Origin of the sequence: Dyadobacter sp. NIV53 (assembly GCF_019711195.1) — a bacterium.
Taxonomy (GTDB): Bacteria; Bacteroidota; Bacteroidia; order Cytophagales; family Spirosomataceae; genus Dyadobacter.
Map to the genome: position 1 here is coordinate 5,660,588 of NZ_CP081299.1, position 57,066 is coordinate 5,717,653.

General features: G+C 40.2%; 57 protein-coding genes and 2 pseudogenes (1 of these 59 running past the window's edge). 23 read left to right on the forward strand and 36 right to left on the reverse strand.

Annotation, left to right across the window (positions count from 1 at the left end):
- From KZC02_RS23420 to KZC02_RS23470, 12 genes are all read right to left on the reverse strand, one after another.
- Positions 1-270, reverse strand: partial view of a SusD/RagB family nutrient-binding outer membrane lipoprotein gene (locus tag KZC02_RS23420; protein WP_221390896.1) — the 5' end (the start) only. 1,293 nt of this gene lie to the left of the window's left edge; only the first 270 of its 1,563 coding nucleotides appear in the window; it begins with the start codon at positions 268-270; its stop codon lies off the left edge, out of view.
- 22 nt (positions 271-292) lie between these two features.
- Positions 293-3,733 (reverse strand): SusC/RagA family TonB-linked outer membrane protein, encoded by a 3,441-nt coding sequence (locus KZC02_RS23425; RefSeq protein ID WP_221390897.1) that lies wholly within the window; start codon positions 3,731-3,733, stop codon positions 293-295.
- A gap of 190 nt (positions 3,734-3,923) precedes the next feature.
- Entirely contained in the window at positions 3,924-4,154 is a 231-nt protein-coding gene (locus KZC02_RS23430; RefSeq protein ID WP_221390898.1) for a hypothetical protein, read from the reverse strand.
- A complete protein-coding gene (locus KZC02_RS23435) occupies positions 4,120-5,220 on the reverse strand; it encodes a FecR family protein (RefSeq protein ID WP_221390899.1) in 1,101 nt (366 codons plus the stop codon). The genes KZC02_RS23430 and KZC02_RS23435 overlap by 35 nt, the downstream gene beginning before the upstream one ends.
- Positions 5,221-5,359: 139 nt before the next feature.
- Positions 5,360-5,971, reverse strand: coding sequence for an RNA polymerase sigma factor (locus tag KZC02_RS23440; protein ID WP_221390900.1), 612 nt, complete (start codon positions 5,969-5,971; stop codon positions 5,360-5,362).
- 237 nt (positions 5,972-6,208) lie between these two features.
- Positions 6,209-6,658 (reverse strand): RidA family protein, encoded by a 450-nt coding sequence (locus KZC02_RS23445; protein ID WP_221390901.1) that lies wholly within the window; start codon positions 6,656-6,658, stop codon positions 6,209-6,211.
- Positions 6,659-6,691: 33 nt separating this feature from the next.
- Positions 6,692-8,167 carry a sorbosone dehydrogenase family protein gene (locus tag KZC02_RS23450; protein WP_221390902.1) on the reverse strand — a complete coding sequence of 492 codons (1,476 nt, stop codon included), beginning with the start codon at positions 8,165-8,167 and terminating at the stop codon, positions 6,692-6,694.
- Between the two features lie 42 nt (positions 8,168-8,209).
- Positions 8,210-8,506: a cytochrome c gene (locus tag KZC02_RS23455; RefSeq protein WP_229253747.1), complete on the reverse strand. Its 297-nt coding sequence runs from the start codon at positions 8,504-8,506 to the stop codon at positions 8,210-8,212.
- Between the two features lie 201 nt (positions 8,507-8,707).
- Positions 8,708-9,343 carry a c-type cytochrome gene (locus tag KZC02_RS33130; protein WP_310590364.1) on the reverse strand — a complete coding sequence of 212 codons (636 nt, stop codon included), beginning with the start codon at positions 9,341-9,343 and terminating at the stop codon, positions 8,708-8,710.
- Positions 9,309-10,442: a PQQ-dependent sugar dehydrogenase gene (locus KZC02_RS23460; RefSeq protein ID WP_310590365.1), complete on the reverse strand. Its 1,134-nt coding sequence runs from the start codon at positions 10,440-10,442 to the stop codon at positions 9,309-9,311. Before KZC02_RS23460 ends, KZC02_RS33130 begins: the two co-directional genes overlap by 35 nt.
- A gap of 148 nt (positions 10,443-10,590) precedes the next feature.
- Positions 10,591-11,838, reverse strand: a complete 1,248-nt coding sequence (locus tag KZC02_RS23465; RefSeq protein WP_221390903.1) for an amidohydrolase/deacetylase family metallohydrolase — start codon at positions 11,836-11,838, stop codon at positions 10,591-10,593.
- Between the two features lie 44 nt (positions 11,839-11,882).
- Positions 11,883-13,103 carry an aminotransferase class V-fold PLP-dependent enzyme gene (locus KZC02_RS23470; RefSeq protein ID WP_221395162.1) on the reverse strand — a complete coding sequence of 407 codons (1,221 nt, stop codon included), beginning with the start codon at positions 13,101-13,103 and terminating at the stop codon, positions 11,883-11,885.
- Positions 13,104-13,452: 349 nt separating this feature from the next.
- Here KZC02_RS23470 and KZC02_RS23475 point away from each other — a divergent pair, with 349 nt between their 5' ends.
- Complete coding sequence (locus tag KZC02_RS23475) at positions 13,453-14,043, forward strand: phospholipid scramblase-related protein (protein WP_221390904.1); 591 nt, start codon at positions 13,453-13,455, stop codon at positions 14,041-14,043.
- A gap of 180 nt (positions 14,044-14,223) precedes the next feature.
- Here the strand turns inward: KZC02_RS23475 and KZC02_RS23480 are convergent, their stop codons facing one another.
- Positions 14,224-15,324: a lactonase family protein gene (locus tag KZC02_RS23480; RefSeq protein WP_229253748.1), complete on the reverse strand. Its 1,101-nt coding sequence runs from the start codon at positions 15,322-15,324 to the stop codon at positions 14,224-14,226.
- The gene (locus KZC02_RS23485) at positions 15,321-16,112 is read right to left on the reverse strand and encodes a carbohydrate-binding family 9-like protein (protein WP_229253749.1); all 792 of its coding nucleotides are present in this window, start codon (positions 16,110-16,112) and stop codon (positions 15,321-15,323) included. The genes KZC02_RS23480 and KZC02_RS23485 overlap by 4 nt, the downstream gene beginning before the upstream one ends.
- A 303-nt stretch (positions 16,113-16,415) precedes the next feature.
- Between KZC02_RS23485 and KZC02_RS23490 the strand changes: the two genes are divergently transcribed.
- Positions 16,416-16,694 (forward strand): hypothetical protein, encoded by a 279-nt coding sequence (locus KZC02_RS23490; RefSeq protein WP_221390905.1) that lies wholly within the window; start codon positions 16,416-16,418, stop codon positions 16,692-16,694.
- Positions 16,695-16,873: 179 nt separating this feature from the next.
- Here KZC02_RS23490 and KZC02_RS23495 read toward each other — a convergent pair whose 3' ends face one another.
- From KZC02_RS23495 to KZC02_RS23505, 3 genes are all read right to left on the reverse strand, one after another.
- On the reverse strand, positions 16,874-18,004 hold the full coding sequence (locus KZC02_RS23495) for an NAD(P)/FAD-dependent oxidoreductase (protein ID WP_221390906.1): 1,131 nt from the start codon (positions 18,002-18,004) through the stop codon (positions 16,874-16,876).
- 187 nt (positions 18,005-18,191) lie between these two features.
- On the reverse strand, positions 18,192-18,944 hold the full coding sequence (locus KZC02_RS23500; RefSeq protein WP_221390907.1) for an SDR family oxidoreductase: 753 nt from the start codon (positions 18,942-18,944) through the stop codon (positions 18,192-18,194).
- Positions 18,945-19,023: 79 nt separating this feature from the next.
- Positions 19,024-19,617 (reverse strand): Crp/Fnr family transcriptional regulator, encoded by a 594-nt coding sequence (locus KZC02_RS23505; protein ID WP_221390908.1) that lies wholly within the window; start codon positions 19,615-19,617, stop codon positions 19,024-19,026.
- A gap of 166 nt (positions 19,618-19,783) precedes the next feature.
- Here KZC02_RS23505 and KZC02_RS23510 point away from each other — a divergent pair, with 166 nt between their 5' ends.
- On the forward strand, positions 19,784-20,224 hold the full coding sequence (locus KZC02_RS23510) for a DUF6934 family protein (protein ID WP_409014270.1): 441 nt from the start codon (positions 19,784-19,786) through the stop codon (positions 20,222-20,224).
- A 23-nt stretch (positions 20,225-20,247) separates the two neighbouring features.
- Entirely contained in the window at positions 20,248-20,403 is a 156-nt protein-coding gene (locus KZC02_RS23515; protein ID WP_221390910.1) for a hypothetical protein, read from the forward strand.
- Positions 20,404-20,462: 59 nt separating this feature from the next.
- Here the strand turns inward: KZC02_RS23515 and KZC02_RS23520 are convergent, their stop codons facing one another.
- On the reverse strand, positions 20,463-20,993 hold the full coding sequence (locus KZC02_RS23520; RefSeq protein ID WP_221390911.1) for a DUF5655 domain-containing protein: 531 nt from the start codon (positions 20,991-20,993) through the stop codon (positions 20,463-20,465).
- Positions 20,994-21,337: 344 nt separating this feature from the next.
- Complete coding sequence (locus KZC02_RS23525; protein ID WP_221390912.1) at positions 21,338-22,090, reverse strand: SDR family NAD(P)-dependent oxidoreductase; 753 nt, start codon at positions 22,088-22,090, stop codon at positions 21,338-21,340.
- 125 nt (positions 22,091-22,215) lie between these two features.
- Between KZC02_RS23525 and KZC02_RS23530 the strand changes: the two genes are divergently transcribed.
- Together KZC02_RS23530 and KZC02_RS23535 are read left to right on the forward strand one after the other, a co-directional pair.
- A complete protein-coding gene (locus tag KZC02_RS23530) occupies positions 22,216-22,572 on the forward strand; it encodes a helix-turn-helix domain-containing protein (RefSeq protein WP_221390913.1) in 357 nt (118 codons plus the stop codon).
- A 43-nt stretch (positions 22,573-22,615) separates the two neighbouring features.
- Entirely contained in the window at positions 22,616-23,506 is an 891-nt protein-coding gene (locus KZC02_RS23535; RefSeq protein WP_221390914.1) for a hypothetical protein, read from the forward strand.
- A gap of 30 nt (positions 23,507-23,536) precedes the next feature.
- On the opposite strand, the pseudogene KZC02_RS23540 reads toward KZC02_RS23535, so the two are convergent.
- From KZC02_RS23540 to KZC02_RS23560, 6 genes and pseudogenes are all read right to left on the reverse strand, one after another.
- Positions 23,537-23,818 (reverse strand): annotated as a pseudogene (locus KZC02_RS23540) (VOC family protein); the annotation flags it as partial.
- Positions 23,819-23,826: 8 nt separating this feature from the next.
- Positions 23,827-23,961, reverse strand: a complete 135-nt coding sequence (locus KZC02_RS33135) for a hypothetical protein (RefSeq protein WP_310590366.1) — start codon at positions 23,959-23,961, stop codon at positions 23,827-23,829.
- Between the two features lie 378 nt (positions 23,962-24,339).
- Positions 24,340-24,633, reverse strand: coding sequence for an antibiotic biosynthesis monooxygenase (locus KZC02_RS23545; RefSeq protein WP_221390915.1), 294 nt, complete (start codon positions 24,631-24,633; stop codon positions 24,340-24,342).
- A gap of 341 nt (positions 24,634-24,974) precedes the next feature.
- Positions 24,975-26,111, reverse strand: coding sequence for an FAD-dependent monooxygenase (locus KZC02_RS23550; protein ID WP_221390916.1), 1,137 nt, complete (start codon positions 26,109-26,111; stop codon positions 24,975-24,977).
- A 77-nt stretch (positions 26,112-26,188) separates the two neighbouring features.
- The gene (locus KZC02_RS23555) at positions 26,189-27,046 is read right to left on the reverse strand and encodes a helix-turn-helix transcriptional regulator (protein WP_221390917.1); all 858 of its coding nucleotides are present in this window, start codon (positions 27,044-27,046) and stop codon (positions 26,189-26,191) included.
- Positions 27,046-27,879: an AraC family transcriptional regulator gene (locus KZC02_RS23560; protein WP_229253750.1), complete on the reverse strand. Its 834-nt coding sequence runs from the start codon at positions 27,877-27,879 to the stop codon at positions 27,046-27,048. Before KZC02_RS23560 ends, KZC02_RS23555 begins: the two co-directional genes overlap by 1 nt.
- A 214-nt stretch (positions 27,880-28,093) precedes the next feature.
- Here KZC02_RS23560 and KZC02_RS23565 point away from each other — a divergent pair, with 214 nt between their 5' ends.
- From KZC02_RS23565 to KZC02_RS23575, 3 genes are read left to right on the forward strand one after another with little or no spacing between them, the layout of a single operon-like run.
- Positions 28,094-29,629 carry an MFS transporter gene (locus KZC02_RS23565; RefSeq protein ID WP_221390918.1) on the forward strand — a complete coding sequence of 512 codons (1,536 nt, stop codon included), beginning with the start codon at positions 28,094-28,096 and terminating at the stop codon, positions 29,627-29,629.
- Between the two features lie 47 nt (positions 29,630-29,676).
- Complete coding sequence (locus KZC02_RS23570) at positions 29,677-29,910, forward strand: DUF6814 family protein (protein ID WP_221390919.1); 234 nt, start codon at positions 29,677-29,679, stop codon at positions 29,908-29,910.
- Positions 29,911-29,935: 25 nt separating this feature from the next.
- Complete coding sequence (locus tag KZC02_RS23575) at positions 29,936-31,120, forward strand: acetyl-CoA C-acyltransferase (RefSeq protein WP_221390920.1); 1,185 nt, start codon at positions 29,936-29,938, stop codon at positions 31,118-31,120.
- 9 nt (positions 31,121-31,129) lie between these two features.
- Here KZC02_RS23575 and KZC02_RS23580 read toward each other — a convergent pair whose 3' ends face one another.
- Positions 31,130-31,627: a GtrA family protein gene (locus KZC02_RS23580; protein WP_221390921.1), complete on the reverse strand. Its 498-nt coding sequence runs from the start codon at positions 31,625-31,627 to the stop codon at positions 31,130-31,132.
- 280 nt (positions 31,628-31,907) lie between these two features.
- On the opposite strand from KZC02_RS23580, the gene KZC02_RS23585 reads away from it, so the two are divergent.
- Both KZC02_RS23585 and KZC02_RS23590 read left to right on the forward strand, forming a co-directional pair.
- On the forward strand, positions 31,908-32,423 hold the full coding sequence (locus tag KZC02_RS23585; RefSeq protein ID WP_221390922.1) for a hypothetical protein: 516 nt from the start codon (positions 31,908-31,910) through the stop codon (positions 32,421-32,423).
- Positions 32,424-32,438: 15 nt separating this feature from the next.
- Positions 32,439-33,080, forward strand: a complete 642-nt coding sequence (locus KZC02_RS23590; protein WP_221390923.1) for a hypothetical protein — start codon at positions 32,439-32,441, stop codon at positions 33,078-33,080.
- Positions 33,081-33,093: 13 nt separating this feature from the next.
- Here the strand turns inward: KZC02_RS23590 and KZC02_RS23595 are convergent, their stop codons facing one another.
- The 3 genes from KZC02_RS23595 to KZC02_RS23605 form a co-directional block, all read right to left on the reverse strand.
- A complete protein-coding gene (locus KZC02_RS23595; protein ID WP_310590367.1) occupies positions 33,094-34,029 on the reverse strand; it encodes an SMP-30/gluconolactonase/LRE family protein in 936 nt (311 codons plus the stop codon).
- A 209-nt stretch (positions 34,030-34,238) separates the two neighbouring features.
- Positions 34,239-35,651, reverse strand: a complete 1,413-nt coding sequence (locus tag KZC02_RS23600) for an alpha-amylase family glycosyl hydrolase (RefSeq protein WP_229253751.1) — start codon at positions 35,649-35,651, stop codon at positions 34,239-34,241.
- A 123-nt stretch (positions 35,652-35,774) separates the two neighbouring features.
- Positions 35,775-36,362 (reverse strand): nucleoside triphosphate pyrophosphatase, encoded by a 588-nt coding sequence (locus KZC02_RS23605; RefSeq protein ID WP_221390925.1) that lies wholly within the window; start codon positions 36,360-36,362, stop codon positions 35,775-35,777.
- 215 nt (positions 36,363-36,577) lie between these two features.
- Here KZC02_RS23605 and KZC02_RS23610 point away from each other — a divergent pair, with 215 nt between their 5' ends.
- From KZC02_RS23610 to KZC02_RS33145, 3 genes are read left to right on the forward strand one after another with little or no spacing between them, the layout of a single operon-like run.
- Positions 36,578-36,940 (forward strand): MarR family transcriptional regulator, encoded by a 363-nt coding sequence (locus KZC02_RS23610; RefSeq protein ID WP_310590368.1) that lies wholly within the window; start codon positions 36,578-36,580, stop codon positions 36,938-36,940.
- Positions 36,941-36,985: 45 nt separating this feature from the next.
- On the forward strand, positions 36,986-37,351 hold the full coding sequence (locus KZC02_RS33140; RefSeq protein ID WP_310590369.1) for a hypothetical protein: 366 nt from the start codon (positions 36,986-36,988) through the stop codon (positions 37,349-37,351).
- Complete coding sequence (locus KZC02_RS33145) at positions 37,303-37,608, forward strand: YceI family protein (RefSeq protein ID WP_310590458.1); 306 nt, start codon at positions 37,303-37,305, stop codon at positions 37,606-37,608. Before KZC02_RS33140 ends, KZC02_RS33145 begins: the two co-directional genes overlap by 49 nt.
- Before the next feature lie 100 nt (positions 37,609-37,708).
- Here the strand turns inward: KZC02_RS33145 and KZC02_RS23620 are convergent, their stop codons facing one another.
- Positions 37,709-38,149: a type I restriction enzyme HsdR N-terminal domain-containing protein gene (locus KZC02_RS23620; protein ID WP_221390926.1), complete on the reverse strand. Its 441-nt coding sequence runs from the start codon at positions 38,147-38,149 to the stop codon at positions 37,709-37,711.
- Between the two features lie 64 nt (positions 38,150-38,213).
- On the opposite strand from KZC02_RS23620, the gene KZC02_RS23625 reads away from it, so the two are divergent.
- From KZC02_RS23625 to KZC02_RS23640, 4 genes and pseudogenes are all read left to right on the forward strand, one after another.
- The gene (locus KZC02_RS23625; RefSeq protein ID WP_221390927.1) at positions 38,214-38,987 is read left to right on the forward strand and encodes an AMP nucleosidase; all 774 of its coding nucleotides are present in this window, start codon (positions 38,214-38,216) and stop codon (positions 38,985-38,987) included.
- 54 nt (positions 38,988-39,041) lie between these two features.
- Positions 39,042-39,374: a globin gene (locus KZC02_RS23630; protein ID WP_229253752.1), complete on the forward strand. Its 333-nt coding sequence runs from the start codon at positions 39,042-39,044 to the stop codon at positions 39,372-39,374.
- A gap of 419 nt (positions 39,375-39,793) precedes the next feature.
- A pseudogene (locus tag KZC02_RS23635) lies at positions 39,794-41,237 on the forward strand (CCA tRNA nucleotidyltransferase).
- Between the two features lie 81 nt (positions 41,238-41,318).
- On the forward strand, positions 41,319-41,519 hold the full coding sequence (locus KZC02_RS23640; protein WP_221390928.1) for a hypothetical protein: 201 nt from the start codon (positions 41,319-41,321) through the stop codon (positions 41,517-41,519).
- Here KZC02_RS23640 and KZC02_RS23645 read toward each other — a convergent pair.
- On the reverse strand, positions 41,516-42,826 hold the full coding sequence (locus tag KZC02_RS23645; RefSeq protein ID WP_221390929.1) for a DUF2851 family protein: 1,311 nt from the start codon (positions 42,824-42,826) through the stop codon (positions 41,516-41,518). The genes KZC02_RS23640 and KZC02_RS23645 overlap by 4 nt on opposite strands.
- A gap of 391 nt (positions 42,827-43,217) precedes the next feature.
- Between KZC02_RS23645 and mtgA the strand changes: the two genes are divergently transcribed.
- Complete coding sequence (gene mtgA, locus KZC02_RS23650; protein ID WP_221390930.1) at positions 43,218-43,904, forward strand: monofunctional biosynthetic peptidoglycan transglycosylase; 687 nt, start codon at positions 43,218-43,220, stop codon at positions 43,902-43,904.
- An 87-nt stretch (positions 43,905-43,991) separates the two neighbouring features.
- Here mtgA and KZC02_RS23655 read toward each other — a convergent pair whose 3' ends face one another.
- From KZC02_RS23655 to KZC02_RS23675, 5 genes are all read right to left on the reverse strand, one after another.
- Positions 43,992-44,834 (reverse strand): endonuclease/exonuclease/phosphatase family protein, encoded by an 843-nt coding sequence (locus tag KZC02_RS23655; protein ID WP_221390931.1) that lies wholly within the window; start codon positions 44,832-44,834, stop codon positions 43,992-43,994.
- Between the two features lie 136 nt (positions 44,835-44,970).
- Positions 44,971-46,566, reverse strand: a complete 1,596-nt coding sequence (locus KZC02_RS23660) for a RagB/SusD family nutrient uptake outer membrane protein (protein WP_221390932.1) — start codon at positions 46,564-46,566, stop codon at positions 44,971-44,973.
- Between the two features lie 23 nt (positions 46,567-46,589).
- A complete protein-coding gene (locus tag KZC02_RS23665; RefSeq protein WP_229253753.1) occupies positions 46,590-50,003 on the reverse strand; it encodes a TonB-dependent receptor in 3,414 nt (1,137 codons plus the stop codon).
- A 230-nt stretch (positions 50,004-50,233) separates the two neighbouring features.
- Positions 50,234-51,172 (reverse strand): FecR family protein, encoded by a 939-nt coding sequence (locus KZC02_RS23670; protein ID WP_221390933.1) that lies wholly within the window; start codon positions 51,170-51,172, stop codon positions 50,234-50,236.
- Positions 51,173-51,323: 151 nt separating this feature from the next.
- On the reverse strand, positions 51,324-51,914 hold the full coding sequence (locus KZC02_RS23675; protein WP_221390934.1) for an RNA polymerase sigma-70 factor: 591 nt from the start codon (positions 51,912-51,914) through the stop codon (positions 51,324-51,326).
- A 409-nt stretch (positions 51,915-52,323) separates the two neighbouring features.
- Here KZC02_RS23675 and KZC02_RS23680 point away from each other — a divergent pair, with 409 nt between their 5' ends.
- From KZC02_RS23680 to araA, 4 genes are all read left to right on the forward strand, one after another.
- Positions 52,324-52,884: a 2'-5' RNA ligase family protein gene (locus KZC02_RS23680; protein WP_221390935.1), complete on the forward strand. Its 561-nt coding sequence runs from the start codon at positions 52,324-52,326 to the stop codon at positions 52,882-52,884.
- 81 nt (positions 52,885-52,965) lie between these two features.
- The gene (locus KZC02_RS23685) at positions 52,966-53,679 is read left to right on the forward strand and encodes an NrtR DNA-binding winged helix domain-containing protein (protein ID WP_221390936.1); all 714 of its coding nucleotides are present in this window, start codon (positions 52,966-52,968) and stop codon (positions 53,677-53,679) included.
- Positions 53,680-53,839: 160 nt separating this feature from the next.
- Positions 53,840-55,489 carry a ribulokinase gene (locus KZC02_RS23690; RefSeq protein WP_221390937.1) on the forward strand — a complete coding sequence of 550 codons (1,650 nt, stop codon included), beginning with the start codon at positions 53,840-53,842 and terminating at the stop codon, positions 55,487-55,489.
- 38 nt (positions 55,490-55,527) lie between these two features.
- Positions 55,528-57,018 (forward strand): L-arabinose isomerase, encoded by a 1,491-nt coding sequence (gene araA / locus KZC02_RS23695; RefSeq protein ID WP_221390938.1) that lies wholly within the window; start codon positions 55,528-55,530, stop codon positions 57,016-57,018.
- Positions 57,019-57,066 lie beyond the last annotated feature (48 nt).

Sequence of the window (57,066 nt, forward strand, 5' to 3'; positions counted from 1 at the left end):
TACAGAGTAGCCGTAATTGAAATATTTGTCACCGGCTGCAGGCACTTCTTTGTATGTCGCAAAATGCTGCATGGAACCACCAATCGTAAGGTAAGCCGCACCTACATAATTCGTACTTACGGTAATCAGCTGCGCTTTGGTGAACAGAAATCCTGGAACAACCTCCGTAGAAGCATTCGGGTTAACATTCATTTCTTCAAAACCATTATCGCAGGAAGTTATAAACAGGGCCAGCGGGGCCAGATAAAGTAATCTTAAAAACTTTTTCATATTCACTAAAATATTTTAATGATTAAAATTTCACTGTTAGGTTCACACCCACACTTCTGGTTCTGGGTACACCAAATGCTTCAAGTCCCTGGGCATTTCCATTCGTATAACTTGATTCGGGATCAAAATAATTGTTCTTTTTGTCCTTGTAAATCAGTAATAAATTACGTCCGACCAGTGAAACAGAAGCAGACTGCAGTTTCAAAAATGCCATTTTATTTACAGGCAGATTATAGCTGAAAATAACCTGACGAAGTTTTATGAAGTCATTATTGAATGTAAAAATGCTCGTGTAATTCTTATCATTATCGTAATACGTATCAACGTCTTTCTGCTCCCAGGTTTTGGAGAACGGTGCACCTTCCGGTGTTACGCCAGTTACTGTCACACCAGTTTCCCGGCCCGGAAGTGTTTCTTTTGGCAAACCAAAACGGTAGGCATACTGATACATATTAGAATAAACAATGCTGCCGAATTTGCCATCAATAAGAATGTTCAGAGAGAAATTTTTATACGTAAAATTGTTGGTAATCCCCATTGTCAAAGGAGGGATACCTCTTCCGAGTCTTTCCAGATCACCTCTCACGGCATAACCGCTGGCTGTGTTAAAAACAACTTGTCCGTTGGCATCCGTCTTTTTCTTATAACCCCAAACTTCACCATACGATCCGCCTACTACGTTGCGGATCGTTCCGCCACCTACGCCGTCACCAACGGTAAGACTTGGTAATCCTTCTGCCAGTTTTACGATCTTGCTCTCATTATAGGCAACATTGTAGCTGATATCCCAGCCAAATTTTTCCTTTTTAAGCGGTGTTCCGGTGATCAGGAGTTCGATTCCTTTATTGCTCAATTCACCTACATTCAATAATGCTGTTGTATAACCCGACGATGCAGCAATACCGCTCTGAACTATATCATTCGTTGTTTTCCGGTTATAAAGCGTAAGATCCATTCCGAGGCGGTTATTCAGGAAACGGGCTTCGAGTCCTGCTTCATAAGTGGTGGATGTCAGCGGGCGTAAATCCGGATTTGGTACCAAAGCCGAGTTAAGCTGTTGTACAGGGCGTCCGTTGTGTCCGCCTTGTGCCATGGAATAACTCTGGTAAATCTGGTAAGCCGATACGTTGGCACCACCTACCTGTGCCCATGATCCGCGCAATTTTGCAAAACTGATCGCCTGGGGCAGTTCAAAAGCTTCCGACAGAATGAATGTTCCGCCAATGGCAGGATAAAAAATACTGTTGCTGTTTTTATTCAATACTGAAAACCAATCCTGCCTGCCGGACATCGTAAGGTATGCCAAACCTTTGTAACCCAAATCAACGGATCCAAAAAGAGAATTGATACCGCTTTTCGCGTAAGTAGGTACAGTAGTAGTTGTCGCAAGGTTTGTAAAGCTGTAATAATACGGTATGGTAAATTCAGTACCGTTAAGCGCCATCTGGTCATAAATACTTCTTTGTATATTACCACCGGCCAAAGCCGAGAAACTCAGGTTCTCAAAAAAGTCGGTGTTGTAATTAAGCGTAAGCATACCATTCGTTTCCGAAGAGGTAACTTTTTTAGCTTCGTATGTACCCAATGGCTGGTACGCATTATTGGTCGGAACAATAAATTCGTATTGAAAATTATAATAGTCCTGACTTACACTGCCTTTGATAAACAGGTTATCCAGAATATCGAATTTGACATTGGCCTGTCCCAGAAAGCGGTTTTTGGTATCCTCATTTTTGAATTTATTGATAACAAAATAGGGATTTGGTGCAGCAGGAACCGGGTTCCATTCCACTTCTTTTCCTGTAACTGCATCGTAGCCGGGAGAAAGACTTCTGATATCAACCGTATTGGCGATCAGATAAGTAGCCCAGTGCGGGTTATAATCAGCATATCCTACCTTCGGACGATTATGGCCGTCTTCCAGGTTATATTGTGCTACGGTTTCAATGCTAAGCCTTTTACCCAATTTTGCATTTACACTCAGATTTGCAATTCGCCTGGTAAAAGAAGAATTGGGCACAATACTGTTTGATTTGGTATTATTCAAACCAAAACGGAAGTTAACGGTTTCATTTCCACCAGTGAATGCAATCGAATTGATGTAATTGGTACCTGTATTGTAAAAGTTTTTCAGGTTATCTTTCTGAGGAGAATAAGGGCGCATCTGGCCATCAAACTGTATCACATCAGTTCCGTCCATTCTCGCACCATACGACAAGCGGCCTGAGCTTTTTGCCTGTGTTTGTGTTAGTGGCTTTACACCGTCCACACCCTGCCCGAACTCATACTGCCAATCGGGAATGATAGAAAGGCTTTCTGTGGTAAAATTGCTGTTCACTTCTACACCAATCCCTTTTTGAGCCCTTCCTTTTTTAGTCGTAATCAGGATAACGCCATTCGAAGCACGTGCGCCGTACAAAGCCGCAGCCGGTCCGCCTTTTAAAACACTGATCGATTCGATATCATCCGGGTTAATACCGCCGATCCCGTCTCCACGGTCTGTATTGTTGGAATTACCTGTCGATTCGTTGGCACCTCCCGGCGTACTGTTATCCATCGGCATCCCGTTGATCACGTACAATGGCTGGTTATTTCCGCTTAATGATCCGTTTCCACGAATGATAATACGGCTTGATCCGCCTGGACCAGTCGACATACCTGTAGCATTTACCCCGGCGATTTTTCCGGTCAGTGCATTAGCTACATTATTTTCCCGGGCCTGTGTAAATTCACTTCCTTTTACTTCCGTTACTGCATAGGCAAGCGCCTTTTTTTCTTTTGAAATACCCAAGGCCGTTACTACCACTTCATTCAGTGACTTTGCTTCCGGTACCAGTTGTACTGAAATCTCTGTTTTATTAGCTACCGCTACTTCCTGCGATGTGTAACCCACAAAGCTGAAAATAAGTATGGCCGCGGTAAGTTCCTGATCAGGGATTTCTATGGTATATTTTCCCACCGCATCGGAAGACGTACCGCGTTGTGTTCCTTTTACCAAAACACTAACACCCGGTAAACCTGTGCCGGTTTCATCTGTTACAGAGCCGGTTATGTTTTTCTTTGGTGCTTGTTCCGGGCTTGGCTGGCTGGCTTCCGGTGAAGCCTGCTGGCGTTTCAATATGATCCTTTCATTAATTACTTCATAAGTAACTTTATGCGGAGCCAGAATTTTGGCCAGAACCTCTGAAAGCGCTTCATCCTGAAATTTGAAAGTATATTTCTGGTTGCTGAAAATCTGGGGATTGTACATAAATTTTACTTTCGCCACATTTTCTATTTTATCCAGTGCCTTATCAATTTCGGAATTGGATAAACGCAGGGTTACTTTTTGTTCTAAAACTCTCTGGCCGCGCACGTCATGAGCATGCACCAAAACGGTGAAAGCGATGGAGAGTAAGGCTTGATACAGCGTAATGCGCATGATTTTCTGTAAAGCATGATAAAAGTGTACTTTTTTTGACATAATTTTGATTTTGTCGGTTAAAATTCGGCATAATGGTTCCCTTGCATCCTGGATCAGGATGGACGTATCGAGCGTAATAAAAGAGGGATCTGCGGGCCGGTGATGTAGCAGCATCATCGGCCTTTTTTAATGATTAATTCCGGAATAAGTTTTCGTCATAGGCGTCAGAAAATTGTAGTTAGGTTAAAGTTTAATTGGTATGTTTTTTAACAGGATTGGCAGGATTTACAAGATTAAAAGGATTGCCTGTCACAGGATTTTCGTTTAAGTTTTTTTTAGACAGCATTACAGGATTAACAGGATTGCCTGCCGCAGGATTTTTCCTCCTTTCTCCCGTTCCTCCCTTAACCTTTAACCATTCCGGCTGCCGGCTTTCCTCACTTTCTTCAACACCCCTTACTGCTGATAATAATACTGGCATCCATTTGTTCGTATTGGGCACCTATCGTTTTGCAGATCAGGTTTATTTTTTCAAAAAGAGGTTCATCGGATAAAGAAGCAGTCAGATAACAGTTTTTCATCAGTTCCGCATCAAATATGATCTTAACGCCATATGATTTTTCCAGCGTTTCAAAAACCTCATGAATAGGCGTTCCTTTAAATTCAAATGACTGGCTCTGAATTGGTAATTCAAGCACTTTTGGGTTGGCAATCAGGCTTCTTGTCAAACGGAGTTCTTTTGGTGTATAAGTAATTTGCTGGTTTGGCGTTAGTACCATTCCTCCCAGTTTGTCATCAGCCTGCTGACTTGCAACAGCTTCTTTAGTCATGGCAAATACGGATACCCTACCCGTTTTCACTACTACTTTTACTTCGTTTTTATTATCATATGCACTTACTTTAAAACTTGTTCCTAAAACTTTGGTAGCCAGTGTATTGGCATAAACATAAAAGGGTTTGTCGGGGTTTTTGGCAACTTCGAAAAAAGCTTCGCCTGAAAGGAATACTTCCCGTTTGTCCCCATTAAAACTCGTTGCGAACGTAATACGGCTTTTTGGCTGCAGCAATATTGTACTACCGTCGTGCAGTGAAATAAGCCTTGGTTTGTCTGTTGTGTTCTCTTCAATAATCAGCGGCTCTTTAATCTGGCTCAGGATATCCTGGTAAACACTTGCCGGTTTGTGGTTACTGTTTTGTCTGTTTATCCACCAGCCAATGCTTATTAACACCAGCACGGAAGCGGCTATCTGGTACCAGTGCGGGCGGAAATTGAATATCCTTCCTGCTTTTTTACCCGTAGTTTCACCAATTGTATGCGACAACCGGTAAATTTCGTGTGCTACCTCTTCATCAGAAATCTTATCAAATGCCTGGTCGGTGTAATACAGTAACTGCTGCGCCTTTTCAACCAGATCTGTTTTATCCGGATTCAGTTCAACCCATTCCATCCAAAAGCTGACCGCTTCCTGATCATTAAATAATGTCCAGCGGCGAAAAGATGGATTGGCAGCAAGTTCTTCCGGCAGCAGATTTCGGTACTCAGGCATAAGTTCAACAAATAATAGTATGGTATATTTGAAATAAGGATGCAGAAAAAGAATGTCAATACTCTTTTTTATAAAATTATTTTCAGGTTATTTTTAAAATGACCTGAAAATCCTGAAATAACGACAAAGTGGGAAAAACTTAAAACAGAAGCTGGTAACCAATCAGCAGTAAATAACTTATAGCGGGGATTTGCACTTTGAGTGTAGAAATTGCTTTAAAAAGAAGATTGGCCACCGACTGCCTGTTTACCTGCATTATATCGGCGATCTGTTCATTTTCCATTCCTTCAAAATATTTAAAGAAAATAGCTTCTTTTTGGCGCGGAGGTAATTCATTTATGGCATTCCTTACCTTAAACTGATTTTCGGAATATACTTCGTTCTGTTCGATTTCGGTTTCAATATTGCGGTAGTCGGAGATATGACTGACATCATCAATATCAAGAAATATGCGCGTATTACTGGTCTTCCTGAATTCCTGTAAAAGCTGATTTCTTAATGATCGGAGAAAGTAAATGGAAACGAATTGTATCTCAATTTTTTGGCGTTTTTCCCAGATGTGAATGAGAAGTTCCTGAATAGAGTCTTTAATAAATTCCCTGTCACTGGTGAAGTTCATGCCATAATTAAACAGCGTTCGGTATAATTTATCGGCCAAATGACAAAACGCAACGCTGTCTCCGGACTGGGATTGTTGCCAGAGGTCCAAAAGAAGATGGTTTTCTTCAACGATGCGCTGTCGCTTATTCAAGAAGTAACGTTGTTAGGCTGTAAAGTAATTGTGAAAATACAATATTTTGAAATTATAACGGTTTTTTAATCAAAAAATAAAAATAATATTTTGATTAAATAAAGAATAGCAAAATAAGGTATTTGAATTTTAAGAGTTGGGCTAAATACAATGATGCTGTCAGGTTGAGCGTCGCATTACGCCCAACCCGACAGCTATAACTATTATGTTTTTTGAGACAAGCTCCTGAAAAACATCCTATATATAGGCAATGCAGTCGATTTCAATGAGGGAATTTCCCGGAATACCTTTGACAGCAACAGTTGTACGAACAGGAGGCTTGGATCCAAAACGGCCTTTATAAGCTTCATTCATTGTTGCCCAATCTTCAATTTTATCAAGATAGACGTTTACCTTCAATACCTTTTCCATAGACGATCCTGCTTTTTTCAATTCTTCTTCAATTGAATCCAGAACAATTTTAGTGTGAGACGTAACATCTCCCGGTACATGCGCTCCTTTACCTGCTATAAATACGAGGTTATTAAATTTTGTATGATTCGCAAATAATGGTACTTCCTGTAACATTGTTACTTCACCGACTTCTTTTTCAGGTGTCGGATCGGCCTTTGCAGTTAGTTCGAAACCTGCTACACCAGCAACTGATGCAAGTATTTTTTTGAGAATAGATCTTCTTTCTGACTTCATAATGATTTACTTATAGTTGTTAAAAGGATTTTATTAGACTTTTTTCTTTCTGTTTTTCTTCGTTATTTTTTCATTCGCTGGCATCGTTATTTTCCAGATACTGCCGCCTGCTTTATTTCCGCCCTGCTTACCGCCATATTCAATAATATAAAGAATATTGTCAACAAGCAAAGCATCCGTTGGAGCCGTAAAACCTTCTATGATCCTGGTAGTTTTTACTTTATAATTATCGGTGGCTTTATCATACTGCAAATCAAGATGTAACAGGTCGCGGCCTTGTCTCCTCAGCAAACTGGGATTTTCTTTTCCGTTTCTTGGCCCGCCTGCGTAACGAATTACAAATCCATCTCCTTTGAAATCTTTCGACAGCGCCTTATTGTTATCGAAAAATAAACCGAGTGGCGAGGAGTGGGCATTAAAGGTCCCCACGGTAACGCCGGTTGTATCACCATCCATTACGAGGCCTGTTTTCTTGTCCCGGTATTCATTGGCATCAGGTCCGAGGTTCTGTACTGCTGGTGTAAAACGTATTTCGGCTGGTTTTTTAGGATAATCCGGATCATTGTGAAAATACTTCATCAGCCATGCAAAAGCGAATTTGCTCAGGAAAGGGTCTGTATCCGGATTGGGTTGAAAGTCAGGAAATTGCTGTGGGTTTTCTATTCCGCCCATAACCCAGGGAAAACCATAATGACGCCCCTGCCTGACCCAGAACATATCTTCGGGGTGATCGTAATCCCCTGAATTTGAAACAGCAAACAGATTTCCTTTCGGATCAAATGCCATGTCGTAAGCATTGCGTATTCCTTCCGCGTAGAGATAACCATCGGCTTTGAGCTTAATTTCATCGTCGGCGAGTAACAGATCTTTCGCATCAATGGGAAAGCGGAATATTTTGGCAGTCAATGCATTATCACGGGCATTCGGATATTCGCCTCCATTATCCTGCACTTCTCCGTGATCTGTTCGGGCTCCGGTATTTACAAAAATATATTTACCATCGGGACTGATTTCAAGTGCGTTCCAGCCGTGATCAAAGGTAGTTTTATTTGCACCGTACTCAACTGTATTGAAAACGATTGCCATTTCCGGGTTTTCATTTCCGGGTTTCATTTCGTAACGCACCATCCTTCCCTTATTTCCTTTGTTATTATTGACATTAATATTGCCTGCCAAAAAGAGTGTATTATTATGAAATGCTGCTCCCTGCAAACGCGTAATGCCATGATCTTCGGCCGATAAAACTTTTTCACTTACCGGCGTTCCATCCATGATTTTCACCCGGATCACATCTCCGAAAAATGTGGTGTAATAAATTTCACCGGTTACCGGGTGCCGGATAATGCGTACCGCTTCCGGCTCCACCTTCATGAAATGTTCAACAGTAATGTCAGGACGAAGTGATTTTGGTGTGTTTTGTTCAGAAGTTTGTGCAAAAACAAAAACAGGCAAAGCAAAAGCAATGACCAGATTTACTATTTTTTTAGTAAAGGGATTCAGGTTTATCATTTTTAGAATCGTGCTGAATAAATGAACATCAATCAATTACATTCAATCCGTTTTACCGAGCTGCCTGACATAGGCTATCAGTTGCCATCTTTGCTCAGCCGTAAAAACATCCTGAAAAGGAGGCATATTTCCTTTCCCGTTTGAAAGTTTCCAGAACAGTGCTCCGTTGCTTTGTTTGGTGACCAGCGTATCATGAAAATTAGCAGGTTTTTGTCCTAACGCACCACCTGCTGCACCATCTCCATAACCCGTATCGCCATGACAGGAAGCGCAATATAAACTGAAAAGGTCTTCGCCCTGTGCCAAAGTCAGCGGTTCTTCATGATATGGACTTTTCAACGTGTCGGCCCAGGCCGGCGCGATCCATCTTTCCTGGTTCGCCGAAAAATCCGGTTTTGAATAAACATCCTGAAATAAGAAATTTTCAGATGAAAAGCCAGCAAGACTAATACATGAAATGAAAGCCAGGATTACGGTGAATTTTTTTCATTCATTTTTTTCTAAATTAATCTTGTAAGTTCTTTAAAAATAAGCACTTGGCTATCTGATATTAATTGTATTTTTCCTTATCAATGCTACTTCTTCTTTGGTGACATCGCTTTCATTATTGCCAAAATTCTGACGGATATGGGTTAGCACTTCGGCAATTTCTTCATCTTTCAGAAAGCTGTGCTGTGGCATAATGTTGTTGTATGGCTTCCCTTTTACTTCAATCGGTCCGTCCAATCCTTTCATTAACAATTCAATAAGCTTCTTTTTGTCTCCGGTTACCCACTCCGATTTTCCTAAGGGCGGAAATCGCTGGGAATCTCCCATACCATTTTTCTGGTGACATGCTGCACAATAGACTGTATATACTTTGCTCCCGGCAACGGGCTTGTCTTTATCCAGATTGTCACTGATAATATCCGGTGTGCGTATGTGTGAAAGTGATTTTCGTTGTTCCATACTGGCAAGGGCATTATCAGAAAAAGAATTTTTATTGCCTTTATAAGTAACCTTCCAAATCCTGCCTTTTTCAGTTTCCGATATGTACAAAGAACCGTCCGGCCCCATTGCAATTCCCATGGGCCGGTAGGATGCGTCATTGGTATTTACAATAGGATCAATACCAGCAAAACCATCTGCAAATACTTCATAATTACCCAGAAGGATTTCCGTTTTGAAAAGGAACAAATCCTATAAAATAACCCGATTGCGGATACGGTGCTCTGTTGGTTGACCCATGAAAAGCAATGAATGCACCGTTTTTATAATGATCAGGAAACTGGTTTCCCTGATAAAAAAGCAGGTCGTTGGGAGCCCAATGCCCCGGAAACCCCATCAGCGGCTTTTCATATTTGTCACAGTCACCGGTTTTGATACCATCGCCGCCATATTCCGGGCCGACTACTTTTTTCTGCTGAATCTGGTCATAATAGCAGTAAGGCCAGCCTGCATTGGTACCGTCTTTTATTCTCAAAAATTCTTCTGACGGAAGTACAGCACTTTGCCAGGGAGAATAGACTGTGGCCCACAAACGGAGCAGATCGTCGCGGCCATGCTGCAGGAGATACAAATTATTATCAGATTTATTCCAGTCCATTGCCACAACACTTCTGATCCCGGTCGCAAATTTATAACCGTCTTTTTGTGTCTGTCTGGTCTTGTTGGCATCAAAACGCCAGACACCGCCATGATCTTCCAGAAATGGGCAAGGCGTCATTCCGGTTGAATTGGGCATACGGAATAATTCCTCACATGCGTTGGAAGGTGCTCCGAACGGAACATACATATTACCGGCATTGTCAAATGCAAGTGGCTTGGCAATGTGTTCATGCATACCATGTTTGTGGTCGTCGGTCAGGATTATTTCCTGTTTGCTTTTTGGCACCAGCTCTCCGGGAGTCAGTTTGTACCTGTACACAACCAGTTCAGAACTGAAATAAAGATAGCCATTGTAAATCCGCATGGCAGTTCCATATCCTATCTCTCTCTTTTTACCACCGAATCTTTTGATGATATCGGCCCGGCCATCTTGATTGGTATCCCTGAGTGCAATGACGGATTCCTTTTTATCTGCAAACCTGGCTTTGACATAAATATCTCCATTATCATTTACCGCAATTTGCCGCGCCCTGCCTTCCAGACTATCCACAACGACCACCGCTTCAAACCCATCAGGAAGAAAAAGGCCACCATTTTTTGTATTAACGGGTAAATCCTCCTGATTAACAAAACCAGGTGCAAATAATACCAAAAGCAAAACCGACAATTTGAATGGAAAATTTAACATGATTTTCAGTTAGAAAACTGGGAAAATGAGTCACATAAATTCAAAATGTTCAAACAGTAATTATCAAAACCAGAATAAAATTTTCCATATGAAATTGTTCAGTAAGCGAAAGCCGAATACTGACCGCCGAAAGCCGACCGCCCATAACCTACTTCACATAAATCGGCCTTGCAATTCCGTTCAGGTCATACACGATTTTTCCTCCCATAATCGTCATCTCGCATTCCAATTTTTGTTTTCCTTCCATTTTATATCCGGTTTTGTCATAAAAGCCGAAATTTCCGTTTCTCATCGAAAAGATGGCAACATCAGCAATAGCGTTTTCAGAAATATGTCCCAGGTTTTCTCTGTTAATGGTTTGAGCCGGTGTCCAGGTACTGGCTTTTATTACTGCTGGTAAATCCATTCCCATATTATAAAATTTGGACATAATACTCAGCATGTCTTTCATCGAGCCATTCATACTCCCTGTATGCAGGTCTGTACTGATCGTCGCAGGATAGAACCCGCTTTTCATTGCGGGTAGTGCCTGCGAATAATTAAAACTGGCACCACCGTAACCGACATCAAATACGATTCCTTTTTTACGGGCTTCCAGTACAAATGGTTTTACTTTTTTGGTTGTTTCATCTACAATTGTTTCCCTTACATTGCCATCCAGCAAGGTGTAAGTATGCGTAAAAATATCACCGGGACGTAAGTGTTTCAGAAATAAATCAGCCAGTGGAAGTGGGGGAGTACTTCTTCCAAAATCGACCATTACCGGCATATTTGCAAGCTTTCCGGCCTGTACAGCATGATCCACCGGCACCCAGTCATGACCGACAAAGTGGGCTACTTTGAAACCTACCACATCTTCTTTGTATTTAAGCGCTGCTTCGGCTGCCAGCGTTGGGTTCATGTCGCTGGTATCCTGCTCGTAATTGCCGCCACGCATCCCTTCACCCACAATATTCAGCAGGGAAAGAACACGGGTTCTGGAATGAGAAATTACATTCTTCTTGAATTCGGGAAATGATTTGTAACCGGCGCCACCTGCATCAACAATCGTGGTTACACCTACGCGAAAAGTGAAGCCGTCAGGCGGCAACGCCACCAGTCCGTTACTGAGATAATGATCCGGTTCTGTTCCAAAAAATACATGTCCGTGTATATCAATCAGGCCCGGTGTTACATACATTCCTTTGGCATCAACAACCTGTGCAGCTTCTTTCGGATCAATATTTTTTGCTATTTTTTTAATTTTTCCATCAAAAATTCCAACATCCAGTACTTCATTGATATTATTTCTGGGATCAATCACATGCCCGCCTTTAATCAGGATTGAATAAACCTGTCCTTGGGTAAAAAAAGCGTGAAGAAGAAGGATGAAAAATAGTATAAATCGTTTTTTCATAAAGGTTTAGGAATATGGTTTTCTCTCTGTAAATGAGATTTAGTTTAAACCACCGCTTTCAATAATTCTTCCTTTAATCTGGCTGCAACAATTTTTTCTTCTCCCGGTTTCAGCATCCAGGTTGTGATGGTCAGCGTGTTGTTTTCACCAGGCATGATTTCAATGGATGGATTGCCATTGCGTAGATTTTCCTGTAAAACTTTCACCACCAGACTTACTTTCGCCGCATCCCATGAAATTCTCAGTGTAGGTGTATGGTTGCCAAGTTCGGGAGCAAAAGTTTCTACGTTCACGCCACTGACACTTTTAGCCGCATTTCCTATAAGAGCCGTGCGGTCTTCCCACATTTTCCATTCTTTTTTATGGTCCATGTTGACAAACTTTTCCAGTGCCACATACATCCCCAGAATTTCCTCTTTGTTAACTTTCATACCGCGTCCGATGGTTGAACCACGCGGAGGCATGCTTAATCTGGCAGCTTCAATAATGGATTTTTTACCCATCAATATTCCGGCACTTTGCGGCCCGCGCATTGCTTTTCCACCTGATACACACACAATATCAAAACCCATATCATTGAATTTCCATAGGTTTTCTACCGGAGGCACGTCAGCCGCCATATCGATCATAGTAGGAATTGCGTGTTTTTTAGCGATTTCAACCCATTGTTCGTGTTTGATCAGCCCTTTATCCGACTGAATATGTAAAAACCATAAAAGCGCTGTTTTATCATTGATGGCTTTTTCTAATTCTTCAGCAGTCTCAACCTGAACGATTTTACATCCTGTGTTGGTCAAAGCATGTGAATAACCAATATTGTGCCCTTTTTGGATGATTACTTCCGATTTCATTCCCGTTCCTTCCAGATGCGGCAGTGCTTCTACTTTCTGCTGGTCCATTCCGGTAAGTACGCCGGCTAATCCCAATGTCAGCGCAGAAAAACATCCGGCAGTAACCACAGCCGCTTCTGCATGAGTCATAACAGCGATTTTCTCACCCACTTTTGTCTGTACTTCATCCAGCATCATAAAATCTTTGGCGGCTCCCTGGATCGTTTCTACCACTTCGTCCTGCATCAACGATCCTGTCATGGCCGTGTAGGTACCCGCAGCATTAATAAAAGTACGGATGCCCAGTTCTTTGGCAATATTCCTGACTGGTACCTTCGTGATTATTGTTGCAGGGTTCAGGATATTTTCTCCTAAAAACCCGCCAATAAGCGGAAGACTGGAAAGGTGTTTGATAAGGTCTCGTCTATTTATCATCATCGTTAATTAAAGATCTGAGATTGGTATGTCCATTACTGTATTAGAAGGATGCAGGAAATGTTTGTCAATACTCTTTTTCGTAGATTTATTTTTGATACTTTTTTTGATTTGATTTAACAAAGTTTGGCTTAATGAAGAATGGGATTATGTTTTCTTTGGTTTAGTATTTTCTTATTTACAAGTTAAAAGAGAAATAAGGCTATTGGTTTCTGAACGAATTACAAATATTTTAACCGCCTGAAACAGCAGTACACTTAACAGGTACAATTATTAAAATTCTGGTTACATTTATCCCAATTATTCGTCCTATAAAATACAGCACAGATAAACCCGATATTACCAACAAATGGATTCTAAATTTTTTGCAGGAAACAGTTACTTCATTGACGAAAAAGTCAATTTTTTCAAGTTCGAAAATTGTTACCAGGTGTATAATGATTCCGGACAAAATATTGGATCAGTTAGACAAAAACTTTCCCTTGGACAAAAAGCGCTTAGGCTTTTATTGAACAAGGCAATGCTGCCGTTCCTGCTCGAAATAAAAAACGAGAATGAAGAACTGGAAGCATCGATCTCACGTGGCTGGACTTTCTTTATGTCAAAAATTAAAATTCATGACGCCCAGGGAAACCTGATTGGTACAGTCCAGCAAAAATTCAAGTTTTTTAAACCGGTTTTTAAAATATTCGATCAGTCGGAAACGATGATTGCTGAAATTTCGGGTGATTGGACCGCATGGAATTTTAGGATCAAAAATCCTTCCGGTGCTGGTATTGGTGAGATTACAAAAAAGTGGGGTGGGGCTATGAAAGAAGTATTTACCTCAGCCGATAAATACAATGTCAATATTGACAGCCATTATGCAAACCTGGAAAACAAAGTGGCAATTCTTGCCAGTGCAATTACCATTGATATGGTGCTGAAAGAAAGTAAATAAGGCCTTGGGCTGACAGTCAATTATGTTTGAAAAGTAGGGCAAGGCATCCGTGGCACGGCTGATTGATAGAGCTAATTCAAGCCTGGTATATCAGCCGTGCCACGGATTACACACATAACCTTGCCTCAATTACAAATCGCGATGGGCGTTGTGAATCCATTATAAGGAATAATTTTATAATTACTTCAAAATTAAAATCTTCACACAAACCGGCGTCGGAATACTCATTTCTTTTCCTGTATAAGTCAGTTGTCCGGTTTCTTTGTTTCTCTTAAAAATCACTACATTATCATTGTCCCGGTTGGCTACAAAAAGCAGGTCGCCGCTTGCGTCCAGGTTGAAATTCCGCGGGTGTTTGCCATGTGTATCTGCGTGGCCGGCAATGGTTAATTTTCCTGTTTGCGTGTCAATGGCATAGATCGCAATACTTTCGTGACCGCGGTTTGATGCATATAAAAATTTTCCGTCAGGCGATATATGAATGTCGGCAGCAGAATTTTTTCCTTTAAAATCAGCAGGAAGCATACTTACACGTTCCAAAGGAACAAATGCTCCCGAATTTTTTACTATTTGAAACGAATTCACGGAAGAGGAAAGCTCCCCGGCCGAATAGGCAAAGTTACCATCGGGTGTAATGGCCAGATGTCGTGGTCCATCACCGGCTTTTACTTCCACATACGGGACTGCTCCAGGTGTAAGTTTGCCCGTTTGCTGGTCAACCTGATAGATCATAATTTTATCTATTCCCAAATCTGATGCATAAACAAATTTGCCGTCAGCTGATGGAATCATGGAATGCATGTGCGGTTTTTGAGATGCAACACCTTTATCCTGAATCGTGTCCGCCAATGTACCAATACTGCCGTTTTTGTTGAGCAGGTAAACAGCCAGGTTACCGCTTCCATAATTAGACACATAAATGAATCTGCCTTTGGGATCCACGCTTACATGGCAGGAACCGTTTCCAAATGCAGATTTCTCATTGATTGCCGAAAGTTTCCCGTTTGCCTGATCAATTTTATAAGCAGTTATAGTGCCTTTTCCTTCATTGGCAGAATAGAGATATTTTTTATTCGGGTGAAATTCAAGAAATGAAGGGCTGTTTTTATTGGCCAGAATCTGAACCTGTTTCGCTGCAAGATTTTCCCGGTCAAATTCATAAATATAAATTCCTTCGCCTTTTTCGGAATAAGTCCCGACATAGATCATTTCTTTTAGTTTTTGGGCAAATGTGGCCATAGCAACGAATAAGAAACAGGTTAATAATGTAATTTTTTTCATGGATTCAATATTGGGTTTAGTTTAAAAAGAATGCCGGCTATTCGAAAATAAGCGTTCCAAACTTTTTTGAAATCATGAAAGCTTCCGTTCGTTTTTTGCCATGAATAATAGGCTGTTTCTGAGTCGTAATCAATGCGGTAAAAGTTGCCTTTCCATTTTGTGCCCGATTTCGGCGTGGCTTGCACAATCGGATTCATCAAGGCAAACGGGATAAAAAATTCAGCTTTCCAGCCTTCTACTGCTGCCATGCTTTTCTTTTGTCCGCCCTGTACGCTGGTTTCATGCTGTACTTTGTTGCTGTCGTTATATATCCACGGTTTCCATCCCTGATTTCTTCCGTTAATGTTGGGTACCAATATGGGAAGTTCATAATTGAGCGGCGAAACTTCATATTCGAGATAAATGGGAATGGTTGTATCCGGCCATAAAAAAACTTCAACCACATCCTCTTTAAATAACATACCATAATCTTCCATGATCGTCGATGTCAATCGTTTATCTGTGCAATCGAAAAGGAAATACACTCCATTATCGGAGTACAGGATTTTGACTTTGGTTGGAAACTGTTTGCCTGGCTGAGCCTGTTTGGGGCCATTTTGAACAGTAATGTCGAACCATTTTGTGGTTGCCCAGTTGGTTGCCGAGCCTTCGCCGTTTACTTTAAAATCTGTTGTCTTTTTTACAGTTAAAACAGAATCGGCTGCAACTGCGTTTGCTGATGCAAAATCAGCCTGGATAACTAAGAAAATTATGAGGAACAGTATGAACTTTTGAAGTATTGTTTTCATTAATAATCGGTTAAATTAAGGATTTATAATAAAATCGGATGGGAATGAATTATTAGACATTTTAGTCATATCAGGCAATTTCATGAGGTTTTCAGGAATTACCAAATTATACTTAAGGCGTAGTTTTAATAATAAATTGCCAAATTTTATCCAACGTAAAATGGTGATAATGTATAGGGTATTTGTTCTACAATTTATCAGGAATTATTGTATCATATCGTGCGGCACAAGGAAATATTTATTGGAACGATTCTTTAAATAACTTCCAAAAAATTAACAGACCATCTTTTAAATAACAATATTATGATACGCGAAAGAGGAGAACCAGCAATTGCAGATACAAGCAAACCTATATTGGAAGCACCGGTTGTTCCGGATTTTCCGTCAAATCCGGAAGTGCCAAAGGAATCATTAGAAGATCCCGATGTACTTGCAGCTACAAACCATACTTTGGATTACAGTAATAATGCAGAGGAAGAAATTTTAGATATTGATGATGACGAGGACGATGTGCGGGTAGATAATGGTGGAATCCTTGATTCAGAAGATGATTTTGACGATGAGGACGATGACACAGTATAGTCATTTTTCAGTTAATTAAAATGGCAAATTCCCTTGGGATAGGCTGAGAGATATAGCATATTCCCGGTTGCGCAAGCGGCCGGGATTTTTGTTGTGGAAATATTCAGATACTGACATTTTTAGTTATTATGACCCTTCACCTTGTCAGTAAAATTTAAGAATAATCGCTGATTTCAATGTCAGGCAAATCTCTTTGCGAAAGAAAAGTTGGAATGAAACATTTCGATTTCATTTTTGCTTGTTTCAAGTTGCGCTTCTTTTGCATAAACAAACATTTGCTGTTCATAGTCATTGATAGCAGCTTTCATGGTATCAAACTTTTCGTCAGTAAGGTTATCAGATAAAATTAATGCATCCAGCAATCCGATGTTTACACCCTGGCCGGCAAATGGCGGCATAATATGCGCGGCATCACCAATAAGCGTTACAGGCAAAGGACGATTAGTTTTCCAGGGGTTGTCCACAGGTATTTTCCTTGTAGGCCACAGAATGAAGGAAGAAGTTGCACGGAATAATTCCTTGAAACGTTGGTCCCAATCTGAGAATCTGTTTAAAAGAAATGTGATGATGCTATCTGTGTCCTGAAAGTTTAATCTGTTTTCGTTATCCCAGCCTTCCGGTTTTTTGAACGTTACCCCATAACTTAGTAAGCTGCCATTCTTTGGGTTTGCAACCAATAAATTGCCTTCGCTTGCGGTCATCAATATGTTATCGTCACAAAATTGGAAAAACTCCGGACATGTTAATTCCGGCTGATGAATTTCACCCTGAATGATGAGCGTTCCCGTATATTCGATTTCTGCATCTGTGACATATTTCCTTGCCCTGGACATTCCGCCATTAGCACCGATAACGATATCTGCCGTGGCAGTCGCATCATTATCAAAATGTAAAAGCCATTTTCCGTTGTGTTCTTCCAGGTCAATACATTTACTGTTCCAGACAACTGTATCGCTTTTCAAACTATCAAGCAGCATTTTTCTTAAATCGTTTCTGTTGATCTCAGGATTGTCGTATATATCTTCGGATGTTGGTTTTTTGGTGAACAGCACTTTGCCCTGTTCGTCAGTCACGGTTCTTCCCATAGGTATGGATAATTCATAGTAACGTTCCAGCAAACCAGCTTTTTTCATCGCAAGTTGTCCTGAACCTTTATGCAGGTCGAGCGGGCCACCCGATATTCTTGTTAGTGCATCTTTATCTCTTTCGTAAAGGGTTACATCAACTCCTTTTTGCTGTAGCAATTTTGCCATAGTCAGGCCAACTGGTCCGGCACCTATTATGGCTACTTTTTTATTTTGTAGTAACATGAATTTGCATTGTTTAATTATGATGCAAAATTCAGGAATGTTCGTGCGTCAGGATTGTATAAACACGACAAAATTTGTTGTTTATGCTTTTTTATTGAAGTGTAAAGAAGGGCTGGTAAGATGTAAATGAAAAACTGACTTGCTATTACAACTTTTAAATTGTAATAACAAATCAGCAAATCTAAACCTACAAATCCCTGAAACCACCATCTATTACCAGGTCCACTCCGGTCATATAGGACGAATCGTCCGAAGCAAGGAACAGAAATCCATTCGCTATTTCTTCCGGCCTTCCCAACCGTTTCAGGGCGACGGCATTGGCAAAGAAATCATTCATTCCATCCGATAAATCTTGCGACAATCCGGCTTTTGTAAATATTGGTGTGTTTACTGCTCCGGGAGAAAGTGTGTTTACCCTTATTTTTCTGACTGCCAGTTCAGCAGCGAAGGCCCGTACCAATGCACGTTCCGCGGCTTTTGAAGAAACATAAACCGAGCCATTCGGAATTCCTTTTTCAGAAACGGAAGAAGAAGTGATAATAATGGATGCGCCATCGTTAAGAAATGGAAGCGCCTTTTGAACCGTGAAGAACACACCTTTGTAGTTGACGTCAACGATCTGGTCAAACAAATCTTCGGTGAAATCTTCAAGTGAAGCCATTCCCATTATACCCGCATTGACCACCAACACATCTATTTTACCAAAGGCATTATCAACTTTCTCATAGAGTGGTTCAAAACTTTTGACATCTCCAACATTGCTTACGATACCTATTGCATTGTGACCAATCTCAGCGACGGCCGTTTCAATGGTACCCGCATTCCGACCGGTAATCGTGACTTTTGCACCTTCATTTGCAAATAATTTGGCTGTGGCCAATCCTATGCCGCTATTACCTCCGGTAACTACGACTACTTTGTTTTCTAATTTACCTGACATATTCGTGTTATTTTGATAACACAAATGTCAGCTGGATTGAAAGGTTTAAAAATGAACCAGATTACTAATTTATGGTGAACTACTTCACACTTTTCTTTACTTTGTTGTTGCGGATTTTAGATAAAAACTCCCTTGTCATACCCAAATACGAAGCAAGAGCATATTGGGGCAAACGATTCGCAACGGACGGATAAGTTTCCAGAAAGTCATTATAACGTTCCTCGGCGCTTCTTGTCAAAGCCGATATCACTCTGCGCTGATGATAGGCTGCGGTACGCTCTGCTGCAATTCTGAAAAAGGTTTCGAATTTATGGCTGGTTTGCTTTAAACGTTGCTCCGTTTCGTAATCGATCTGCAGAACGATACTATCTTCTAAAGCTTCCACAAACATTGTTGCCGGTTTTTGGTAGATATAACTGTTATAATCTGAAACCCACCATTCTTCAATCGCAAATTGTATCGTATGATCAACACCGTTCTGGTCAATTACGTAGGACCGAAAAGCCCCTTGTATCACGAAGGTTCGGTACTTCGCAACAAAATCGGGCTGAATAATGAATTGTTTCTTTTTGATCTTTTTGAATTGAAATGCAGCGAGAAAATCGGTGAGTTCATCTTCTGAGAAGCTTATTATTCGTTGTAAGTATGTGATAAAAGGGGTTAATTCAGTCATTGGAAATCTTTGATTAATCAATTGCCTTAGACTTAACCCAAGCAATTGATGTGATTGCGGTTTAAACTTACGTGAAATACCTGAGACGGGAGATTTCCCGGGCAGTGAGCTTTAAAATTACTAATTGGCTGGTTCTGCGTCTAAGGATTATATTTTCGTATCCTTTATGAATCAACCCTTTTACCCATTTACTATCTTGGACGAAGCTCATCGTTTTGACTTTGTAAGCGTTGGGGACAAGCATATTAACAAAACCGTTGTTTTTCAACAAATCGATAAAACACAATTCTATAACCTTGTACTTGCTGATGTGGACTCAGATGGAGAATTAGACGTTTTCGCAGTTTCTAACAATGGTGATATGAAGAAAATTTTAGCTACGGTACTCCAGTGCATTGAGATGTTCTTAACATCGAACTTTAAAGCAACCATCATTTTTTATGGAAGTACATCTTTACGTACGAATATTTATCAATGGGTTATTAACCGCGAACTTGCCAAGGCGTCTCTACGTTTCTTTGTGCAGGGATTTGATGGAGCAAATTTTGTTGATTTTAACCCAAAAGACAAATACTCAGCTTTTGCTATTTCTTTAAAAAATCGGTAACATTGGCTTGTAAAATTTCAAATATGGCAACTATAGAAAAGAAATTATCTCCTGTGCAAAACAAAAAGCATCCTTTGGATCGTAAATTTAAAACGATTGATGAGGCAGCTAAGGCTAAAACCGACTACTTGTTGAATGAGGTTTTGAAAGGATACGATTTAAATAAACTAAAAAAGTAATGGATTAACATTTGACCTTTTATATCCATCGCACAATTAATTTAGTTACCTTTTGCAACCTAAATCGATCCATCATAAGCTTCTTTAATCCATCTCAAAAGTTCGCCATCAATTTCATCAACAGAAAAAATCTGGACCCTATGAGTACACATTGCCCCAAACGGGCCGGAGTCGCCAAGTCTATCGGTGGTCGGTTTGTTCTTGAATTTCAAACCCAGATCAACACGTGTTTTTGATGCAGGTTTTATAAGCGCAAATTGTTTTTTCCGGATCAGGCTTACGCTATCTTTTTTTGGAGTGATCGTAATGTCGTCACCAAAGCCACTGATTTCTTCAATAAGTTTCTCATAAATCGGAATTAAAATCTCTTTCCCCTTATATTGGTTCTCCACCAAAACAGTTTCTTCATGGGAAGCAGCATCTGATTTTCTGGCTTTCAGGGCAATGAAGTTCGCAAAGCCATATGTGAGACCGTATTTTGCTTCCAAAAAAGCCATTATTTCCTTGTGTTTTTCAATTTTGGATTCGGCTACAATTTCGATCCATTGTTCTAGCGTTTTTCCGGTTTTTTCTGGTAATGTGTCTTCCATGATTCTTTAATTCAATAATGTCCGATTATCAAACTTATCCACTTTTGCTTAGCAATACAAGTTAGAAAAATATTTGAAATTCATGTTGGACAGGCTTTTTTGTTGACAATTGATTTCCGTTGCAAATGTCAGTTATTTCTAAGTTTAACACTATATACTTCCAATCTTAACTATTAAAAAAGATAGCCATTGACTATCCTGACTAAAATCTGGCTGAAATATCAAAACGTTCCCCATTTGCTCTACAATGTATTGAATTTATCCAGACTGGTATTAAAGCAATACCCCAAAAACAAAAAATGCCACCCATAACAGACGGCATTTTTCAATAAAATCCGTAACAATTACAGCAATCCACCGGCGACTGTAATTCTTTCACCTGTTACCCAACCGGCATCATCCGAGGCAAGAAAAACGGCCACTTTTGCAATATCTTCCGGCTGTCCTGTGCGGCCTAGAGGTGTATTGGCTACCATTTGTTTTTCCAGATCGCCGCCAATTATTCCGGCAGTATGATTACCTTCTGTGTCCGTAACACCCGGTGCGATCGTATTGATCCGAATTTTTCTTCCACCCAATTCTTTTGCTAATACTTTTGTAAAAGTGTCAACCGCTGCTTTTGCCGAACAATATACAATCAGCCCGGCCATCGGATTTGTGCTTACTGTGGAACTGATGTTGATGATACTTCCGCCCCGGTCACCAAACATTTCAACGGCCTGTTGTGAGCACAATAAATTACCCAGAACGTGAGTGTTAATTTGTTTGTGAAAACTGTCTTCTGTAACAACTTCCAAGGGTTCAAATGAAAAAACACCTGCGTTATTTACCAGAATATCCAGTTGTCCAAATTCGTTTTTTGTTACTTCAAATAGTCTTCTTACATCTACCGACTTTGTCACATCTGCCTGAACAGCAATGGCAGTACCACCATTTTTTGTAATCTCACCGACAACTTTATCTGCACCTTCTTTGCTCGACGCATAATTGACCACCACTTTTGCGCCTGCACTTGCAAATGCTTTTGCTATTCCTGCGCCAATTCCTTTCGATGCACCTGTAACAACTGCTACTTTATCTTTCAATTTTAAGTCCATTTTTATTTCTTTAATGAACTGCAATAGTATATGGTTTGTATACCTTTGACAAGTATGTACTTATTTGTATCTTACATACCATAAAGTATCTATTGCTGGAAATCAACAATTTATATGCAATAAAAATGAAAAATAAACCAGAAATTCCTGAGTGCATTCAAAAATGCGGAGTGGAATATGCTTTCAAGCGGATAGGCGGAAAATATAAAGGCCGGATCTTATGGCATTTAAGCCTGAAAACGGTGCAGCGCTACGGCGAATTGAGCCGAACTTTGCCAGATATAACTACCAAAATGCTTACCCAAACTTTAAGGGAACTGGAAGAAGATAAATTGATAATCAGAAAAATGTATCACGAAGTGCCACCGAAAGTGGAATATTCGTTGAGTAATACTGGCTGGGAATTAATCCCTTTTATAGATCATTTGCACAACTGGGGCAAAAAACAATTGGAAAATGAAGAATTGATAAGCCAAAATTGACTCATGTAATTGGGCAAGGTATTTTGGCAGGTAAGAATTTTTCATGAAAGTTTACTCAATGCACAATCAAAAACTTCATAGGAACATAAGCCAGGCTTACCTTTCTATTGTACCAATTATAGTCGCGGCGCTTGGCTTTACCGTTAACAATGTCAGTTACCATACTTACTTGCCGATATGGATTGCAAATGTATTTCTAATGCTGGCGGCTTCGTGGATTCTTAGCTCCGGTAACATTGCAGCAAGCGACAATGACAAGAAATATTTAATGGTCAGCGGATTTTTACTGATTGTGCCGTGGATTTTCTATTCCATTTTTGCCGGCATGGGTTCTCCTCCTGAAACATATGCAGCATGGGTATCGAATGCATTTGAACAACAGGTAAGATACGCATTTCTTATAACTGGTGGCGTGGCGCTTTTATTTGGGTTTGCGGTTTTACGAGAATGTATTAAAAATAGCAATGGAGCTATTTTTGCGCTCATTGGATTTACAGCCATTGCACTTGCAATGACTTTGTATATTCTGGACATGAGCTATTGGCATAGCTTTTTGCTTGAAACTTTTAAAACAAAAGAAGCAGTATCACTGAACAAATTACCTGAGTGGCACAAACCGTTACAAAAACTTTTTCTGGTCATATCCATCGTAGAGGTGTCTCTCACCTATCTCGCTACGGCAGCTTTTGCAACCGCATTAAACTCAGCAGGATGGTTTAAAAATGGCGCTTCAAGGGTTTACATCGCAATAAGTTTATTGGCTTTCATTGTAGTCGCTCTATTCGGTTTTTATCCTGAAAGTGTAACAGCAAATGGTTTCCCTTTATACCCGTTTATGATTCCTGCCATTCCGTTTGTGATGCCTTATTTTATGGGCATAAATCTGTTGAAACGTGCCGGAAATTTAAGATTGAAAGAATATCATGAAAAATAACAACCAGCAAAGATTTTTGCTTTGCTGGCATTAAGGCTCCCACAATTCAATTTTATTCCCTTCCGCGTCCATGATATGTACGAATTTTCCATAGTCGTATGTCTCAATGTCGTCAAGAACGGTCACTCCATTCTCTTTGAGTTTTTCTACCAGTCCTTCAATATTCTGGACGCGATAATTGATCATGAACTCCTTCTTTGAAGGTGCGAAATAGTCGCTTTCTTTTTTGAACGGACTCCATTGCAGCGGGATTATTTGCTCAGGTTTGTTTACGTCTCTGTATTCGAAACTCACTGTACCCCATTCATTTACATCAAATCCTAAATTTTTGGCATACCAGTCTTTTGTTTCTTTTGTGTTGTCTGAAAAAAGAAAATTCCGCCAATTCCTGTCACCTTTGGCGTTGTATCTGTCGTGGAAGTTGAACCGTCAGTTTCATTTGCCTGATCTGCCATATATTTTGTTTTTTTTAGTTGTCGGATTTTAGTTTGCAGGAAAAGTTAGAAACGAAATTAATTACTAATCTCTTCATTCTGCTTCTGTTTACTATTCATTTGGGCTCTTATTTTATCAAGTTCGCTACGAACATTCTTGCATAACCATTAAGTTACTGCGGTCGGATGAGGTTTACAAGGGTTTATTTCAAATTATCGCAAAATCACGAAACGTTTTTTACGGAACATGTTTATAATATGTTCAATCAATTTTCAACCGGACGTCGAACTCCGCTTATCGTCCCAACAGGGGCGTTTCGTTGGTAGAAACCTGGTTATGCAGACGGGATAGAATCGTTTTTTAAGAAACGGCACCGGAACTGAAAAACGTGAGCTCTTCTATAAAGTGATTTCAAAAACCCTATCTGTTTTCGAGGCAAATGCCTGAATTTTTTTGGATATTTCCGATACCTGGGCTACTTCTTTTACGAATTTTAAAAATTTCTCCTCCGACTCCCAGGTTGCATAATTAATTAAGACCGAGCCTTCCTCGTTTTTATGGATTTTGGCTGATATAAAACCGGGAACAGCACTAACTTCTTTTTCGAAAAATTCCTGGATTAAAGGAACCAGCACTTCAATTTCTCCTTCTTTTAATTCAAACCGAACGATAACATTCATTGGATTATTCATCTGTTTTATTTTAAGTGTGAAATCGTATTTGTTATATAAATAAGCAAGTGCACTTTAACCACCAGAGACTAAATGGTTGTGCCGGGTGTAATTGAGTTTGGAAGAAAAGTCGTGTGTGATCCGTCGTTTACTTACACACTTATTTTTTTACCGGTTCACATTAAAAAGTTACAGCACCACTACCAAATGTTTTTGTTTTAACGAGTTTAAGATCAATTCTGTCACTGATATTGGTTGTTTGCTGTTAAATTTCAGGTAAACAAAGTTAACCCAATTGATTTCTCACACACCGCATTTTTATACACAACATTCAACAGCCGATAAGCAGCGATAGTATTGGATTAAAAAGCCACTGTTTCTGTATTCCTTTTGCGAATAGCTTCTTCAGTTCTCGGAATGAAATTTTCTCTTACGTTCGATTCGGCTGTGGCTTGCACTTCCTCAATAAACGGGCGTAAGATATTGTTGTAATCCTCAAACGCCAGGGTAAAATCTCCGTTTTGTTTTTTCAAAGCGTCGGCTAATGCTGTTGCTCCAATTATTGACAACGAAGCACCCATACCTGCTGCCGGCGAAGCACAATAACCGGCATCGCCTACCAAAGCCACTCTGCCTTTTGTCCACGAAGGCATTTTAATCTGACAGAATTTATCGAAGTAAAAATCTTTCGAATTCTTTATTTCTTCCAACAATTCTTCGGTTCTCCAGCTTTGCCCGGCAAACTGTTCCAGAATAATTTTTCTTTGCTGGTCTTCATTACGATAGTCGTAAGGAATTTCTTTTTCGGAATAGAAGCAAAAAATAATATCGGTCTTATTCTTATAAGCGTTCAGCGTAATTGCTTTGTCGGGCACATTATACATTTGCATGGTTTTCTGTTTTATCAGCAATTTGTTTAGGATTGTGATAGAAAAATATGCCTCAAGAAAATGTGTGTATTCGGCTTCGTGACCAAACCAGATTCTTCTTACAGCGGAATGTAAACCGTCGCAGCCAAAAACCAGGTCAAATGCACGTTCCGGACCGTTTTTGAAAGTGGCTTTTATATCTTCTTCCGTTTCTTTTAACGCCGTAATGCTGTCGTTGAAAATAAATTCAACATCGTTTTTTATACCATCAAATAGAATTTGCACAAACTTATCACGTTCAATTTCGATCTCCTCACCGGCAAATTCCTCACCCTCGTTTGTCAGGTTGATAGAACCCTCTGTAACATCTTCGGCATTCTTAAATTGCACCATTTCTACATGCAATCTGTTTGATTTTAATTGCTCAAAAATCCCCATCCGCTTTACGGCGTCGACGGCATCACCCTTTATATCAACAGCCCCTCCGGAAGTTCTCGGTTCATTTCCCAATTCAACAACAGTTACTTCGTAGCCTAGCTTATTCATCCACCATGCAGTTGAAAGCCCGGCCATGCTAGAACCCGAAACAAGTACTTTTCGCCCTGCATTTTTATCTTTTAACGATTCCATTTTTATACGATTTATTGACAATGCAAGCAACATCGTTTGATACCGATAAGAAACAGCAATACAAAGTAGGTATTGGACTAATCGTGGTTTTTGCTCCGGAAAGTCAAGGCAGTCATTCCTGTAACTTTGGAAAATAATCTTGAAAAATAGGGATAGTCATCATAGCCTAATTCGGTTGCAATTTCCTTTACTGATTTACCAGAATAATAAAGCAACCGTTTTGCTTCTAAAATAATACGTTCCTGAATGTGATGTGAAACGGAAAATCCGGTTGTGTTTTTGACACATTCGTTCAGATAAGGTGTAGATATATTGAGGGTTTCGGCATATTCTGTTGGCTTTTTGACAGTGATAAAATCACGTTCCAATGCTTCTCTGAATGCTTTTGTCACAATTTCAAATCTTGTAAACTTGTCAGGCGATTTAGCCTGTTCCATATATTGTGAGACCACCAAAGCGACCAATGCGTTGCAGCTGTCCTTTAACAGGAGATGGTAAAGTTTGTCGTTTTTTCTTTGGGAAAATTTAATGCAAAGTGATACGGCTTCTGAGAAAATGGAAAACGTCACTTTATTTAGTAGCAGCGGTTTTGCAGGTGTAATTTCTTCCAGTAATTTCAGATATTCCGGATTCAGGTTTTCGTTATTGATCCCCCAACTGCTCACGGTTACATTTTCAAATGTGAGCATGCGGTGAACCTGATCCGGATGCATGTAAATGATTGAGGACGGTTCAATTGTGTATTTCTTAAAATCAATTTCGATTTCAACCAATCCGGTTTCGAGCAGGAAGAACGAATGTCGGTCGTGCCGGTGCGATTGCTCTGCTTCCTCAGAACCTGGTAAGCGCCCGACAGACATTTTTTCAATGGAAATTCCTGAATCCAACTCGTCACCAAAATGATTCACCGGAATGGAATTGGTGTTTTTAGGCATTATTTTTCAACTTGTTTAAAAGCAATAAAATCGTGTACCACAGGAAATTTCTTTGCATTCCGGGCAAAAGCTGCTGGTGTCGTGCCACTGTATCGTTTGAATTCCTTGCTGAGGTGCGATTGATCCGTATAGCCGAACTCATGCGCTAAACCTGCAAGGCTGACATCCGGATCGAGCCATAAATGATTTCGAACCTGTTCAAAACGTATTAGACCGGACACGTCTTTAACCGTATAACCGGAAGATTCCCTGAATTTCCTTTCCAGCGTACGAACAGTCGCATTTGCAGCCTCCGCCACCTGGCTTACCGGCAACGTACCATTTGCATCCCTCATTGCCTCACCCGCCTTAGACAGCATGCCATCACCGGTAACTTGCAACCTTGCGTTACGGAAATACTGCTTTAATTGATCAATCGCCTGTTCTATTTTATTGGCAGCTACCAACTCCTCCAGTGTGGATTGAAGCTTGGCAATCGGATGCTCAAACACGCGTATTCCGTCTTTACCGGTTGGCAGTCCAAGCAAATCGAATACCGTCCAGGGATAACACCTGATTCCAATGACTTCTAAACGGTTTTTCGAATAAAAATGAACAGGATGGTTGAGCAGCCCGATCATAAACGGGGATGATAATAATTGCAATCCGCCACCGGAAGCGATACCACATCCATTTCCAAAGTGAAAAATAATTTCAGCAAAACCATCAGGTACTACTTCAAAACCAGATTCATCTTCTCCCAAGTCTCTACTGTTGTACCAAAAGCATTTGATGGCATCCCTTAATTCTCTGGGCGGTTCAAATTCCTGATGCTGTATGTCGGAAGATAGCATATTTGAGGTGGCTTTTTTTACTTGTTTCTAATATCCCGACAATTATTATTGGCGCTGATTTGAATAAAAGTGCTTTGGTAAAAGTAATGAATAAGAGATAAATAAAAGACCTTTCAGTGTTAAGCTAAGAGGCTTTTCAGATTCAAAACGAGTATCAGAAAGCACATTATGCCTTATCCTGCTAACACCACAAACTCTGATCCTGACTTTTCCAATGAGTTCAACCAAAAACAATGTTACACAAAGTATAACCCAGGTTATTGCAGCATCCTCTCTGGGAACATTAATTGAATGGTACGATTTCTATATATTTGGCAGTCTGGCGGTTATCATTGGACAACAGCTTTTTCCGAGCGATGCAGGCGCTTCTGCCCTCATTAACACCCTAGCTATTTTCGCAGCTGGTTTTATTGTCCGTCCGTTTGGTGCACTGGTTTTTGGCCGTTTGGGTGATCTGATTGGCAGGAAATATACTTTTTTACTAACATTGGTATTAATGGGCGGATCAACTTTTCTGATTGGGCTTATTCCTTCTTATTCAAGTATTGGATATGCAGCGCCAATTTTAGTATTGATTTTGCGCCTGGTTCAGGGATTGGCCCTGGGTGGGGAATATGGCGGAGCAGCTACCTATGTTGCCGAACACGCGCCGGTTGGCCGCCGTGGCTTTTTTACAAGCTGGATACAAACCACCGCAACGCTCGGTTTATTTCTTTCCCTTGGTGTGATTGTCTTTACGAAAAATATCCTGGGAGCCGAAAAATTCGCGGACTGGGGATGGCGGATTCCTTTTCTGGTTTCAATTTTGCTGGTTGGGGTTTCTATTTATATCCGTATGAAAATGCACGAATCACCTGTTTTTACCAAACTGAAAGCGGATGGTAAAGTTTCTACGAATCCTTTAAAAGATAGTTTTCAAAAGAAAGCAAATTTTAAAATGGTTCTTCTGGCCTTATTTGGAGCAACGATGGGACAGGGTGTTATCTGGTATACCGGACAGTTTTATGCACAATCCTTTTTGGAAAATACCTGCAAACTTGATTTTAATGAATCACGTTACATTTTACTTTGGGCGATTCTTTTTGCTACTCCATTTTTCGTAGTCTTCGGTTCATGGAGTGACAGGGTAGGGAGGAAGTGGATTATGTTAAGTGGCATGCTGCTGGGAATTGTTTTTTATCGTCCGATTTACCAGTATTTCATTGACGCTACCAACGTTAAGGAATTTCAGAAGACGGAATTAAAAACCGCTTCAACACCAAATACTACACACGAACTAGTTAAGGGAACGCTGGATTCGATGATTACTACCACCACTTTTAAAACTTTGAGTAACGGAATTACTTTTAAAGAGTCGAAAGTGGAGGTTATTCCCGACGATGTTCTGGCACCACTTCCTGAGATCAAAACAATCATTGCTGATGTAACTTTGCCCAATCAGACATTTATCATATTCGTGCTGCTGGTATTTTTTCAGGTGTTATTGGTAACAATGGTTTATGGGCCGATCGCTGCGTTTTTAGTAGAGCTGTTTCCGACCAAGATCCGGTACACATCTATGTCTCTTCCTTATCATATCGGCAACGGAGTATTTGGCGGACTTGTGCCATTCATTGCAACACTGGTCGCTTCATTTCCAGGCTCTACACCATTATCAGGTTTGTGGTATCCAATAGGTATTGCCGCTTTATCATTCGTAATTGGTGCAGTGTATATTGATAATAAAGGAGATAGAAATGTGGCGGATTAAATGATTGAAATCTAAATAGTTAGTCGCTATTAACATAAAATAAAAATATGAATAATTTAAAAAAGATGCTGGGAATTGTCTGGATTGTACTTGGTCCGGTTATTATTTTATTTTTAATTGTACAGGCTTTTGACAAAATAGCAGCCGCTTCAACCGGAATTGCCAGAACGAATACAACCTTACAATGGTCAATCATCATCCTCATTTTTATCCCGATCTGTGCCGGTTTAATGATTTTTGGATATTATGGGTGGAAGGGAGAATATGAAAAGCTGGAGTGAAACCCTTAACTTTGACTTCAAAAAAATGAAGGAGGAAGTATATATTTTGTCTGCTGCACGAACCCCGATAGGTAGTTTTGGTGGCGTATTATCATCCGTTCATGCATGCAGGTTAGGAGCTGCTGCCATTCAGGGAGCCATTGAGAAATCAGGAATAAACCCGGATGCTGTTCAGGAAGTGTTTATGGGCAATGTAATGTCTGCAAATCTGGGACAGGCTCCTGCCCGTCAGGCTGCGGTTTATGCAGGTTTGCCACAAAATGTAATCTGTACAACAGTCAATAAAGTTTGTGCCTCGGGCATGAAAGCGGTTGTATTTGGAGCACAGTCCATACAGCTTGGCGATGCGGAAGTAGTAATTGCCGGCGGGATGGAAAATATGTCACAAATACCATTTTACCTGCCAAAAGCCAGATATGGATACGGTTATGGAAATGGGGAAATCATTGATGGATTACAAAAAGACGGCCTTACAGATGTCTACGACCAAATTGGCATGGGTGTTTGCGGTGACAGAACAGCCGGGAAATACAATATAACCCGTGAGGATCAGGACGCTTTTGCCATACAATCTTACCAGCGAAGTGCACAATCAACTGAAAAAGGATTTTTTAAAAACGAAATAATTGAAGTTGAAATTCCATCACTTAAAGGCGGAGAACCAACATGTATCAGTGAAGACGAAGAATACAAAAGAGTTAAGTTTGACAAGATACCTGCCTTAAAACCTGCTTTTTCAAAAGACGGAACCATTACTGCCGCTAATGCTTCTACAATTAATGATGGCGCGGCGGCATTAATATTATCTGGTTCTAAAACCTTAAAAGAAGCTGGTGTAAAACCTCTTGCACGCATTGTTGCTTATGCTGATGCCGAACAGGAACCGGCCTGGTTTACAACAACGCCCATTCTGGCCACAAAAAAAGTGCTTAAAAAAGCAGGTTTATCTATTTCAGATATTGATTATTTTGAAGTGAACGAAGCCTTCGCAGTGGTCGCATTAGCGTACATTAAAGAATTGCAGATTGATGCTGAAAAGGTAAATGTATTTGGTGGTGCGGTATCGCTTGGGCATCCGCTTGGTGCCTCGGGAGCGCGCATTATCACTACTTTACTCTCGGTGTTATCACAAAATAACGGACGATACGGATTGGCCGCTATCTGCAATGGCGGCGGCGGGGCATCAGCAATAATTATTGAGAGATTATAATGTCAGTTATTACCGGATGAGTACTTTCAGGCGGTCATAAAAGCCGGTGCTTTTGAAAGTAAATGTTTTGTGAAATATGTAATTACTTATAAAACTGAATCCCATTCCGACAAGATAACAGATCATATCGTTGACATTTACATCTTTATTTGAATAGGGGAGGACGAAATTGTATTTGGCAAAATAATGGTTTGAAATGTAATAAGCGGCAGTCGAAAATATATAGGTGATAAAACCGGAAAACGCAGCCACCATCAGGAATTTGACCATTTCCCGCCTGCTCTGGTTTGATTTACGTGCGTCAAATGCGAATAATTTGGTCAATGCAAAACCTACCACAAAGGATGCAGCATAAGCTGGTAATATAGATTCCTGGAAAGTTAAATTGAACCAGTCCTGAAATAAACTGCTGCAAAGTAATTGAACTACGGCTCCTGTACCCGCTACAAGGAAATAAACGATGAGATCTTTGACGTTAAAAATTTTATCTTTTTTTCTTAGGGTCACGTGTGCGATAGTTAATGGAAAATGCAATGAGGGCGCAATATTAAAAATAAAATGATCCTGAAACAACGCAGTACTACCAAATTGATCCGGCAGCTCCTTCTATGGCGGATAGCGGTAAAAAATATTTTGTGACTAACCTGACGCTATTAAGTCAGAATGCTTAATCTTTGCCAGTCGTTCAATTTAAATACAGGCAATGGCATTGTTTTTGAAACAAAATAATCTAAAACTTCACCAATAATAGGCGGGCATGATATGTTGCTTATTAAATTATCACTTTATGAAAAAATATTTTTTCGGTACATTATTTACTCTGGCTGTATTAACGGCAAATGCACAAACTCAAAAATGGGCAATAGGTTTTAAAGTAGGTGAACCCAACGCAGTCAGCATACGTAAATATGGTGATCGTAATGGTTTTGATTTAAGTTTTGGTACATATACCGGTTTGTTCAAAAGTAAAACAACTTACAAAAGTTCAAACGATAAACTGGGCGGTGTCGGAGTGATGTTCAACGGAACTTATTTATGGTATGTCCCTTTTTTTAACGAACGGATGATGGCCTATGCAGGACTTGGTGCCCAGTTAAACTCACGCCGTTATTATCCGGATAGAAGTTCTGATATACATACCAATAATATTTCATTAGGGCCTTCAGCAACTGCCGGGCTGGAATTTTTCTTTGCTCAGAAACCTGCTTCACTATTTATAGAAGGAGGAGGTTATCTCGAATTGCTGCCTAAAATTTTCTATTTCAATCCTAATCTGAGTATTGGATTAAGACACAACTTTTAACTGATTTCAATAATCATGTCAAAAAAATACTTTTTTGCTTTTTTTTCAGGTTTTGTTTTGATGATTTCGTCTTGTACAGGCGTACAGAATATGTCGAGTTCTTTGTCTAAATCCGGAAGCAAGCCATCATCTTCGTCTAATGAGTATTCCAGGCATGGTGATTATTTGAAAAATACAGGAGTTGCCAGCAGAGATAGTGCTTCCAGCCAGTCGGGAACTTACCCAAGCGGAGCGAAAAAGTATGAACCGGCTACAGAACCAAATACTACGGCAGTATATAGGAAAGATTATAGCAAGCTAACTGATAAAAAACCTGAGGATTCTGATCTTGTCAAAACTGCAACTGGAAATTCTATTCAGGACTACAATCAGAAACTGATAAACCAGTATGCAGAAATGGATAAACTGGGTGATGTTGTTCTTTATGAAATTGATATCATTGACCGCCGTTATGCAGTACTGCTGAATCAATACAAATCTGCCAGTAACGCAGATCGTGAGGTTATTTCGGGAGAGCTGGACAAACTCACTGCAAACCAGCTTACATTATATAAAGCCTACACCCATGTATATAAAAATGGGAAAACCGATTGGCCGGGTGTGAAGAATGAAGTTGAAACTACTTTGTTCAATTTTAGAGGAATTGACAAAAAATAACAGATACTACAATTTACCAGCCTGCTCCTTTGGTATTTGTTTTAATCCTGCAAAGATAACCGTCAACAGTGAGGTATAGGGTTGAACCATCATTTCCCCATGCACAGTTGGAAGTAAGTTCGCCCATTTCGATTCTGCCCAATAGTTTTCCTTCGGGTGACAAAATTAGCAAACCGCCTGGTCCGGATGACCAGAGATTTCCATCCTTATCAATTTTAAAACCATCCGGCAAACCCTGCAAACCGGCTTTTACCATATCGGTAGCATCATAAAGTAATTTTCCTTTCCCGATATTTCCATTTGCTGCAACCGGATAGGACATCCAGATCGCTTTTTCCGGATCGGACTGAGCAACATATAAAATTTTACCATTGGTACTAAAAGCCAAACCGTTTGGCCTGGTCAGATCTTTAATTTGTAAAGTGGTCTTGCCGTTTGATCCGATACGATACACGCCTAATTGCTGAAGCTCACGGGAAGGGTCGTCCTGTTTTTTGAGTAAACCATAAGGCGGATCAGTAAAATAATAATTCCCATTGACCGGATGCTGTACTACATCGTTTGGGCTATTAAGTCGTTTTCCTTCAAAATTATCACTCAATGTGACCTTGCCACCAACATTCATCGGCATAGCAGCAATGCGCCTGTCACCATGTTCACACGATATAAGCCTGCCTTTGTTATCAATTAATAATCCGTTACTTCCGCGCTCATCGCTGTAATCTCCCAGGCCGGTATAACCCGATGGCTGTAAAAAAACAGAAATCCCGTTCTTTTCTTCCCATTTATAAATCGTATTTTTTGGTACATCCGAAAAAAGCAGGTAACCATCTTCTTTATTCCAGACCGGCCCCTCGCTCCATTCGAATCCGGATGCAAGAACCTCAATTTTGGTTGTTTTAGGAAGGAGTTTTGCAAATGACGGATCTTCATATATGACCTTTCCCATAGTTGGGTAAGTTTTCTGGGCGGAAAGTAAACCAGGAAGAATTAATAGTAAACAGAAGAATATGATATGAATTGATTTCATTCTTAAATGGTCCAAAACAAAAATGAATTGCGGGAAACTGAGGTTTTATAAAAAAAGAATCGAGCCCCGTTATCTACTGTTTGTATCTGGCTTATCTCTCAATTATGATTTGAAGGTTCTGATAAAAATCAAGAAAATATTTGTGAAAGAATAATGCTTGAACAAGCAGGCATTTCAAATTCGGGTAGTATCTGATCGGGACTAAAATAGCTGGAAAATAAAACTTGATTAAAATGTTCTTTTTCCTGCGGAAGTGTAATGATTTTCACCCCGCTGCTTAAATTATGAATTATAAGTACTGATTTTTCAGCATGAGGCCTTTCGTAGCTCAACAAATTTTCATCATTTAAATGTACTTCCAATAAATTAGGAGCAAGCATCTGGCTCAATGCAGGCTCTTTTTTTCGGAGAGCAATCAGCGATTTATAATGATTAAAAATGGATTCAGGTTCGTTTTTTTGAATTTCAAGTGGTATTACGTTTTGTTTGGTCGAAAATTCGGAATGAAGCCAGCTCGTTGTTCCTGTGTCATTTTTATTGTCGGTCCACAAAAACGGTTCCCGTATATATGGATCGGGCTTGGTTCCGAGCATACCAATTTCTTCACCATAATATAGATAAGGCTGTCCCGGCAAAGTCAATAATATTGTTGCTGCCAGTTTTATTTTATTCCTGTTATTTGCTACTACACTTCCAATCCTGTCCTGGTCGTGGTTAGTGAGCATAATGGCATCAATAAACAGCGGATTATATTTGGCAAATAGCTCGTAGCTTTTAATCAGCTTTGAGATCAGATTCTCATCTTTTTCATGAACCAGGATCCGTTGCAGCGCAAAACTCAGGTCAAAGTGAAAAGTAGCATTCAGGTTTTTGAAATAAGGGGCAACTTCCTCTGTTTCTGCCCAGACTTCGCCTATAGTATAAGCACCAGGACGGGTTTCCTGTATTAATTCGCTAAAAAACTTCCAGAATTCAAGGCTCCATTCTTTTTCCCATTCCGGGAAAATATGCCTGGCGGCATCCAGCCGGAAGCCATCTACTCCTATGTCATTAAGCCAGAAACGGATCACTTTCTGGAGTTCAGCTTTTAATTCCTGTGAATGATAGTTGAGATCGGGCATTGCATGAAAAAACAAGCCATAATATTTTTCAGGATCGTCGGCATTTTCATGCCAAGGATACACTTCCTGGGAATCATCCGAGGTCTGGCGTTTTTCGATACCAAGTTTTTCAATTTCCTGGGCAGTCATCCACCAATAGAAATTCCTGAATTTGTTGTCCGGGCTGTCACTCGCTTCAAGAAACCAGGGATGCTGATTACTGGTGTGGTTTACGATAAGATCTATATATACTGCAATATCATGCTCATGCGCTTTTAGGAGTAATTCCCTGAAAATTTCTATCGTTCCGAATTCCGGATCAATGCCGAAATAATCAGTGAGGTCATATTTATGATAACTTGGTGATGGATGTATAGGCGTAAGCCAGATCGCCTCAACGCCTAATTCCTGCAAGATAATCCAGTTTGGAAATAATGCCATTCAGATCCCCGATGCCATCGCCATCCGAATCACAAAATGAACGGACAAAGATCTCGTAGCAAACTCTTGGAATATATTTTGGATTATCAGGTATCATTCAGAAAGCCAAAGTCTACAATAAATTTATTTGGAAAACCGGGTCATGTATGGTTTAAGCATCTGGTAAACGACATGAACAGGAAGTCCCATAATGGAGTAAAACGAACCTTCGATTTTATCAATCCCAATCATTCCAATCCATTCCTGAATGCCATATGAACCCGCCTTATCGAATGGTTTATATTGCTCAATATAATGGTTTATTTCGGTTAACTCCAATTTGCGGAAAGAAACAAGTGCAACATCGGATAAGGTCGTTATGGTTTCATCTGCCAGCAAACTCACCGCTGTTATTACTTCGTGGGTAGTGCCTGACAGTAAATTCAGCATTCTGAGTGCATCTTCTTTATCTTTTGGCTTTCCTAATATATGGTTTTCCTTAATTACCACGGTATCAGCAGTCAAAACCAGTTTGTCGCCATGTGTTCCCTGAAACATTTCAGCTTTCCGGTGAGAAATATAACCGGCAATTTCACCAGGCAGTAAATTTTCAGGATAAGTTTCATCCGTTGGCAGAACTTCAACAGCAAATGTAAACCCGGCTTTATTTAACAATTGTTTTCTTCTGGGAGAGTTAGATGCAAGTATAAGCGGTTTATTGAGGGAAAGCATGTGAATAATTTAATTGGAAAAATATTTTACTGAGCGATGAACTATTAATAGACAAATATATGTTACTACATTAAATGTATATACATGTGTATTGCATTCTTAACGATCAAGGCTATGTCTATTGAAACTGATATTAAACAAAAAAATTTCGAAGCCCTTACCAGAGGCTCGCTATCAATTTGGTTTATACCAGCAATTGGATTCAGTATAAACAAATGGAGCTTTTCCGGGAACATGATTTAACGCTTCAGCAATACAATGTGCTTCGCATTTTAAGAGGGCAGCAATCCAATGCAATTAAGGTAAGTGATATTGCGGAGCGAATGCTCGATAAAAATTCAAATACTTCCCGGCTGGTTGATAAGTTACTCGTAAAAGGTTTGGCAGAACGCACTTCCTGTCCGAGTGACCGCCGTGCCGTAGATGTGATTATTACAGAACATGGATTGGATCTTCTGGCGAAAATTGATCCGTTACTCGAAGAATGGGAAAACAAGATGAGTGCTACTATTACTCCCGAAGAAGCAGAAAGCATAAGCGCATTGCTTGACAAGATGCGTAAGTCAGATAACAATTAATTCAATAAACAATAATAATAAATACAAACAATCAATTTAATTAGAATGAAAACTACAATGAAATCTCTTAAATCTATTTTTGTTGCATCTCTTGCGGTTGCACTTTTTGTTTCTTCTGCTGCGTCGGCTGAGGATGGAAAAAAAGCAACTACTTTAAAAGTAAATGCTTCTAAAAGTGAATTGACATGGCTTGGTAAAAAAGTTACAGGTGAACATACTGGTAAAATTTCCCTGAAAGAAGGTACAATGGTTTTGGATGGAGCTAAACTTAGCGGTGGTAAATTGGTAGCCGACTTGTCAAGCATCACTTGTACTGACCTTACGGATAAATCTTACAACGAAAAATTAATCGGTCACTTGAAATCAGAAGATTTTTCTCTACTGAAAAATTCCCGACTGCTACTTTCGTAATTACAAAAGCAACTGTAAAAAGCCCGGGTTTATATGATGTAACCGGAGATCTTACGATCAAAGGAATTACAAAACCTGTAACGCTTCCTGTAACAGTAACTGCTACTTCAACAGGTGCCGAAGCAACTGGTAAATTGGTAGTTGACCGTTCTAAATATGATATCAAATACAATTCTAAATCATTTTTTGAAGGTCTTGGAGACAAAATGATCCACGACGATTTCACAATTGATTTCAAATTGGTTGCAGCAAAATAATTAATTGCTGATTCTATATCTGGGATAAATAAAGTGCCTGCCGAACGAAAGTTTGACAGGCATTTTATTGTTGTAGGTCGATAGCGCGAACTTCAGGCTATCAAACTCCATAAACCGGAAAGTCATCCATATAATGAACCTGACCATCAATTGCCTGAAAACAATAATGGCTCATTCCATTTGTCGCAGCAAGATAAGTGGGGCGTAATGTGAAATTATAACGGCTTATTTGTGCAAGTGCAGCTTCGCCTATTTTTATAAAAGGAGCCTTACATTCTACGAGTAAAAATGGTGATCCATCAGTTGCCAAAACCATAATATCTGTTCTTTTTGCCAGCTTATTATAGCGCATTCCGGTTTCTATGGCAAACAGGGACTTTGGATATTTGTATTGGGTTATCAATAAATGTATAAAGTGCTGGCGTACCCACTCTTCCGGCGTAAGCGAAACGTATTTCTTACGTATAATATCAAAAATATATGGTTTCCCGTTTACGTGCTTAACTTTGTAATCAAACGCGGGGAGATTTAATGGTTCCATCGACGAAGATAAGTGATTGTAAAAGAAAACATCATAGCAAACAAACCAATAATATTTTGAAATTATGACGACAAAAGAGCAAATCGTTGAGAACTGGCTTCCCCGTTACACTGGTACGCCCATGGAAGAATTTGGGAAATATATCCTTCTTACCAATTTTGGGAATTACGTAACAATGTTTGCAGAAAAGTTTGGAGTACCGGTAAAAGGGCAGGGGCGTGCTATGCAAACTGCTACTGCAAAGGATATTACTATTGTTAATTTTGGGATGGGAAGTCCTATGGCTGCTACGGTAATGGATTTGTTGTCTGCCATCAACCCCAAAGCCGTATTGTTTTTAGGTAAATGCGGCGGCCTTAAGAAAACTCAGGTAGGGGATCTTATACTTCCAATTGCGGCTATTAGAGGAGAAGGTACCAGTGATGATTATATGCCTGCAGAAATTCCTGCACTTCCCTCTTTTCGTTTGCAAAGTACCGTTTCTGCAAGTATAGCCAAGCACAAACTGGATTACTGGACAGGTACAGTTTATACCACGAACAGAAGAATTTGGGAGCACGACGATACTTTTAAGGAATATCTGCGTGAAATAAGAGCTATTGCTATTGATATGGAAACGGCCACTATTTTCATTGTGGGTTTTGCGAATGCTATTCCGCACGGAGCTTTGCTGCTTGTATCGGACAATCCATTGGTACCGGAAGGTGTAAAGACAGAGGAAAGCGATAAAAAAGTGACAAATAATTTTGTCAAAACACATTTGGAAATTGGCATTGAAGCACTAACGGAACTAGCCAGATCAGGGGAATCGGTAAAACACCTTAGATTTGAAAGTTAGGAAATCAGGACTGATATGTCCTGAAATATTTTAGGATCAGATAAAAATGAAATAATGGAAGAGAGATCTCTTTATGAAAGAATAGGCGGGGATGAGGCCTTGAAATTACTTACTGACCGGTTTTACGATCTGGTTTTTGAGCATGAGTTAATTTCACGGCTTTTTAAAAGTGATAAAAACGAGATCAGGGAAAAGCAGCGTTTGTTCCTCACTCAATTTCTGGGAGGGCCGCAACTTTATTCCGAAGTACATGGCCATCCGATGATGCGCGCCAGACATATGCCGCATGTCATTACTGAGGACGATGCCGTAGCATGGCTGCAGTGTATGTCAGCGGCAGTAGGCGAATTGCCTATTGACAAAGAACTCAAAGGACGAATTATTTGACCGATTTCCACGAACTGCATTTTTTATGGTAAATCACGACTGATCTTCTCCTATTTCAGTCGTTTTCTTTCTAAAATTAAAAAATTAAGATGATTTGTTAAATTAATTGATTTAGAATTAATCTAAATCCTCGAAAATGCGTTATATTGCAGCATAAGGAAAAATATAAGCATTGTTTCAAAAAATATAATTTTTAAGATAGATATGGATGTTGTCTTGGTAACAGTACTGCAATTATTTATAGGGGTTGTCCTGGTAATAGCATTACTCATAACGGCAATAGTATTCGCCCCGGTTCATTTAATGCGCATGCTTTCAAGCGGTATTTTGCAGCCCCAAAGCGTCAGGTTTTAAATCAAATTCTTTCTTCATTTGCTGCCTGGATATCGTAAAGGACGAGAATTTCTTACCTTTGCGGCATGAATTTTAAAGAGCAGTTAATCCGTTATCCTATTCTCGAACTTGTTGCCAGTGCTTCGGCAGAGCTTGGAGTGGATGCGTATATCATAGGCGGGTTCGTCCGCGATCTTATATTAAAACGGGAAAGTAAGGATATTGACATTGTTTCAATAGGTAGTGGAATTGAGCTGGCCGAGCTGGTAGCGTCGCGGCTTGGGCCGGATGTACATGTGAGTATTTACAAAACTTTCGGAACCGCACAGATCCGTCAGGGAGATTTGGAAATAGAATTCGTTGGAGCCAGAAAAGAATCTTATCGATCAGATTCGCGTAAACCAGCGGTTGAGGACGGAACTTTACAGGATGATCAGAACAGGCGTGATTTTACCATTAATGCAATGGGGATCAGCCTGCATAAAAAAACCTTTGGGGACCTTGTTGATCCTTTCGAGGGCGTCAGGGATATTAGAAAAAAAATAATACGTACGCCACTGTCTCCTGATATTACTTTCTCCGACGACCCGCTTCGCATGATGCGTGCCATACGGTTTGCTTCCCAGCTTAATTTTGATATTGAGGCCGATACTTTTGATGCTATTATCAAAATGAAGGAGCGTATCGGAATCGTTTCAGCAGAACGGATTTCTGATGAAATGAACAAAATAATACTTTCACCAACACCATCATACGGGTTTAAACTATTATATCACGCCGGGCTCCTGGCCATTATATTCCCTGAAATGGTGGATTTGCAGGGTGTGGAAAATATAGATGGGAAAGGGCATAAGGATAATTTTTATCATACTTTACAGGTGCTGGATAATGTATCTCAGCATACCAGTGATCTTTGGCTGAGATGGGCTGCCATACTACACGACATTGCAAAACCGGCTACTAAAAAATTCGATAAAAAAGTAGGCTGGTCATTTCATAATCATGAGGAAGTTGGGGCACGTATGGTTCCGGTTCTTTTTCAGAAGGATGAAACTTCCGTTAAATGAGAAAATGAAGTTTGTCCAGAAACTGGTTCGTCTGCATTTGCGTCCGATCGTATTGTCGAAGGAGCAAATTACGGATGCCGCAATGAGGCGTTTGCTGGTAGAAGCAGGAGAAGATATTGAAGCCCTGATGAAACTTTGCCGCGCTGATATTACTTCTAAAAATCCTGATAAAGTAAAACGCTTTCTCCACAATTTTGATTTGGTTGAACAAAAACTGAAAGATCTGGAAGAAAGGGATAAACTAAGAAATTTTCAACCAGTGATTACCGGTGAAATTATCATCAAAACCTTCGGCTTAAAACCGTCGCGGGAGGTAGGTGTAATGAAAGAATTGATCAGAGAGGCTATTCTGGAAGGAATTATTCCGAATGAGCTTGAACCAGCTTACGATTTTATGATTAAAGAAGGCCAGAAAATAGGTCTTAACGTTGCTGATGTAAACACAAATGAAATTCCGGAATAATTTACCGGGCATTGTTGTTCATGATGTTTTGAATACTTTTGCCTTAAAAATAAAGAATATTTCTCCTCACTACATATTTTAATGGAAGCTACACGTTTCAGACGCTTTTTTGGTGCACTTCTTACCCTTTTAGGAATAGCGGTTTTACTTTTTGCCTGCGTTGCTTTTTTATCCGATAAGCCGGTATTAGGCCTTACAGTCAGCAAATGGGAATCAGTTGTTCCGTTTTTGGTAGGAACCGTTTTTCTTTTGACAGGCGTAAACCTGGTGAGCAGAAGCTAAACCGGTCGGACCAAAGTTGCTCCTACAATACATTCCAGGCATTTGTGCTGGGTGCAATAATGGTTATACCATTCTATGAGCGATTGCGAATCGGCTGCGGTTTTTACATGCATATCAAGTAATTCCCATTCTCTTGTGATCCGGTTATTTTCTGCTGGTATTTCTGAAAGCCATTTTATAGCCTTATCCTGCATTTCAGGTTGCTGGCGGTGTTTTGAATAGGCTACCATTAATGGAATTGCTGCATTGATAATCAACAAATTTGCTGCATCTTTTCCCATGGACGGAACCTTGGATTTAGACAATTTGCCTAATTGGAAATGTGTACTCCAGTAATCAGATTGTTTTAAATTAAATAAGGAATATAATTCCTCAATATGATCAGCAGAAGTTAACGAAGAAAAGATTCCGGCGCTTTTGCTGATCAAAACGGCCAGTTGTGCAAGACGTATTGTAGGAAACCCTGCCGGGCGAAGTCGTAAAAATTTCCATTCCTGAACGCTCATTGGAATATTTGACAGACGGTATTTTGAAGAAAGAAACAAATATTCCCTGCGGAGTTCTCTGATATAAACATATTCATGAGAAGATTTATCGATGCCTTCCAGATCTTGTAATTCTGGTAACAAGCCTGCACAGCCAAACAGTAGTGCTTCAATTTGTATAGGGCTGTTCCTGTGTTTTTGAAGGATTTTTAATGGAACAAGCTGGCTTAATCTTAAAAATGCGGGATCATTGAGTTTAAAACCAAAATGCTGAGAAAGCCATTGATAAGCTGTTTCTTCCCAGTCCTGCTGATTTGCTTTTAAAAGATTCATAACCTGCGACGCTTTTTTATCCAGGCGTTCGAGCAGGACACGATCCATCATTGAATATTTTTGCAGGTCATTTACACTTTCAAAACTTTTACTGCATGGAATTTCTTCTTTTTCATGCAAAAGGTAGCCATAACGCTCTATTACAGATAATTTTACCAGCCCTTTTAGTGTCAGTGTTGGTAGCAAAGTGCCGTCTTTCCGTAATACTGGTTTGTCGTTTTCCCAGACAACATGTAAAACAACACTTTCGTAGGACAAGTCCGTTTCGTGATTATGCTGAAACCAATCGGAAGATTTGACATGGATCTCAACACAACCAGCCCAGTCCACTCCGTCAATCTGAACACGGACTTCGGAAAAATCAGGGCCGGCGTTGTTGTTCAGATAACCTGTTCTTAAAACTGATAATCGGGCTCCTTCGTCCGTAAGCATATTTTCAGTCTCAAAATATTGAAACCGCCAGATAAAACTTAATATATCTTCATTCATAGAATTTAAAAAACGAATTGAGAAGACAGCCTGACCGGAATGTTGATCACATATTAACACGTGTCGTTCGTTTCGGATGTTGAGACGCAACTTTATTCAATAGGTTTCGGTATTGGAAGAAAATATATAAAATACTGTCGTTTTATTAAATTTTTTGAAAATTGTATTCTTTTATGATTTTTTTTATATTAAAAATAAATATTAGATTATTGCTTGTAGTCTAATTATCAGGTAGATAATCAGACGCGGCTCAAACTTTATTCATAGTGTTCTGAAACATAGCGAAAATGAAAATAACCCTGATATTGGTAAATATTTTCTTTGCCTATGCCTGATTAGTTTCAGTTCTTTGTATTCATATTACTTATCAGATATCAGGAAAAAACATTTTATGCTCCGCCGTTTGCCATTTATTGCTCTTCGTTTCTTTATATATTTTTTAATTATCTCCGTCGTCTGGGTTTTTATATTAAGGTTTTTACCGGTTTGGGTTACCCCATTTATGATCTCCCGGAAAATTGAAGCTTTTAAAGCCGACGAGGAAACCAAGATATACAGCGATTGGGAGCCTTATGAAAATATCTCCAAAGAAGCGGCACTGGCTGTTATCGCCTCAGAAGACCAGAATTTTCCGCATCACTGGGGTTTTGATTTTAATGAGATTTACGATGCCATGACTGAAAAACGGAAACGTGTCCGTGGTGCCAGTACGATTTCACAGCAGGTTGCCAAGAATGTTTTTTTATGGCATGGAAGGAGTTTTATCAGAAAGGGGCTTGAAGCTTATTTTACCATTCTGATTGAAATTATCTGGGATAAAGAACGTATCCTGGAAGTGTATCTCAACGTGGCCGAAATGGGAAAAATGACATTTGGCGTAGAGGCAGCTTCTCTTCGTTATTATAAAAAATCCGCCAAAAATCTGACACGTGCCGAAGCAGCCAGGATTGCCGCAGTATTGCCTAATCCATTGCGTTTTTCAATTAAAAATCCTTCTTCATACGTAATAAAACGTAGCGGACAGATTTCCAGGCAAATGCGATCTCTGGGTGGCCAAAAGTACATTGCTGATTTGTAGCATACTGGATATATTCTATTTTGGATAAACGAATAAAGCCTGCATGCATACAGGCTTTATTCGTTTCAGGGGTTAATGAAACTACATTTATTTTATTATAGCTTTAATTAAAACCGGCTGATGGTCAGACGGATAACGCTGTTCTTTGGCATCTGTTAATACGCCGTATTTGAGAACATCCACATTTTTACTCACAAAAATATAATCAATCCGCATATCCATAGGCGCATCAAATTTAAAGCTGTTGAATGTTCCTTCCGGGCCGTAAGGTGGTTGTTTGGTTACTTCATGCGTATCATTCAAAATTGTTTGAATGGTTTTAATCTGTTCTGTTTCTGGTGTAGAATTGAAATCTCCCGTTAAAATTACGGTTGCATTTCCCGCAATTTCCCTGATCTTTTTTACCATTAAAAAACCCGATTGACGGCGGGCTTCAACACCCTGGTGGTCAAAGTGAACGCAAAAGAAAAAGAACTCCTTTTTTGTAACCAGATCCTGGAATTTTCCCCATGAAGAAATACGGTTGCAGCAAACTGCATCCCAGCCTTTTCCCGGTTTATCAGGCGTTTCGCTTAGCCAGAAATCACCTGATTTTATTAGTTTAAAACGATCCTTTTTATAGAAAATAGCGGAGTGCTCGCCTGCCTCTTTACCATCGTCTCTTCCTTTTCCTGTGTATGCATATTCTGATAATTCTGCTACATCTTTTAACTGTCCGATCAGTGCTTCCTGGACACCAAAGATTTCGAAGTCATGAAATTTTATTAATCCTTTTACATTTTCTTTCCGGTTTGGCCACGCATTGATTCCATCACCTTTGTTGTCGTAACGCAGATTGTAAGAAGCAATGTTGATTGGTTCATTCTTTTGAGCGAATGAAAGCTGGTTTATTAATGATGAAAGTAAAAAAACAAAAAGCAGATTTCTCATAAAACATAATTTTGATCAAAAGTTAATAAGGTCGGGTAACGTATGATTTACTTGAAGGTTATATTATTAAATTATAAACAAAAGAGGCAAATGCGTGAACAAATGCCTCTTTTGTTATTTAAAAGCCTTCAATAAATTACCAGCCGGGAGATTGTTTATAAGCTCCGTTACTTCTGGAAATCTCATCAGGATTAATTGGCCAGGCCATGTGTTTGGCTGGATCAAAATTCCTTGCAGGCCATATTTCTTTCACTTCAAATGCAGAGTTTGGATCTGTTTTGCTTGTATGTATCCTGCCATGCAGAGGCGCGTTGATTTTAGCAAAATCTCCCCACCGTTTAAGATCAGCAAGCCGATCAGTCCATTCACAGGCAAGTTCTACACGTCGTTCATGTTTCAGGTCATTCAAGGTTGGAGCAGAAATAGGTGCCAGTCCAACTCTTGCACGGATCTCGTTTAATGGAATTGCAGCCTCCGCATTTTTTCCTTGCTGGATTAATGCTTCTGCTTTGAAAAGAAGTATTTCAGCATAACGCATTAATGGCAAGTTTAAGCGTGTTGTAGGGCCATCTCCGTTCTGGTTGATCATTAAATTAGATCCTGCCTCTTCATTGGTCCCGTAACTGTATGGTTCCATGTATTTTCTGTTCTGAAACCCGGAAAGGCTATTGGTTGAATAATAAGCCCGTTCTTTCCCAAAGTAAGTGAACTTATCTCCAAATTTAAGGATAGTCACTTCTCTTCTTGGATCAGTGGCTTCATATTCATCATATAGTTCCTCTGTAGGTTGAAAATAACCCCAGCCATTAAAAATACCCCAGCCTTTGTTTTCCAGAGTAACCCCCGGAAATATAGAACCACCCTGAACACCAGAAGTAACGGACCATATATATTCGGAACTCCAGTTACTTTCAATTTTGAATACAGACTGGTAATTCTCTCTTGCACTGCCTTTTCCCGTAACCAAAGCCCGTCCTCCTTCATTCTTGATTTTATCTGCCAATGCAGGTATTAAAGCCCATTTTGTAGCATCGTATTGTGCCCAATATGCGTAGGTTTTTATCATGTATCCCCACGCAGCTACTTTATGTGCCCTTCCCTGATCAGCAGATCCGTAAGTAGAAAATAATGGTAACAGTTCTGCTGCTTTTTCCAGGTCTTTAATAATCTGGGCATAATTATCTGTAACTGAGGCAAGTTGCGGAGGAATTCTTTTTCCATATTCCTCATTTTCAGGCCCATCAAACGGAACTCCCTGATCTTCGTGTCCCCAGGAATAAGCAAGCCAGAAATGTGAAAAGGCACGGATAAAGTATGCTTCACCCAGGGCCTTGTTTTTTACTTCATCAGAAACAGTAGCTGTCGGCAGGCCTTCAAGTGCCTGGTTTGCTTTGTTCATCATCCAATATACATCTCTCCAGCCATTGGCAATGCCGCTTTCACGGCCAGTAATATTAAAATTCTTAATATTATCGCTTTCTGCCCTTACCCGGCCCGGAACGATGTCATCACTGGCATCCTGCATCCAGAACAGGTTACGTCCCCACGTATTTTCGTTGCCCATTTGCACATATATCGCGGCAATTCCCCTTTTTACATCTTCTTCACTTTTCCAGAAAAAAGCAGTTGTAGCTGCTCCGTTTGGTTTAGTGTCTACCCAGTTTTGGTCGCATCCGGTGATGGTTACCATCGACACGAACAATGCAAATATAAATTTGATATTTATTTTCATCTTGAGTTAGATTTTGGATTTACTTAAAATTTAAGTCTCAGGCCGGCAGAATAAATTCTGGATACAGGATATTGTCCGCCATCTAGTCCGACTCCGCCAACTTCGGGATCCATTCCGCTATATTTAGTGAATGTCAACAGGTTATCGCCGCTCAGATAAATGCGGAGATTCATGTTCTTTGGAAGCTTATTGAATGTATAACCGATCATTAAGTTTTTCAGGCGCACATAATTACCATTTTCAAGAAACCAGTCTGAATTTGTCTGGAAGTTCCGGTTAGGGTCATTCGCCCTGATTTTTGGTATATCCGAACCTGTGTTGGTTTCAGACCAGGCGTCAAGGATTTTATCCCAACGGTTGTATCCCTGCTCTGCTCCGTTAAGTGTGGACTGTTTGAATGCGTGAAAAAGTTTTACGCCACCTACACCCTGAAAGAAAATACTTGCATCAAAACCTTTCCAGGTAAGATTCGTAGTAAAACCATAGGTGATTTTAGGAAACGCATTACCCATATAAACACGGTCCAGATCGTCAATTTTACCATCACCATTTTCATCAACAAATTTAAGATCACCCGCTTTCGCATTTGGTTGAATTTGCGTACCCGTACTGCTAACGTATTCGGCAGCTGCCGCATCAGTTTGAAATATTCCGGCATTTTTAATAAGCCAGTAAGAATAGTAAGGCTGCCCGACTGTGGAACGGAAAGGTGTAAGAATTCCTCTCCATGCATCACCATGTGTCCAAAAGGAGGTTGGATTCGTATCAATATAATCAACACGATTTTTTAGCGTCGCAAAATTTCCGCCGATTTCGTATCCTAGCTCTCCGGCTTTGTCTTTCCATGAAGCCGATAATTCAAACCCGCTGTTTCGGATTTTTCCCTGATTGATTGAAGGTGCTTCGTAACCGAAAGTACTGGTCCATTCCACATCCTGCTGTTTGATCAGATCAAAGGTTAACTTGTTAAAATAATCAGCTGTGATTGTAAGTCTTTGTTTTAACAGACTAATATCCAAGCCAATATCCGTTTGCTGAGATGTTTCCCATGAAAGCTCGGGATTAAACCGGCTATTGATATACAAGGCAGGGGAATTAGGTGATGTATCTCCGATCTGGTATGTCTGATTGGAGGATAATGCCGGATATCCATAATATAACGGGACGGAATTAATATTTCCGATACGTCCCCAGCTTCCTCTGATTTTGAATAAATCTATACCGCTAATGTCAAAGAATGGCTCGGAACTAAGTTTCCAGGCTGCCGTTACGGCTGGAAACCCCTTTCCACGATACCCTTCGGCAAGTCGTCCGGCAATGTCATAACGATAACTTCCAGTTAAAAAATATCTGTCAGCCCAGCTGTATGAAAGACGTCCTACATAAGAAGCTGTTCTGTCTTTAGTTTCAGAATCCCATGGTTTGTTTTGATCGAAGATCGAAGCATTGATAAAGAATTGTGCCCAATCTGCTTCATTTTCAAAACCTCTTGCTGCTATACCAAAAGATCTCCCAAAGTTTTCCTGAGCTGTCATAGATGCCATAGCGCCAATGTTGTGCTTGCCTAAAACTTTGCTGTAATTGGCCGTATTTTCCCAGATCCAGTTATAACCTCGGCCGGTGGAATAATCCAGTGTATTTTGCCCGTCAGGTTTACCAGGTTCAGTTCTTCTTGGTGTGAAATTTTTTGCCAGATTACTGTTTTGTCTGAAGGTGAAACGAGTGACGTAAGTTAAGCCAGGAATAATATCAGAATAGGACAGTTCAGTAACCGACTGCATCTGACTGTTTTTATTAGTGGAAGTATTTCTGAGCAGTGACGCCAGCGGGTTAATTGCATCACCGTGAATACCCAGATACTGGGAATCACGCGGGCCAACTCCGCCAAAAGTTCCGTCATCATAATAAGCAGCAGCTGAACGTGGCATATAGATGGCCGAAAGAACAGTACCGCTGTAACCACTTTCTGTGGATGTTCCACGGTTATCACCATTATTATAAAATACATCCTGACGCAGCTTTATTTTGTCCGTGAATTTATAAACGGCATTGAAACGGAGGGAAATATTCTGTGAAAACGTATTGACCAGTGTTCCCTCTTCCTTTTCGTAACGCCCCTGCAAAAGTGTCGAGAATTTACCGGTACCAGCATTGATACTGATATTATGCCGCTGAACAACGCCTGTCCTGAAAATTTCATTGATCCAGTTTGTTCTTGTAACCTGGGCATATGGATTTTTGGTAATATCCCATCCATCAAGCGGAGACAAGCCTGCATTGGTATAAGCAAGGTTGGATACCTTTGCTTCGTCAGCAGCATTTAGTGACTGAGGAAGTCTCCATGCATTTTTAACACCAGTAAAACCGCTGTACTCAACACTTGGTTTTCCTTCGGTAGCCTGGCGGGTAGTGATCAGAATTACACCAGCTGACCCGGAAAATGCGCCGTAAATAGCTGCTGAGGCTGCATCTTTCAGTACTGTAATGGATTCGATGTCAGCGGGATTGTAGGGTGCATTAGGTACACCGTCAACAACATACAGGACACTTTCGTCTCCACGTGAGCCAACACCGCGAATTGTAACCTTTGGGCTGCTATTAGGATGCCCGCCATTATTTACCGCGGTAACACCAGCTACTTTCCCCTGGATCATAGCACCAACATTTAATACCGGCCGGTTTTTGATCTGAGCCATATCAGGCACTGTTGAAACAGCCGACGATAAATCTCCTTTTTTCATTGTGCCGTACCCGATTACCACAACTTCGTCCAAAGATTTGGTATCAACTGAGAGCTTAACATTAATCTGGGATTGGTTACCGGCAACAATTTCCTGAGCGATGTATCCAACGAAACTGAATATTAAAGTGGATTCAACTCCCGGAACATCAATCTCAAACATACCGTTTGCATCCGTAGAAGTCCCTTTTTGCGATCCTTTAATTACAACACTAACTCCCGGTAACGGCTCGTTGTTATCAGAACCAACTACTTTTCCTTTAATTGTTACTTCGGCCGGAAGTATAGCCTGATGCAGTTTTTCTTCTATTTCTGAGAAAACGGAAGAGCTGTTTTTTGCCCGCGCCAGTACAATTTGCTCATTGATTACCCGATAGCTGATACCTCTCGGAACCAAAAGATTATCCAGTACTTTAGATAATTTTTGTTTTTCCACATGCAGGTCGATCTTGTCCTGAAGTGAGATCCGGCTGCTGTATACGAATTTGATCTCCGTCTTTTCCTGAATTTGCGCCAAAGCTTCTTTTAAACTGAGATTATTGAAATTCAGCGTCATATCCCGGCTAAGGACCGACTGTGCTGAACTTTCCCCTGCATAGCTCATACTTGTCAGTAAAGCTGCGATAACACATTGAAACAACCCGATGCGCATAATTTTTAGCCAGTTGACCGGCTTGTTACGTACTGATTTTTCCATAATTTTGATTGTCTGATTATTTAGAACTGGTTGGACAATTTTCCCTTTGTCGTGGTGGTACACGATCTGGTTATTTCAAAAGGGAAATGTAAAGGCACGAAGAGTCGGAAGTGGTGGTACACCTTCGGCTCTTTTGCTTTGTCTCAGGGAGGCTGTGTACAAATTTTCATCGTTTTGAATTTAGGATAGTAGTTCATTTTAATTCTATTAACTTCTTACAAAAATTGCTGTCATTCACAGGATGGGCCGTTTAGTAAAATCGTTTTTCCTGACATGGTATATGTGGCGTCGAGCGAAGTACAAAGCATTTCCAGGATAGCCGGAAGAGATTGCTGTTCAAAATCCGCAGTAAGCCTGCACGCCGACATGTCCGGATTGATCAGGCGAATGTGTGAATCGAAGCGGGAATTCAGCATTTCTGCAACCTGATGAAGCGGGGTGCCTTCAAAGACAATCGTCAGCGGTTCATAAATTTCCTTTTTCGTTTGAACCGGCATCTGATTTAAAGTCAGTCGTTTGGCTTCTGTTTCAAAAAATGCCTGTTCCTTTGGTTTTAAAATAACCAGTTGAGACACATCTTTCTGACCAGGCGTTGTGACTTCTACACTTCCTGTTACAACTGAAATCTCAAATATTTTCTGTTTTTCAGGTGCTTTTACATTGAAACTCGTACCCAGAACCTTCACCGTCATATCTCCGCTTTGAATCGTGAACGGACGCGTTTTATCCGGTTTTACATTAAAAAAACCTTCACCCCGGAATGTTACAGCACGTTTGTCGGTATCAAATTTGCCTGGATAGTTGATAGCAGCATTTGCGTGCATCCAAACCTGGCTTCCATCGGGTAGCGTATGTAAAACGATACGGGATTCATTATTTACAAAGTGGATAAATCCGGCTGATTTTTTTGGTGAAGTTATTTTGGTGCTTATTTCAACAGGATTCTGAGCATACCAATAAGCGAAATAAATGCCTGCTGCCAAAATGAAAGACGCCGCTATTCCGGCCAGCCATCTGAAATTTAAATTTACAGCCGGGCGTTCTTTACGGATCAATACGCGATCCTGAATTTGCTGGAAAGTTTCTTTTTGCAAACGGATTTGTTCCGGTTCGGCTAGTGTATTCAGATAATCTGTGTTACCCCTTAAACTGGCATACCATGCTTCCACCTTGCGCTTTTTCTTCTTCCGAACAGGTTTCGTTAAGATATTTTTCCAATAAAAGTGGTGAAATATAATTTTGCTGCATTTGCTTAGGGATGTTAACAATCCTAAGGTCGCATGGGAAGAAGGTAACCCTTAGTTCTTCTTTAAAAATTTATTAAAAAAGATACAGAAAAATGATGGAGTAGGCGAGATGCTCTTTTAGATACTCCCTTAATACACGTAATGCTTTGGTAATATGCTGTTCAACAGTCTTTTCTGAAATATTCAGTTGTGCAGCTATTTCTTTATTGGCCAGCCCTTTCCGGCTTAGTACAAAAACTTCGTGGCATTTGGGCGGCAAGAGATGAAGGCCTTCTTCATATCTGTTTTGAAGATCAGAAATGAGGGTTTGCTGATCGGTCGTGTTGTCGGAATTGGAAGAAGTGTGTTGGATTTCCCACTGATTATAATGATGGTTGCGGGTAAACTCTTTGCGGTAAAACGAAATGATTGATTTTTTTACAGCTGAAAAAAGATAGGGCCTGCAAACCTCGATATTGCTTTTGTGGCGCTGCTGCCATATACTTACAAATAATTCCTGGACAATTTCCTGAGCTGCGAACTGGTCGTTTACCTTGCTGAACGTGTAATTGAAGAGAAGTTTGAAGTAACGTTTATATAATTCGCCAAATGCATGTGTATCATCCTGATTGGAGATCAGAGCCAGGATATCTTCATCAGAACGGGTTAAGTATAATTGGCTCATAGGTGATAAAGCCTTGTTTCATAATAGAGTGAACAGAACTTTTACAAAAGTGAAATTTATTTTCTTATCAGGCAGTCATTTATGGATTAAGTAATCCTGTTATCTTTTCATTTTTGTTAACAATGCATTAATATGGTTAACATTTTTTTGCCTGAATAATTATTTCCTTCATGCGAACCACCTGCAAGTTGTCCCATTGGGACGTTTCGAGGATAGCAATAAAATGAAGTATGAACAAAAAACTCGTTCCGTAGGAACGTTTGGTGTAAATTCAGGTAATTAAAATTTAACTATCCAAACTATATTCGGTATAAAAAAATGATTCCATATTAAATTTCTCATTCATCGGTTTTAACCCATGAAAGCTACGGTTTCAGTTAATATAAACCAATTTTAAGCATATCAATTAATGACAAAAGAGAATTTATATTTTCTGGCTATTATTCCTCCTGCATTAATTTGTGAAGAGATAATTTCAATTCAGCAGTACATTGCCACGAGATTTCAAAGCGGTGCTGCACTGAAAGTAATCCCGCATATTACGTTGAAAGCTCCTTTCAGATTTCTATCAGATCAACATGAAAATGTAATTCAATGGTTTGATCAAATGTCAATAAATGTGGTTCCGTTCAGTCTTGAACTCAAAGGCTTTGCTGCCTTTGAAAATCCGAAACAACCTGTGATTTACGTAAAACCAAATTTTAACCCGCCATTATTTGATTTACAAAAACAAATCAGCCACAATTTTAATACAGCTTTCCCTGACCTTGCGCTTAAAAATACTGAGTTGCCTTTTAAGCCGCATCTCACTATAGCGTACCGCGATTTAAAACCACAGTTTTTTGAAGAAGCCCGGAAGGAATTTCAGACCAAAAATTATGAAGCAACATTTTTGATAACAGATTTTAGACTAATGCAGCATGATGGTAAACATTGGGATAGTATTCGTTCTTACCAAATGCAATTATGATAATTAACGTATTTTTGAATTGGTAAATAAGTCCCGGCTAAATTCAGGATAAATTATACTCTCATCAATCTGTTTAAATTCATGAATAGTTACCCCGATGCTTCCCCAATACTTCTGGCCATTGATTGTATCATTTTTGGGTTTGATGGGAAGGATATTAAATTGCTTCTCGTCAAACGAAATTTTGAGCCCGAAAAAGGAAATTGGTCATTAATGGGTGGCTTTTTAAAAACGTCTGAAAATCTTGAAGACGGCGCCGCAAGGATACTTTATAATCTGACTGGCCTGAAAGACATCTATGTAGAACAGTTGAGTGTGTATGGAAATATCGATCGGGATCCTGTTGCAAGAACGGTTTCAGTTGTATTTTTTGCTTTAATTAATATTGACGATCATGATGTAGAAGCTGTTCGTTCCCATAACGCATTCTGGATCAGCCTGGATAGCCGCCCTTCCCTGATTTTTGATCATAACGATATGGTAATCCGTGCCATTGACCATTTACGATATAAAGCCGCATTACATCCGATTGGTTTTGAGTTATTGCCGGAACTTTTCACGATTCCTCAGCTGCAAAAATTGTATGAAGCCATTTACGACACACCGATTGACCGCAGGAATTTTAGCCGCAAATTGTTATCAACCGGTTTATTGATTGATACCGGAATCAAAAACAGCCACTCTGCTACCAAAAAGGCAGCTTTATATAAACTTGATGTTGTAAAGTATAAAGAGAAATTTAATTCATTCTGGAATTTCATGCCCGATTCTATGGAAAACCGGCTAAGGGAATAACCAGTGGCGGAAAGTCATTCAGAATAAGAAAAGGAAAAATATTTAAAAAAGTCTGTTTTTTTAAATGTGTCAAATAAACACTATTAATACATTTGTTTATATTTGTCCATTGATTAGTTAAATTTGATTTTCGGCTTTTCATCGTTCTAAAATTCAGGATATGCAGGAAAATTATGTAATTGGGATTGACTTCGGTACAGATTCTGTTCGGGCACTGGTTGTAAATGCCCACACCGGTGAGCAGGCTGGTACGGCCGTTCAGGAATATAGTCGGTGGAAAGCAGGGAAGTACTGCGATGCGGCCACGTCACAATTCCGGCAGCATCCGCTGGATTATCTGGAAGGTCTGGAAGCGGCAGTTTTACAGGCATTGTCGGAAGCGCCGGAACATGTCAGAAAACAGATCCGTGGCATTGCTGTGGACACAACAGGTTCCACGCTGGTTGCAGTGAATCGTGACGGAACTCCATTGTCCTTACTGCCTGGTTTTGAAGAAAATCCTAACGGGATGTTCATTTTATGGAAAGATCATACGGCCAATGCAGAAGCCGAGGAAATCAATACATTAGCTCACAGCTGGTCCGTGGATTACACCAGGTATGTGGGTGGGATTTATTCTTCCGAATGGTTTTGGTCCAAGATCCTTCGCACTTTAAGGGTTGATGAAGAGATCAGGGAAAATGCATTTTCATGGGTGGAGCACTGTGACTGGATTTCCGCTGAACTGACAGGTATTACAGATCCGCTGACCATGAAGCGTTCAAGGTGTGCGGCAGGCCATAAAGCATTGTGGCATCCGGAATTTGAAGGGTTGCCGTCTAATGCTTTTTTTACCAAACTTGATCCATTGCTGGATGGACTTCGCGACAGGCTTTTTACTGAAACGGAAACTTCTGATAAACCGATGGGTGCCATTTCAAAAAAATGGGCAGAAAAATTAGGTATCCCAACCGATGTAATAATTGGTGTAGGTGCTTTTGATGCGCATATGGGTGCGGTAGGTGCTTTGATTGAACCATATTCATTATGCAAAGTTATAGGAACCTCTACCTGCGATATGCTGGTTGCGCCAAATGACGAAGTCGGGCATTTACTGATTAAAGGTATTTGTGGCCAGGTTGATGGCTCGGTAGTCCCCGGTATGCTTGGGATGGAAGCCGGGCAATCTGCTTTTGGAGATATTTATGCATGGTTTGCCAAATTGATAACAGCACCGGTAAAGTCGTTACTCGGAGACGAAGCGGCAAAGGTTTTATCCCAAAAATTACTTCCGTACCTGGCTCAGCAAGCCTCACTTTTGCCGGTTACAGATGATGACATTATTGCTATTGACTGGCACAACGGCCGGCGTACGCCTGATGCAAAACATACACTGAAAGGTGGAATCCTCGGTTTAAACCTGGCCAGCGACAGTGTCAAAATCTTTAAATCACTGGTGGAGGCCACTGCTTTTGGATCAAAAAGTATTGTAGAACGATTCAGAAATGAAGGCGTTGAGATCCATGAAGTGATTGCCATAGGAGGGGTTGCCAAAAAATCTCCGTTTGTCATGCAGACACTCGCCGATATTCTGAATATGCCTATTAAAGTAGCTGCATCAGAACAGGCGTGCGCATTAGGCGCGGCTATGTTTGCATCAGTAGCATCTGGGGTTCATGAATCTTTGCAGGATGCACAGCAAGCGATGAGCTCTGGTTTTGATACTGTTTATCAGCCACGTCCTGAGGTAGTGGTGATTTATCAAAAATTATATCAGAAATATGTACAATCGGGTGCGTTTATCGAGCATGAATTTTTAGCAAAAGTATAAAATCATCACTCCTTTCACATCAGTCATAATTATAACAAATGCTTGATTTAAAACAATTTGAAGTTTGGTTTATAACGGGTAGCCAGCATCTGTACGGAGAAGAAACGCTCCGTCTGGTTGATGAACATTCCCAAATTATCAGTACCTATTTCGATCAGTCGCCTAAAATTCCGGTTAGGGTTGTATTTAAGCCCGTTGTAAAATCACCGGAAGAAATTTATAATATTATTCAGAAAGCCAATGCTGCTAAAAACTGTATTGGAATTGTGGCCTGGATGCATACTTTTTCTCCTTCCAAAATGTGGATCCGGGGATTACAGATCCTGCAAAAACCATTGCTGCATTTACATACACAATATAACCGCGATATTCCCTGGGCGGATATTGATATGGATTTTATGAACCTGAACCAGTCAGCACATGGCGACCGCGAATTCGGGTTTATAATGACCAGAATGCGCTTAAACCGTAAGGTGATTGTAGGGCATTGGCAACAGGATCATATTCTGAATTCCCTCGCTGAATGGTGTCGTGTTGCTGCTGCAAAGCATGACCTGAACGGAGGAAAAATTGCACGTTTCGGAGATAATATGCGGCAGGTAGCCGTTACCGATGGAGATAAAGTAGCCGCAGAAATGACGTTCGGTTTCTCTGTAAATACGCATCCGGTTGGCGATCTGGTCGGGGTCATTAACAGTGTTTCGGATGCTGATATTAATCTGCTGACTGAGGAATATGAATCTGCCTACAAACTTGCGGAAGTGCTCAGAAAAGGTAAAGACAAACACGCTTCACTTCGGGATGCAGCCCGGATTGAGCTGGGTATAAAACAGTTTTTGCAAGAAGGGAATTTCAAGGCATATACCAATACCTTTGAAGATCTGCATGGGATGAAACAGCTTCCGGGTATTGCTTCTCAAAGACTTATGGCCGCAGGTTATGGTTATGGCGGGGAAGGCGACTGGAAAACTTCTGCCATGGTGCGTGCCCTGAAAGTTATGGGAAGCGGTTTGCCTGGCGGGAATTCATTTATGGAAGATTACACCTATCATTTTAATCCGGATAATAATCTTGTTCTGGGTTCGCATATGCTGGAAATTTGCCCGAGTATCGCTTCCGGGCAACCTTCCTGTGAAATTCATCCGCTGGGAATAGGAGGGAAGGAAGATCCGGTTCGTTTGGTATTTAATGCCGCAGCCGGGCCGGCAATCAATGTATCTTTAATTGATATGGGAAATCGTTTCCGGTTATTGGTAAATGAAGTAGAAGCTGTGGAAGCAAAAGATGAACTGCCTAAATTACCGGTTGCAAGAGTGCTCTGGAGACCTGCTCCGGATTTACAAACAGCCTGTGCCGCATGGATCTATGCAGGCGGTGCCCATCATACCGTTTATAGTCAGAATTTAACCTCGGATTATATCGAAACTTTTGCAGAAATGTTTGGGGTAGAACTGGTTGTGATCGATAAAAATACACAATTGCGACAATTGAAAAATGAACTGAGGTGGAGCGAAGCGTATTATAAATGATGAGTTTGGGGCGAAGTGTTAAGAGTTTAAAGTCCAATGTTCAGAGTG

What these genes read in the sequence shown, in the direction of transcription:
- KZC02_RS23425 (WP_221390897.1), bottom strand. Translation starts at nt 3,733, where the DNA reads ATGTCAAAAAAAGTACACTTTTATCATGCTTTACAGAAAATCATGCGC.
- KZC02_RS23430 (WP_221390898.1), bottom strand. Translation starts at nt 4,154, where the DNA reads ATGCCAGTATTATTATCAGCAGTAAGGGGTGTTGAAGAAAGTGAGGAA.
- KZC02_RS23435 (WP_221390899.1), bottom strand. Translation starts at nt 5,220, where the DNA reads ATGCCTGAGTACCGAAATCTGCTGCCGGAAGAACTTGCTGCCAATCCA.
- KZC02_RS23445 (WP_221390901.1), bottom strand. Translation starts at nt 6,658, where the DNA reads ATGAAGTCAGAAAGAAGATCTATTCTCAAAAAAATACTTGCATCAGTT.
- KZC02_RS23450 (WP_221390902.1), bottom strand. Translation starts at nt 8,167, where the DNA reads ATGATAAACCTGAATCCCTTTACTAAAAAAATAGTAAATCTGGTCATT.
- KZC02_RS23460 (WP_310590365.1), bottom strand. Translation starts at nt 10,442, where the DNA reads ATGTTAAATTTTCCATTCAAATTGTCGGTTTTGCTTTTGGTATTATTT.
- KZC02_RS23465 (WP_221390903.1), bottom strand. Translation starts at nt 11,838, where the DNA reads ATGAAAAAACGATTTATACTATTTTTCATCCTTCTTCTTCACGCTTTT.
- KZC02_RS23470 (WP_221395162.1), bottom strand. Translation starts at nt 13,103, where the DNA reads ATGATAAATAGACGAGACCTTATCAAACACCTTTCCAGTCTTCCGCTT.
- KZC02_RS23475 (WP_221390904.1), top strand. Translation starts at nt 13,453, where the DNA reads ATGGATTCTAAATTTTTTGCAGGAAACAGTTACTTCATTGACGAAAAA.
- KZC02_RS23480 (WP_229253748.1), bottom strand. Translation starts at nt 15,324, where the DNA reads ATGAAAAAAATTACATTATTAACCTGTTTCTTATTCGTTGCTATGGCC.
- KZC02_RS23485 (WP_229253749.1), bottom strand. Translation starts at nt 16,112, where the DNA reads ATGAAAACAATACTTCAAAAGTTCATACTGTTCCTCATAATTTTCTTA.
- KZC02_RS23490 (WP_221390905.1), top strand. Translation starts at nt 16,416, where the DNA reads ATGATACGCGAAAGAGGAGAACCAGCAATTGCAGATACAAGCAAACCT.
- KZC02_RS23495 (WP_221390906.1), bottom strand. Translation starts at nt 18,004, where the DNA reads ATGTTACTACAAAATAAAAAAGTAGCCATAATAGGTGCCGGACCAGTT.
- KZC02_RS23500 (WP_221390907.1), bottom strand. Translation starts at nt 18,944, where the DNA reads ATGTCAGGTAAATTAGAAAACAAAGTAGTCGTAGTTACCGGAGGTAAT.
- KZC02_RS23505 (WP_221390908.1), bottom strand. Translation starts at nt 19,617, where the DNA reads ATGACTGAATTAACCCCTTTTATCACATACTTACAACGAATAATAAGC.
- KZC02_RS23510 (WP_409014270.1), top strand. Translation starts at nt 19,784, where the DNA reads ATGAATCAACCCTTTTACCCATTTACTATCTTGGACGAAGCTCATCGT.
- KZC02_RS23515 (WP_221390910.1), top strand. Translation starts at nt 20,248, where the DNA reads ATGGCAACTATAGAAAAGAAATTATCTCCTGTGCAAAACAAAAAGCAT.
- KZC02_RS23520 (WP_221390911.1), bottom strand. Translation starts at nt 20,993, where the DNA reads ATGGAAGACACATTACCAGAAAAAACCGGAAAAACGCTAGAACAATGG.
- KZC02_RS23525 (WP_221390912.1), bottom strand. Translation starts at nt 22,090, where the DNA reads ATGGACTTAAAATTGAAAGATAAAGTAGCAGTTGTTACAGGTGCATCG.
- KZC02_RS23530 (WP_221390913.1), top strand. Translation starts at nt 22,216, where the DNA reads ATGAAAAATAAACCAGAAATTCCTGAGTGCATTCAAAAATGCGGAGTG.
- KZC02_RS23535 (WP_221390914.1), top strand. Translation starts at nt 22,616, where the DNA reads ATGAAAGTTTACTCAATGCACAATCAAAAACTTCATAGGAACATAAGC.
- KZC02_RS33135 (WP_310590366.1), bottom strand. Translation starts at nt 23,961, where the DNA reads ATGGCAGATCAGGCAAATGAAACTGACGGTTCAACTTCCACGACAGAT.
- KZC02_RS23545 (WP_221390915.1), bottom strand. Translation starts at nt 24,633, where the DNA reads ATGAATAATCCAATGAATGTTATCGTTCGGTTTGAATTAAAAGAAGGA.
- KZC02_RS23550 (WP_221390916.1), bottom strand. Translation starts at nt 26,111, where the DNA reads ATGGAATCGTTAAAAGATAAAAATGCAGGGCGAAAAGTACTTGTTTCG.
- KZC02_RS23555 (WP_221390917.1), bottom strand. Translation starts at nt 27,046, where the DNA reads ATGCCTAAAAACACCAATTCCATTCCGGTGAATCATTTTGGTGACGAG.
- KZC02_RS23560 (WP_229253750.1), bottom strand. Translation starts at nt 27,879, where the DNA reads ATGCTATCTTCCGACATACAGCATCAGGAATTTGAACCGCCCAGAGAA.
- KZC02_RS23565 (WP_221390918.1), top strand. Translation starts at nt 28,094, where the DNA reads ATGAGTTCAACCAAAAACAATGTTACACAAAGTATAACCCAGGTTATT.
- KZC02_RS23570 (WP_221390919.1), top strand. Translation starts at nt 29,677, where the DNA reads ATGAATAATTTAAAAAAGATGCTGGGAATTGTCTGGATTGTACTTGGT.
- KZC02_RS23575 (WP_221390920.1), top strand. Translation starts at nt 29,936, where the DNA reads ATGAAGGAGGAAGTATATATTTTGTCTGCTGCACGAACCCCGATAGGT.
- KZC02_RS23585 (WP_221390922.1), top strand. Translation starts at nt 31,908, where the DNA reads ATGAAAAAATATTTTTTCGGTACATTATTTACTCTGGCTGTATTAACG.
- KZC02_RS23590 (WP_221390923.1), top strand. Translation starts at nt 32,439, where the DNA reads ATGTCAAAAAAATACTTTTTTGCTTTTTTTTCAGGTTTTGTTTTGATG.
- KZC02_RS23595 (WP_310590367.1), bottom strand. Translation starts at nt 34,029, where the DNA reads ATGGGAAAGGTCATATATGAAGATCCGTCATTTGCAAAACTCCTTCCT.
- KZC02_RS23600 (WP_229253751.1), bottom strand. Translation starts at nt 35,651, where the DNA reads ATGGCATTATTTCCAAACTGGATTATCTTGCAGGAATTAGGCGTTGAG.
- KZC02_RS23605 (WP_221390925.1), bottom strand. Translation starts at nt 36,362, where the DNA reads ATGCTTTCCCTCAATAAACCGCTTATACTTGCATCTAACTCTCCCAGA.
- KZC02_RS23610 (WP_310590368.1), top strand. Translation starts at nt 36,578, where the DNA reads ATGGAGCTTTTCCGGGAACATGATTTAACGCTTCAGCAATACAATGTG.
- KZC02_RS33140 (WP_310590369.1), top strand. Translation starts at nt 36,986, where the DNA reads ATGAAAACTACAATGAAATCTCTTAAATCTATTTTTGTTGCATCTCTT.
- KZC02_RS23620 (WP_221390926.1), bottom strand. Translation starts at nt 38,149, where the DNA reads ATGGAACCATTAAATCTCCCCGCGTTTGATTACAAAGTTAAGCACGTA.
- KZC02_RS23625 (WP_221390927.1), top strand. Translation starts at nt 38,214, where the DNA reads ATGACGACAAAAGAGCAAATCGTTGAGAACTGGCTTCCCCGTTACACT.
- KZC02_RS23630 (WP_229253752.1), top strand. Translation starts at nt 39,042, where the DNA reads ATGGAAGAGAGATCTCTTTATGAAAGAATAGGCGGGGATGAGGCCTTG.
- KZC02_RS23640 (WP_221390928.1), top strand. Translation starts at nt 41,319, where the DNA reads ATGGAAGCTACACGTTTCAGACGCTTTTTTGGTGCACTTCTTACCCTT.
- KZC02_RS23645 (WP_221390929.1), bottom strand. Translation starts at nt 42,826, where the DNA reads ATGAATGAAGATATATTAAGTTTTATCTGGCGGTTTCAATATTTTGAG.
- mtgA (WP_221390930.1), top strand. Translation starts at nt 43,218, where the DNA reads ATGCTCCGCCGTTTGCCATTTATTGCTCTTCGTTTCTTTATATATTTT.
- KZC02_RS23655 (WP_221390931.1), bottom strand. Translation starts at nt 44,834, where the DNA reads ATGAGAAATCTGCTTTTTGTTTTTTTACTTTCATCATTAATAAACCAG.
- KZC02_RS23660 (WP_221390932.1), bottom strand. Translation starts at nt 46,566, where the DNA reads ATGAAAATAAATATCAAATTTATATTTGCATTGTTCGTGTCGATGGTA.
- KZC02_RS23665 (WP_229253753.1), bottom strand. Translation starts at nt 50,003, where the DNA reads ATGGAAAAATCAGTACGTAACAAGCCGGTCAACTGGCTAAAAATTATG.
- KZC02_RS23675 (WP_221390934.1), bottom strand. Translation starts at nt 51,914, where the DNA reads ATGAGCCAATTATACTTAACCCGTTCTGATGAAGATATCCTGGCTCTG.
- KZC02_RS23680 (WP_221390935.1), top strand. Translation starts at nt 52,324, where the DNA reads ATGACAAAAGAGAATTTATATTTTCTGGCTATTATTCCTCCTGCATTA.
- KZC02_RS23685 (WP_221390936.1), top strand. Translation starts at nt 52,966, where the DNA reads ATGAATAGTTACCCCGATGCTTCCCCAATACTTCTGGCCATTGATTGT.
- KZC02_RS23690 (WP_221390937.1), top strand. Translation starts at nt 53,840, where the DNA reads ATGCAGGAAAATTATGTAATTGGGATTGACTTCGGTACAGATTCTGTT.
- araA (WP_221390938.1), top strand. Translation starts at nt 55,528, where the DNA reads ATGCTTGATTTAAAACAATTTGAAGTTTGGTTTATAACGGGTAGCCAG.